This window comes from Massilia aurea, from assembly GCF_040790145.1.
GTDB classification, from domain to species: domain Bacteria; phylum Pseudomonadota; class Gammaproteobacteria; order Burkholderiales; family Burkholderiaceae_D; genus Telluria; species Telluria aurea_C.
In genome coordinates, this window is sequence record NZ_JBFMMP010000022.1 from 1 (window position 1) to 57,671 (window position 57,671).

The window sequence follows — 57,671 nt, forward strand, 5'->3', positions numbered from 1 at the left end:
TTTGCGCCGATGATAGTGCTGCAACCAGTGTGAAAGTAGGTTATCGTCAGGCTAGTTATTAGAAAAGCCCCGCTCAGAGATTCTGAGCGGGGCTTTTCGCTTTTTACTTATCCAAGCGACCAGACACCAGCTTCCGCGCCTGCCGTTCCAGGCCGAAAAAAAGCCCGCTGACTTACATCAGCGGGCTTTTTGCATGGGCGAAAACGCCGGAGCTGGGTCAAACACCCCAGAGAATGTCCGTGTTGTTGTCACGCGCCGAACGCAGCATTTCCAGCAATGGATACATGCGTGTCGAAAAACTGACAACCTCGATCGCCTGGTGCTCGTGGTCATCCTCATCGCGGTGATGTGCATGCACGTCGTGCGCCACCTGGTCCGACACCTGATGCTTGCGCGACTCTTCGATCTCGCCCTCGATCAGCGTGATCACCTGAGTGGCCTCAGCCGAGGTGATCACACCGCGTTCTGGTTCCTTGTGCAACAGATCAAGGATGCGTTTGGCGTGTTCCTGATACATCAGGACTTCTGGATACGATTTGCATTTGAAAGTAATCAACATAGCTATCTCTTGGTTTTGTTAGTAATTAAACGATAGCACGACTGCCGCACCTTCACAGTGCGCTCACGCTCACAACGCCCTGGACCGCAACATCCAGGCAATGCCCGGGACGGCAACGGCGAGAAGGGCAGCGCCTGCCGCGGCGAGCAGGCCAACCGCCGTCAGCGATGCGATTGCGGCTCCCGGTAGAAACCATCCCATCGTCCCCCACGCAAGGCTATTCAACAGCTCGAGCACGTTCATCACCACACCACCCTTGCCGCGCCCCTTGAAGTTGCTGCGCACGCCAGGGCGTCCGCACCAGAACACGACCAGGCCGGCGCCCATCACGGCGCCGCAGACGACAAGGCAGCCAACTAGCCCGGCCACCGGCATCCGCACGATCAGCCACAACAGCGGGACGGCGACCAAGGCAAGGACCGGCATCATCGCCGCCGCTAACTTGGCGCGCCGCACCGTGCGCTGGGACGCTGGCGACACCACCAGCAGATCCGGCGCGTCCTCGGCTGACAGGGCGATCCACGCCAGCGCACCGGTCAGTGAACTGCACAGCAGCGCCAGCCCGGCGCCGATGGCCTGCACCTGCACATCGGCGCGCTTGAAAATCAGGAAGAACAGCGGCAGCAGGAACAGCACCTGCAGCATCACCTGCGACAGCAACTGCGGGTCGCGCACGATCAGCCGCCACTCCTTGATGACCACCGTGCGGAACAAGCTGCGCCCGAAGCGGGGCTGCGCCACCGTCGACGACGCGGTACTCGCTGCAGATGACGCGGCCAGTTGCAGTCCGCGCGCAAAGAAGCGATGCGTGCGCCAGATCGTCAGCAAGAACATGGCGCCGGCGAGTGCGATCAACAGCAGCACCGGCCACGGCTCGCCCAGCATCGCCTGCGCTGGTAGCCAGAGCAGATTACGCTCTGCGCCGTCCTCCTGCACCAGTTCAAGCACGGCATCGCGGATGCGAACCTGTGTCTGCCTGGACGTGAGCGCATGCAGCTGAGACGCGATGACAAGCAGCGCCCCGGCCAGCGCGCCCACGATCTGCGCCACGACACGTGTACGGCGCGCACCGAGCACGCGCACGAGGCCAAGCGTGAGCAGCATCGCGACACAGCTGCACAGCACCGCAACGGCGATCACGCCGGGATAGATCCCGAGCCAGCGCCACTGTCCCTGCAGCAGCCCGGCATGGGCGAACGGTGTCAGAAAAAACAGATACAGCGCCGCAGTACTCGCGCACACGCCAAGCAGGCGCACCGTAAAAATGCTGCGCGAGGGCAGGGGCGACGACAGCAGCAGATCGAGGTCGCTGCGCTCGAACAGCACCAGCACGCAGGCCTTGATCGCCGACGACAGCATGAAGGCCGTCGCCGCGATCAGCACCGCCGAGATGGCCAGCAGGATGCGCGGATCGTCGCCCGGCACGCCAGCCAACTGGCGCACCGTGAACCAGCCCACGACATGCATGACGATGCAACCGAAGGCCGCCAGCGCGACAGCCGCATTGCCGGGCCGGCGCCGCCCGCCTGCATTCTTGCCGCCTGCCATATTGAACCAGCCAAGCCGCAGCTCGTGCCGCAGCAGCCAGCCGACACCGCCCGGCGCCAGCATCATGGCGCCGCCATCAAGTGCAGGAACATGTCTTCCAGGCTGCCACCCTGGGTGCGCTCGCGCAGTTCGTCCAGCGTGCCTTCGGCGATCAGGCGCCCCTGGCGGATGATGCCGATACGGTGCGCCAGGCGCTCGGCCACCTCCAGGATGTGCGTCGTGAGAATTACCGTGCCGCCGTTGGCCACGTGCGCCAGCAGCAGGTCTTTTACCTGGCGCGCCGCAGCGGCGTCCAGGCCGGTGAGCGGCTCGTCGAGGATCAACAGCTCGGGATCGTGGATCAGGGCGCCTGCCAGCGCGAGTTTTTGCTTCATCCCGCGCGAAAACCCTTCGGTCAGCTCATGCGCATGCTGGCTCAGGTCCAGCCAGTCGAGCAGTTCGCGCGCGCGCGGCGCGGCGTCCTTCGCTGTCAAGCCCCACAGGCCAGCGACAAATTCGAGGTATTCGAACGGCTTGAGCTTTCCGTACAACAGCGGCTCGTCCGGCAGGTAGGCCAGCTTCGCTTTGGCCGCCGCTGGCGCCGCGGCCATATCGATCCCCAGCACCTCGATCGAGCCGGCATCGGGCGCCAAGAGGCCTGTGACCAGGCGTAGCGTCGTCGTTTTGCCAGCGCCGTTCGGTCCAAGCAGCGCATAAAACTCGCCGCGATGAACAGTCAGGTCGACACCATCGACGGCGGGCCGGCCGAAGTGTTTGCGCAGCCCGACCAGGCGCAGGGCAGGGAAATGGTCAGCCACGGGGCACTCAAAAGCTCGAGAACGAGGTGAGGAACTGCTCGACCTGCTCCGGCGGTGTCTTGCCCGCAGGGCCGAGCACGATCACCTGATAGAAGCGGCTGCCCTTCGCTTCAAAGCGACCGCTCAGGTGCATCGGCGCGCCATGAACGGCGCCCGTCGCATCCACGCGCGAGTCGCCTGGCGTTGCAGCGTCGGGCGCGCCGATATTACGCAGCAGCGCCAGGCGCATGGCCGGCAGCGCCGCTTGCGCGCGCGCCGGATCGGGCGCCACGGCGGTGCCGACGGCGAAGGTCGTGCCATCGACCTTGGCCGCCGTCATCGTCATCTCGACTTGCAGGCCGCCCACATCCACAGTGCGTGCAAGGGCTGCGGGTTTGGCCGGAAACAGCGCCTTGAAGCGGCCGTCGTCGCTCGTGTAATCACGCCAGTTATACGGTGGATTGCAGCCCGCCAGCAGTGCGCCGGCCAGGATGATCGGGACAAGTAACAAGGCACGCAGCAAGGCGCGCACGGTAGATGGTCGCATGCCCCGATGGTAACAGCAGCGCAACAGAACGCAACGCCCGTTAGTCGCCCCGCAGCGCGCGCCGGTAGCCGATCGCCTCTGCCACGTGTATCGACGCCACGTGCTCGCTGCCGGCCAGATCGGCCACCGTGCGCGCGACCTTGAGCACACGGTGATACGCGCGCGCCGACCAGTGCAGATGCTTGGCTGCGCCATGCAGCAGGCGCTGCCCGGCGTCGTCCGGCGCGCAATAACGGTCGATGTCGCGCGCACCCAGATGGCCGTTGGGGTGGCCCTGGCGCGCCACCTGGAGCGCATGTGCCCGCGCCACCCGTTCTGCAATCACGCTGCTTGGCTCCCCCTCGGCCTGCGCACCCATGCTCTCCGGTCCCAGCGCCATCACCGGCAACTGGATATCGATGCGGTCGAGCAGGGCCCCGGAAATGCGGCTCTGATAGCGCAGCACGGCGGCCTCAAGGCAGTGGCATTTGCCGCTGGCGTGACCGAGCCACCCGCATGGACATGGATTCATCGCCGCGATCAGCTGGAAGCGCGCGGGAAAATCGGCCTGGTGCGCCGCGCGCGAAATCGTGATCTGGCCCGATTCAAGTGGCTCGCGCAACACCTCGAGCACGCGCCGGTCGAACTCGGGCAACTCATCCAGGAACAACACGCCGTGATGCGCGAGCGAGACTTCGCCTGGCCGCGGCACGCTGCCCCCGCCAACCAGGGCCACGCCGGACGTTGTGTGATGCGGACTGCGAAACGGCCGCTGGCGCCAGAGCTGCGGCGAGAAACCGCCGGCAAGCGATTGCACGGCGGCCGATTCCAGCGCCTCGCTTTCACTCATCGGTGGCAACAGGCCGGGCAGGCGCGCCGCCAGCATGCTCTTGCCCGCCCCGGGCGGGCCGACCAGCAAGGCCGAATGGGCGCCGGCCGCAGCCACCTCGAGCGCGCGCTTGGCATGCTGCTGGCCTTTCACGTCGGCGAAGTCGGGATAGCGAACGGCGTGCAGCAGGCCCGGACCGACATGGCGCGCCAGCCTGGTTGCATCGGGCGCATTGGCAAAGTGCGCGCAGACTTCGAGTAGCGTGCGCGCCGGCAAAATCTCGGCCGCCTCGACCAATGCCGCTTCGTCGGCATTGGCCAGCGGCAGGATGAAGGCACGCGCCCGCACTCCGGCCGGCGAATCGCCCGCGCGCACCATTGCAAAAGCCATCGCCAGCGCACCCCGGATCGGCCGCAGCTCGCCCGACAGCGACAGCTCGCCGGCGAACTCGTAGCGCTCGAGCGTATCGCCGCGAATCTGGTGCGACGCGGCCAGGATGCCCAGCGCAATGGGCAGATCGAAGCGGCCGGACTCCTTCGGCAGATCGGCCGGCGCCAGATTGATCGTGATGCGGCGCGGCGGGACATCGAAGCCGGAGTTTTGCAGCGCCGCACGCACGCGGTCCTTTGCTTCACGCACTTCGGTGTCAGGCAAACCCACAATCGTCATGCCGGGCAGGCCGTTGGCCAAGTGGACTTCGACGCTGACCGACGGCGCTGCCATGCCGGCCAGGGCGCGGCTTTGCAACACTGCAAGAGTCATGGGATTCCAAGCGGTAGACGGAACTGCTTGATACTGAAGGGCGTCACAATCAGGTCGTTGAGGCGCACCAAACCGAAACGCATTGAAGGCGGGCGGTCCGGCTGGCGCAAGAAGTCGGTCGGCATGCGGGAACAAGCTGCTCGAACGGTTGCCTAACTGATTTCGTGCCCAACATAGTCAGCCGCTGATTTGTGTGCCGATCATTCTCTGTGCACCTACACAAGGGGCGTGTCATGCAGCATGTTTCTCTTTGGCTTGGTATCGCTCTGGTGGTCATCGGCTGCTTCATGCTCGCTCACACCAATGCCCATGCGGGGTCGAACGAGATCAGATTGTTGGGGATGATTTTCAAGGTCAGTCACCCCGCACTGGTCATCATCGTTCTTGGCTTTGTGCTGGTCATTCTGAATGATCACCGAAGTAGCAGCCTCGACATTCCAGATGCCTTTCTGCTGCCAGAAGCCCCGGTGGCGCCCGAAACGACGGTGCCAGCGCCTGTCGGGTCAGTCACGGACGAGACGACCGCCACCAATGTTGCGCCAACAACGCCAGGCGCCGATACGGCAATACCGTCAGAGCGCCCTGCAAGCCAGGTCGAACCACGTGCCGCCCAGGCAGCGCAATCCGTGACCGAACCGAACGGCCATCTTCCCGCTCTCCCTCAAACCAGCACCCCGGCGGCTGAGGACCTTTCCACCGCTGCGACTGCGGCCGCCGATGCCGCCGCCGCAGCCTTCGCAACAGAGCTGGACGCGGCCGCAGCAGAGAAAACAGGTTCGACACCGGCGCCAATGCCTTCTCGACAAATCCAGTAGCGTTCTGCATTGCTCATGGCAGCACCAGCAAACCCTGCGCCAACACGCTATGGCAGATGCAGATACCTGTGAATCGGTCGTTCATACCGATATTCCTGTCGCCTGTCTTAATTTGCTGACATCGCATTTCATTAAAGCTACATTGCATGGAGGACATGAACGCGTGGTGCAGCCTTGCAAGCAGGCACAGCGCGACCACCAACCCCCCGGAGAAATCACCGATGCTATCGATCAAGCAGCTCAACAAGACGTACGCCAATGGCGTCAAGGCCATCAACAATGTCAGCCTCGAGATCCCCAACGGCATGTTCGGCCTGCTCGGCCCCAATGGCGCGGGCAAGTCGTCCCTGATGCGTACCATCGCCACGCTGCAAGACCCCGATAGCGGCAGCATCGATTTCAACGGCCTCGATGTCCTGAAGGACAAGGAAGGCTTGCGCCGCCAGCTCGGCTACCTGCCGCAAGACTTCGGCGTGTATCCCAAAGTCAGCGCCGAAAAACTGCTCAATCATTTTGCGGTCCTGAAAGGCTTGACCGCAAAGGGCGAACGCAAGGAGATGGTCGAGGCGCTGCTGCACCAGACCAACCTGTGGGAAGCGCGCTCGCGCGGCCTGGGCACCTTCTCGGGCGGCATGCGCCAGCGTTTCGGCATCGCGCAGGCGCTGCTTGGCGCGCCGCGCCTGGTGATCGTCGACGAGCCGACTGCGGGCCTGGACCCCGATGAACGCAACCGCTTCCTGAACCTGCTGGCCAAGATCGGCGAGCAGGTGGTCGTGATCCTGTCGACCCACATCGTCGAAGACGTCACCGACCTGTGCCCGCGCATGGCGATGATCGCCAAGGGCACGGTGCTGCTGCAGGGCGAGCCGCAAGCAGCGATCGATACCCTCAAGAGCCGCGTGTGGCGGCGCACCGTCAGCCAGGAGGCGCTGCCCGAGTACCAGCGCGATTTCAACGTGCTCTCCACGCGCCTGGTCGCGGGGCGCCCGCAGATCAACGTGTTCGCCGAGTCGCAGCCGGACGATGGCTTTGTCAGCGTCGAGCCAGACCTGGAAGACGTCTATTTCCTCCAGATCCGCAACGCCACCCGCGCCGCCAGCGCAGCGCCGGCAACTACCGCAGCGGTCGTGGCATAAGGAGCCGGCATGTTACGAGAATTCTTCAAGTTCGAGCTGGGTATTCAGCTGCGCCAGCCGCTATTGTGGGTATGCGCGCTGATCTTCGGCGCGCTGGCCTTTGGCGCGACCACCACCGATGCGATCCAGGTCGGCGGCAGCATCGGCAACGTGAACCGCAATGCGCCGGTCGTCGTCGCGCAGCTGCTCGGCGTCTTCAGCCTGATGTCGATGTTCGTCGTCACCATCTTCATCGCCGGCTCGGTGCTGCGCGACGGCGAAGTCGGCATCTCCGACATGCTGTTCGCCACGCCCATGAAAAAGCACGACTACCTGGTCGGGCGCTTCCTGGCGGGCCTGGTGGCCTGCATGGTGATCTTCGCGGTGATCGTGGCGGGCATGATGCTCGGTCCACTGATGCCGTGGATCGACGCCGAACGCGTGGGGCCGTTCCCCGGCGCGGCCTACCTGTGGGCGCTGTGCGTGCTGGTCGCGCCGAACCTGCTGTTCATCGGCGCCTTGCTGATGCTGCTGGCCGCCACCACGCGCTCGATCATGATGGTGTATGTCGGCGTGATGGCGTTCTTCGTGCTGTGGATCGTCGCCGGCAGCTTCACGTCCAATATCGATAACGAGTGGATCGCGGTGCTGGTCGACCCGTTCGGCATCCGCGCCCTTGGCCGCGCCACGCGCTACTTCTCGACCGCCGAATCGAATGCCGGCCTGCCTGCCTTCACCGGCTACATGCTGGCCAACCGCCTGCTGTGGAGCGCCGTTGGCCTGGCGCTGCTGGGCCTCACGCTGGTGCTGTTCAAGCCGCAGCGCGCCGGCACCGGCAAGCGCCTGTTCGGCAAGGCCAAGGCGGGGGCGCCGGCCGCGCTCATGCCGGCGCACATTGCGCTGCCGCGCATCGCGCCGCGTTTCACGGGCGGCACGCGCTGGGCCCAGTGCTGGCACATCTTCGCGTTCGACGCCGTCGCTGTCTTCAAGAGCGTGCCTTTCCTTGTCATGCTGCTGTTCGGCGTGCTCAATATGGTGGGCGGCTCGAGTCAGCTGGGCGAGATGTTCGGCACCAACGTCTACCCGCGCACCCACCTGATGATCGAGCTGCTCAAAGGCAGCTATAACTTCCTGCTGCTCATCATCGTGATCTTCTATGCCGGCGAACTGATTTTCAAGGAGCGCCAGGCCGGCATTGCCGACGTGAGCGATGCAATGCCGATGCCGAACTGGGCGCCGCTGGTGGCGAAAAGCCTGGTGCTGGTCGGCGTGATCGTGGCCTTTTTGCTGGCCGGTATCCTGACCGCAATCGCCATCCAGCTGTTCAAGGGCGGGGCGCCGGTCGAGCCGCTCGTGTATCTGCAGGGCGTGTTCATGACGGGCGTGCCATTCATCCTGATGGCGCTGATCGCAGTGGCGCTGCAAGTCGTGACGAACAATAAGTTTGTCGGCTACCTGCTGATGATCGTGCTGATCGTGGCGCAGATCGTCCTGTCCGTGATGCACTTCGATCACAACCTGTACAACATCGCGCTGCTGCCCGAGACGCCGTATTCGGACATGAACGGCTTCGGCCACTTCGTCACGGGCTGGGCATGGTTCGCGTTGTACTGGACGCTGTTCGCGCTGGCGGCGCTGATCGTGGCCCAGGCCTTCTGGGTGCGCGGCTTGTCGGTCGAGTGGCGCACGCGCACGCGCGAAGCGGCGCGCCGCCTGAAGAGTGCTTCGGGTGTCGCGTTGGCCGCCTGCACGATCGCGTTCGCGCTGGTTGGGGGCTGGATCTTCCACAACACCGTCACGCTGGGCCGGTACGAAGCGGCGAACGTCGCGATGGACAAGCAGGCCCTGTACGAGAAGACCTACCGCAAATACAAGGATCTGCCGCACGCGAAGATCGTCGACGTGCGCGCTGCGGTGGATATTTATCCGGCCGAGCGTCGCGTGATGGTCAAGGGCCGCTACGTCTTCGAGAACAAGACGAGCCAGCCGCTCGATACCCTGCGCCTGCAGGTCAATCCCGACACCGTGACCACCCTGGCCGGGCTGCCCGCGCACACCGTCGTCCTGGACGACAAGGTGGCGGGCTTCCGGATCCTCAAGCTCGCGCAGCCGACGGCGCCGGGCGCTCGCCTCGCGCTCGACTTCACGGTCGATGCGCGCCGGCCCGGCTTTTCCAATTCGGGGAAGGGCGACACGTTCAACCTGAACGGCACGTTCTTCAACAACCGCGAGTTCTTCCCGCTGGTCGGCTACCAGAGCGATTTTGAACTACTCGACCGCAACGAGCGCCGCAAGCGCGGCCTGGGTGAGCCTGAGCGCATGCCCAAGCTGGAGGACACCGCCGCCCGCGCCAACACGCTGTTCGGGGGCGAAGCCGACTGGATCAGTTTCGAGACCACCGTCTCGACGGGCGGCGACCAGATCGCCCTGGCGCCGGGCTACCTGCAAAAGACGTGGAAGGAAAACGGCCGCAACTTCTATCACTACAAGATGGACCAGAAGATGATGCCGTTCTTCGCCTATTTGTCGGCCGACTGGCAGGTAAAGAAGGGCGACTGGCGTGGCATCGCTATCGAGATCTATCACGATCCCAAGCACGCCTACAACGTGGACCGGATGATCGAGGGCACGCAAAAGTCGCTCGACTACTTCACCACCGAGTTCACGCCCTATCAGCACAGGCAGGTGCGCATCCTCGAGTTCCCGAACTACCAGCGCTTCGCGCAATCGTTCGCCAACACGATCCCGTTCTCGGAATCGATCGGCTTCATCGCCGACCTGCGCGACAAGGAAGACATCGACTACGTCTTCTACGTCACGGCGCACGAGATGGCGCACCAGTGGTGGGGCCACCAGGTTACGGGCGCCAATGTGCAGGGCGCGAGCATGCTGATCGAATCGCTGTCGCAGTATTCGGCGCTGATGGTGATGGAAAAGGAATACGGTCCGCACAAGATGCGCCGCTTCCTGCGCTATGAACTGGATCGCTACCTCAGTTCGCGCGGCGCCGAAAAGATCGAGGAACTGCCATTGGTGCGCGTGGAGAACCAGGATTACATCCACTACCGCAAGGGCAGCCTGGTGTTCTATCGCCTGCGCGACGAGATCGGCGAGGCGGCGCTGAACCGGGCCCTGAAACGCTTCCTGCAAGACAAGGGGTATCAAGAGGCGCCGTTCACCACGTCGGCCGAACTGGTCGACTACATCCGCGCCGAAGCGCCGGTGGGCAAGCATGCGCTGATCGCCGATCTGTTCGAGCGCATCGTGTTCTACGATAACCGCGTGACCGAGGCAAAAGCGGTCAAGCGTGCGGACGGCCAGTGGGACGTGACGATGAAGCTCCACCTGGCCAAGATGCAGGCCGACGGCAAGGGACAGGAAACGCCGCGCGCCTACGACGAGGCAGTGGAGATCGGCGTGTTCGCCCGTGCGAAAGACGCGAAGGAATCCGACGAGCGCGTGCTGCTGCTGGAGAAGCGCGTGCTGCGGGGCGACAATCCAACCGTGACGGTGACCGTCAAGGAGCAGCCGTTCGACGTGGGCGTCGACCCCTACAACAAGCTGATCGACCGCGTCGCGCGCGACAACCGCAAGGAGGTCAGCACCGACTGACGTCAACGGAATACGCCACAGGCGAAGCTCAACTGTAGGAATGCACCGAAAAATGGCGTCGCGGGATCGCGTATTCCCCGCGCATTGACTCCTTCATATCACCCGTGTGACGCTTTGAGCCTGTTACAACACGAACACGACGGACAGCAGGCGCGGTACCAGTCGTCTCAAACGGGGGATTGCAATGCTGGCGCAGACAAGGGCATGGAGCGTGCCGGTGCTGCTGTGGCTCGCCTGGAGCGGCAGTGCGCAGGCGGTCCAGCGCGACCTGCTGGCGCACCTGGTGCAGCAGGAGCGCTATATGGAAGTGAGCCGCATGATCGACGCGCGGCTGGCGCGCAATGCAACCGATCCGGCCGCGCTGGCGGCGTCCGTCGATATCTACCTCACGCGCCCGCGGCCGGACGTGCCGCGGGCACGCGCCGTGGCCGAACGCTGCGTGAACGCCAACCCCGGCAGCAGCCTGTGCGCCGAAGCGGTGGGCCACGCGCTGACGGCGCAAAAGCGCACGGGCGGCCTGGTGGCGGCGATCGGCAATGCGCGCCCGATCCGCAACACGTTCGAGCGTGCGATCCGGTTCGATCCGATGAATTACCGCGCACGGGTGGCGCTCGTGCGCTTTCACCTGGCCACGCCGTTCTTTTTGGGTGGCAGCGAAATACGTGCGCGCGAACTGGCGACTGAAGCGCGCCGCTCCGAGCCGGAGCTGTCGCGCCTGATCCGCGCGCTGTGCGCGATCAACGATAAAAAATTCGATGAGGCCGAGGGGTACATCCTGGCGGCCGACCTGTCGCATTACGCACTGGTGGATGACAGCCAGCGCGACGTGCTCCTGACGCTGGCGGGGTTGCACCTGTCTGCCGGCCGTCATGACGCCAGCCGCAAATTATTCGAGGAGCTCGGTCGCCGCGTGCCGTCGAGCGAGCACGCTCCCTACGGGCTGGCGCTGGTCGCGCAGGCGCAGGGACGCCTGGGCGACGCGGTGACATTACTTGAGAAGGCGGCGGCGATCGGGCCGCGCCCTTATATCTACCGCACGCTCGGTGAAGTGCATGAGGCCCGCTCGGATGGGCCGCGCGCGGTGCTGGCCTACCGGGCGGCGCTGGGCGGGATCCCGCCGTTGACGTGGCAGGAGCAGCGCCAGGTGACGACGCACCTGGCGCAGTTGCAGCAGCGTTGAATACAGACGCTGGCTGCAGACGCTGACTGCGCCTTACGGCTTGTCGAGATTTGGCGGCAGGACGATCGTCGGGTCTTCGGGTGCGGCCGGGAACGGCGCAGTGGCCGACGGCGCGGCGCCCGGCGTTGCGGGCGTCGCCGACATGCTGCCAGCGCCCAGTTTCGCTTCCAGTTCGATCACGCGCAGTTCGAGCGCCTCGAGCTTGGTGCGGGTCTTGGCCAGCACCTGGGCCTGGATATCGAATTCTTCGCGCGTGACCAGGTCGAGTTTGGAGAAGCCCGACGTCATGGCCGCTTTGACATTGCGTTCAATGTCCTTGGCCGGACCGCTCTCGAGCGCCTGGTTGATCTTGCCCTGCAAGTCGCTGAAGAAGTTGCTATTACTCATATCGATTTCCCTTTCTGCCGAGGTCGCACGCTCCATGATGGTGCAATGTGACCTGATGTGGTGCGCCGGACGGCCGTCTAGGTGCCGTGTGCGGTCGGTTGTGATGGTGCAAAACCGATGTGGGGCGTGTTTACTAAAAAAACAAGGATCTTTTTACCAGTTTATGAGCTGGCACGCATCCTGCTAAACACAGGGTAGATATAGAACATTTGAAGGATCCATTAGCAGTCATTTTTCATGTTGTTCATCAAGGGGGTTTGTCATGAAGTGCAAAGCAAAATTCAGCGCAATTGTTCTGGCAGTGTTGGCTCTTTCCAGCGCGCCGGGCATGGCACAGGAACAACCCGCCGAACACCAGGTGAGCTACAACGCGAGCATCACCAGCGACTACCGTTACCGCGGCCTGTCGCAAACAGCCCTCGACCCGGCCCTGCAAGGCGGCGTCGACTACGTACATGGCCCATCCGGCTTCTACGTGGGCACCTGGCTTTCCACCATCAAATGGACGAAAGACCTGGGCGGCGACGGCAATATTGAATGGGACGTCTACGGCGGCAAGCGCGGCCAGTTGACCGAAGCGGTCAGCTACGACGTCGGCGGCCTGTATTACTACTATCCGGACAACGGCCTGAACCCGAGCGCAAACACCTTCGAGTTGTACGGCAAACTCGGCTTCGGCCCGGCCTACATCAAGTATTCGCACTCGACGACCAACCTGTTCGGCACCGCAGACAGCAAGCAGAGCGGCTACCTGGACGTGGGCGCCGACATCGATGTCAGCAACGGCTTCATCCTGAACCTGCACGTCGGGCGCCAGAAACTCAAGAACAACAGCATGTACTCGTACACCGACTACAAGGTCGGCGTCACCAAGGACTTCGGTGTCGCCACCGTGGCCCTGGCGTGGCACAAGGCGAACACCGACGCCTACCTGAGCCCGGAGGGCAAGAACCTCGGCAAATCCGCCGCGGTGCTGTCCGTGTCAAAAACTTTTTGATAGCAAAAGAGGCAATACCATGAAAATGATTACCGCCATCATCAAGCCCTTCAAGCTCGACGAGGTGCGAGAGGCGCTGTCGGAAATCAACGTGCAAGGCATGACGGTGACCGAGGTGAAGGGTTTTGGTCGCCAGAAAGGCCACACTGAGCTGTACCGTGGCGCCGAGTACGTCGTCGACTTCCTGCCCAAGATCAAAATCGAAGCCGCCGTCGACGACGCCATCGTCGACCAGGTCATCGATGCGATCCAGGGCGCTGCCCGCACCGGCAAGATCGGTGACGGCAAGATCTTCGTGGCCGACCTGAACCAGGTCATCCGTATCCGTACCGGCGAGACCGGCAACGACGCACTGTAAGAGGGAATGTGTTCATGAAGCGTATAACTACAACGATCCTGACCGCCATGCTGGGCCTGGGCATTGCCCTGCCAGCCATGGCGGCACCGTCCATCAACAAGGGTGATACCGCGTGGATGTTCGTCGCCACGCTGCTGGTGATCCTGATGACCATTCCCGGCCTGGCGCTGTTCTACGGCGGCCTCGTGCGCGCCAAGAACATGCTGTCGGTGCTGATGCAAGTGATGATGGTGTTCGCACTCATCATCGTGCTGTGGTGCCTGTACGGCTACTCGCTGGCGTTCACGCCGAACAACGCATTCATCGGCGGCTTCGACCGCGCCTTCCTGCAGGGTATCTGGGATCCGGTCGCCGGCACCTTCGCCATGGCCGCGACCTTCAGCAAAGAGACGATGATTCCTGAATTCATCTTCGTCGCCTTCCAGGGCACCTTCGCTGCGATTACCTGCGCGCTGATCGTCGGCGCCTTCGCCGAGCGCGCCAAGTTCTCGGCCGTGCTGGTGTTCGTCGTGCTGTGGTTCACGTTCGGCTATCTGCCGGTCGCGCACATGGTCTGGTTCTGGGCCGGTCCTGACGCCATCACCGACGCCGCCTCGCTGGCCACCGTCACTGCTGGCGCCGGCTACCTCTGGCAACAGGGCGCGCTCGACTTCGCAGGCGGCACCGTGGTGCACATCAACTCGGCCGTGGCCGGCCTGGTGGGCGCCTACGTGATCGGCAAGCGGATCGGCTACGGTCGTGAATCGATGGCGCCACACTCGCTGCCGATGACGATGGTCGGTGCATCGCTGCTGTGGGTCGGCTGGTTCGGCTTCAATGCCGGCTCGGCGCTCGAAGCAGGCGACGTTGCCGCACTGGCGTTCCTGAACACGCTGCTGGCAACCGCCGGCGCCGTCCTCACCTGGGTGCTGGGCGAGTGGATCTTCAAGCACAAGCCATCGATGCTGGGTGCTGCGTCGGGCGCCGTGTCGGGCCTGGTGGCCATCACCCCGGGCGCCGGTTTCGTCGGTCCGATGGGCGCGCTGGTCATCGGCCTCTTGGCCGGTATCATCTGCCTGTGGGGCGTGACTGGCCTGAAGCGCCTGCTGCGTGCCGACGACTCGCTGGACGTGTTCGGCGTGCACGGCGTGGGCGGTATCCTCGGCGCAATGCTGACCGGCGTGTTCGCGTCGCCATCGCTGGGCGGCCAGGGTGTGTGGGACTACACCACCAACGCCATGAACACCAGCTACTCGATCGCCAGCCAGCTGTGGATCCAGGCGCATGCGATCGGCGTGACCATCATCTGGTCGGCCGTGGTTGCCTTCATCGCCTTCAAGCTGGTCGATATCGTGATCGGTCTGCGGGTGCCGGAAGAAGAAGAGCGCGAAGGCCTGGACATCACCAGCCATGGCGAGTCGGCTTACCGCTACTGATCCAGCCGCACCCCGTACGTCGTTCCCGCGCAGGCGGGAACCCAAGTCAGGCGCCGCCACTATTGCAACCGGCAGTGGCGGCACATGAATACTTGGGTTCCCGCCTCCGCGGGAACGACGTTTTTGCGTTCTCGATAACGCAAATTCTCGCTTTATGCGCGGGGGCTTTAAAATACCCGGACCAACCCCATATGCGATTCCCACCTTAATTAACAACAAGAAGCGCACAACAAGGACGTCCAATCAATGGTTCCGCACCTCGCCACCGCCCAGACCGGTCCCTTGCTGGACCTGGAAAAGAAAATCCTCGAAGCCACGCCTGCCATCGAGCGCTGGTTCCGCCTCGAGTGGCAGGAGCACACGCCGCCATTCTATTGTTCGGTCGATCTGCGCAATGCCGGCTACAAGCTGGCCCCGGTCGACACCAACCTGTTCCCGGGCGGCTTCAATAACCTGGCCAGCGAGATGCTGCCGCTGACGGTGCAGGCAGCCATGGCCGCCGTCGACAAATATTGCCCCGACGCGCGCAACCTGCTGCTGGTGCCCGATTCCGACCGGCGCAGCCCGATGTACCTGCAAAACGTGGCGCGCCTGATGCAGATCTTCCGCCAGACCGGCCTGCACGTCCGGCTTGGTACGTTCTCGCCGGACATTACCGAACCAACGCCGTTGGCGCTGCCTGACGGCAATATGCTGGTGCTCGAGCCGCTGGTGCGCTCAGCCAACGGCCGCCGCGTCGGCTTGCCCGACTTCGACCCATGCACCATCCTGCTCAACAATGACCTGTCGGGCGGCATCCCGTCGATTCTTGAAAACGTGCACGAGCAGGCCTTGCTGCCGCCACTGCACGCCGGCTGGGCGCTGCGCCGCAAGAGCAACCACCTCAAGGCGTTCGACGAAGTGGCGAAAAAGTTCGGCAAGCTGATCGACATCGACCCGTGGCTGGTCAACCCGCTGCACAGCACCTGCGCCGAAGTCGACCTGCGCGAGAACGTCGGCACCGAAGCGCTGGCCGACGATGTCTCGGCGCTGTTCTCGAAGATCAAGAAGAAGTACAAGGAATACGGCATGAAGGAGCGCAAGCCCTTCGTGATCATCAAGCCCGACGCCGGCACCTACGGCATGGGCGTCATGACCATCAAGGACGCGAGCGAAGTGCGCGACCTGACCCCGGCCCAGCGCGCGCGCATGTCGGTGGTCAAGGATGGCGTGGCCGTGACCGACCTGATCATCCAGGAAGGCGTGCCCACCTTCGAATCGATCGACGACGCCGTCGCCGAACCGGTGGTCTACATGATCGACCGCTACGTCGTCGGCGGCTTCTATCGCGTACACGCCGAGCGCGGCATCGACCAGAACCTCAATGCCCCCGGTTCGCAGTTCGTGCCGCTGGCGTTCGCCCAGCAGCACGCGATGCCCGACCCGAAAGCCAAACCTGGCACCGCGGCGCCGAACCGCTTCTACGTGTATGGCGTGGTGGCGCGCCTGGGCATGCTGGCCGCGTCGCTGGAACTCGAACGCACCGATCCGAATCCTGAAGTGTATTAAATCGCGGCAGCCGGCCAGCCAGCGGGCCCGGCCCGCGAGGTTTGCCGTTTCGGGCTAAAATCAAGGTATTACATCGATTGGACGCCCCATGAAAATCGCTTTTCTCGCCGACCCGCTGTCCGGATTCAAAATTTACAAGGATTCGACCTTCGCCATGATGCGCGAAGCGGCGCGGCGCGGTCATGCCCTGTACTTCTTCGAGCAGCGCGACATGGTGCTCGAAGAAGGCGTGGTCAGCGCGCGCGTGGCGCAGATCCACCTGACCGGCGAGCCTGACGTCTGGTACAAGGCCGATGCAGCAGTGGACGTGGTGCTGTCCGAATTCGACGCCATCATCGAGCGCAAGGATCCGCCGTTCGACATGGAATACGTGTATGGCACCTACCTGCTCGAACTGGCGGCGCGCCAGGGCGCGTGCGTGATCAACAGCCCGTCGGCGATCCGCGACCACAACGAAAAACTGGCGATCGGCCAGTTCAGCCAGTACACGTCGCCGACGCTCGTGAGTTCCGACGAAGCGCGCCTGCGCGCCTTCCACGCCAAGCACGCTGACGTCATCTTCAAGCCGCTCGACGGCATGGGCGGCGCCGGCATCTTCCGCGTAAAAGCCGATGCGCTCAATCTCGGTTCGATCATCGAGACGCTTACCGGCAACGGCCGCCACACGATCATGGCCCAGAAATTCATCCCGGCCATCGAGAAGGGCGACAAGCGCGTGCTGGTCATCGGTGGCAAACCGGTGCCGTTCGTGCTAGCCCGCATTCCGCAAAACGGCGAAGTGCGCGGCAACCTGGCCGCTGGCGGCATCGGCGTGGCGCAACCGATTGGCGAGCGCGATCGCGAGATCGCCGAAGCCCTCGGCCCGCTGCTGGCCGAACGCGGCCTGTTACTGGTAGGATTGGACGTGATTGGCGACTATCTGACCGAAGTGAACGTGACCAGCCCGACCTGCTTCCAGGAGATCTTCGACCAGACCGGCTTTGATGTGGCCGCGATGTTCATCGACGCGGTCGAACAGAAAGTACTCGGATAACACTATGGTAGGCATCCTCCTCCTGACCCACGCACCTCTGGGCCAGGCATTCATCGCCGCGGCGGCGCACGTGTTTCGCGGCCCCACCGAGCGCTTCGAGGCGATCGACGTCATGGCCGACCAGGACATCGGCGAGATCAACTGCCTGGCCAAGCAGGCCATCGCGCGGCTGGACGACGGCGACGGCGTGCTGGTGATCACCGACGTCAAGGGCGGCACGCCGTCGAACTGCTGCAATTCGCTGGCCGACGCCGGGCACGTGGAAGTCATCGCCGGCATCAGCCTGCCAATGCTGCTGCGCGCGATCACCTACCGGCGCGACTCGCTCGACGTGGTCGTCGAGATGGCGCTGGCCGGCGCCCAGAACGGGGCAGTGCGGGTGGATAACCGGGTCCGGGTGGGGTAGGGTAAAGGCACGGCAGGGCAGGCGGCGATGGCAGTGCGCGCGAGGGGATACCGGGCGCAGTTCGACACATTACAAAAACGATAAAGCGACTATGATTCAACAAGAACTCGAGATCATCAACAAACTGGGCCTGCACGCACGGGCCTCCGCCAAGTTCACGCAACTGGCCGCCAAGTACAAGAGCGACGTCTGGCTCACCCGCAACGGCCGCCGCATCAACGCCAAGTCGATCATGGGCGTCATGATGCTCGCCGCCGGCAAGGGCGCCAAGGTCACGCTGGAAGCCAATGGCGCCGACGAAGAAGCCGCAATCGCCGCTTTGATGGCGCTCGTCAACGACAAGTTCGGCGAAGGTGAATAATGCCGCGTGAAGCGGTCCCCTCGCGTTCAACGGATTCTTCCATGGCTTCTTTTCTCCTTCACGGCATTCCCGTTTCGCGCGGCATCGCGATCGGCCGCGCACACCTGCTCACGCCGGCCGCGCTCGACGTCAAGCACTACCTGGTCCCCGAAGAACAGGTCGAGGCCGAGGTGCGGCGCCTGCAGGACGCCATCGCCGCCGTCCACCACAACCTGCAAGAGCTCTGGACCGGCTTGCCGAAGGACGCCCCGACCGAACTGGGCGCGTTCATCGATGTGCATGCGCTGATCCTGTCCGATCCGATGATTTCGGAAGCGCCGCTCGATATCATCCGCGCGCGCCACTACAACGCCGAATGGGCGCTGGTGACCCAGATCGACGAGCTCTCGGCGCAGTTCGACGAGATCGAAGACCCCTATCTGCGCGAGCGCAAGTACGATATCCAGCAGGTCGCAGAACGCGTGCTGAAGGTCTTGACCGGCACCGCGCTCACTGTGGCGCCAGTGTTCACCGACGAAGACCAGCCCCCGCCGCAAATGATCGTCGTGGCCCACGACATCTCGCCGGCCGACATGCTGGCGTTTCGCGATCGCGATGGCGCATCACGCTCCTTCATCGGCTTCGTCACCGACGTCGGTGGCCAGAACTCGCACACGGCCATCGTCGCGCGCAGCCTCGATATCCCGGCGGTCGTCGGCATGGACCAGGCGTCGCGCCTGATCGAGCAGGACGACTGGGTGATCGTCGATGGCGACGCCGGCGTCGTGATCTGCAATCCGAGCCAGCTGGTGCTGGAACAGTACCGCGCGCGCCAGATCACGATGGCCAAGGCGCGCAAGCGCCTGCTCAAGCTCAAGAAGACGCCGGCTATCACGCGCGACGGCACCGCGATCACGCTGCTGGCCAATATCGAACTGCCCGACGATTGCCCGGCCGCGCTCGAAGCCGGCGCCAACGGCGTGGGCCTGTTCCGCTCCGAGTTCCTGTTCATGGGCCGCGGCGCGCAGGCGCTGCGCATCCCGGACGAAGAAGAACAGTTCGAGCAGTACCGCAAGGCGGTGCTGGCGATGAAGGGCCGCCCGGTCACGATCCGCACGCTCGACGTGGGCGCCGACAAGCCGCTCGACCAGACCGACCACACGGCGCTGAATCCGGCCCTCGGCCTGCGCGCGATCCGCTATTGCCTGGCCGAGCCGCAGATGTTCCTGGTTCAGCTGCGCGCGATCCTGCGTGCGTCCGCCTTTGGCAAGGTGCGCATCCTGATCCCGATGCTCGCGCACGCGTTCGAGATCGACCAGACGATGGGCATGATCGAGCAGGCCAAGACCCAGCTGCGCGAAGAGAAGGTGCGCTTCGACGAAGGCATCGAGGTCGGCGCCATGATCGAGATCCCGGCCGCGGCGCTGGCGCTGCCGCTGTTCGTGCGCCGCATGGATTTTCTGTCGATCGGCACCAATGACCTGATCCAGTACCTGCTGGCGATCGACCGCGTCGATTACGAAGTGGCGCACCTGTATAATCCGCTGCACCCGGCGGTGCTGCAGCTGATCGCCTCGACCATCGCCACGGGTCACAAGGCCGGACTCGATGTGGCGGTGTGTGGCGAGATGGCCGGCGACGTCAAGCTCACGCGCCTGTTGCTGGGCATGGGCCTGCGCGAATTCTCGATGCACCCGGCGCAGCTGCTGGCGGTGAAACAAGAAATTTTGAATACCGACCTTGGCGTGGTCACGACCCGCACCCGGCGCATCCTGCGCGCGATGGAACCGGGCGAGATCGCCAGCGCCGTCGAGCAATTGCAGACCCTCTGAATAACATCAAAAACACCCCCATGGGCTCTCTTGGAATAGTCACACCGCAGGCGATGCACTTCGCCGAGCCGCTGCGCCTGCAAAGCGGCGCCCAGCTCAGCGACTACACGCTGATGTATGAAACCTATGGCACGCTCAACGCCGACAAATCCAACGCGGTGCTGGTCTGCCACGCCCTGAACGCGTCGCACCACGTCGCCGGCCACTACGCCGCGCCCAAGAGCGCGGGCTGGTGGGACAATATGGTCGGTCCGGGCAAACCCGTGGACACCGACCGCTTCTTCGTCATCGGCGTCAACAACCTCGGCTCGTGCTTCGGTTCGACCGGCCCGATGCACGTGAACGCGGCCACCGGCAAGCCGTACGGCGCGGCCTTTCCGCTGGTGACGGTGGAAGACTGGGTGGCGGCGCAAGCGCTGCTGGCCGATCGCCTGGGCATCAAGCAGTTTGCCGCCGTGATGGGCGGCTCGCTGGGCGGCATGCAGGCCCTCTCGTGGAGCATCAAGTTCCCCGAGCGCCTGCGCCACTGCATCGTGATCGCCTCCACGCCCAAGCTCTCGGCGCAGAACATCGCCTTCAACGACGTCGCGCGCCAGGCCATCCTGACCGACCCCGATTACCATGGCGGCGACTTCTACGAACACGGCGTGGTGCCGAAGAACGGCCTGAAAGTGGCGCGCATGGTCGGCCATATCACGTATCTGTCGAACGACGACATGGCCGAGAAGTTCGGCCGCAAGCTGCGCAACGCGGCCGAAACCAATGATTACAACTTCGACTTCGGCGTGGACTTCGAGATCGAATCGTACCTGCGCTACCAGGGCGACAAGTTCTCGGAATACTTCGACGCCAATACGTACCTGCTGATCACCAAGGCGCTCGACTACTTCGATCCGGCGCGCGAGCACGACGGCAATCTCGAAAAAGCGCTGGCCGGCACGAAGGCGCAATTCCTGATTGCGTCGTTCAGTACCGACTGGCGCTTCTCGCCCGAGCGCAGCCGCGAGATCGTCGAAGCATTGATCAGCAACCGGCGCCGCGTCACCTACGCTGAGATCGATGCGCCGCACGGCCATGACGCCTTTTTGCTCGAAGATGCGCGCTACATGAACGTGGTGCGCGCCTACTACGACCGCATCGAGCTTGAACTGGCCGCCGATGCCGTCATCACCGAAGCGGAGGCCGCATGAATTTCGCCGACCTCAATACGCTGCGGCCAGACCTCGCCTTTATCGCGCACTGGGTGGGCGAGCGCGCCCACGTGCTCGACGTCGGCTGCGGCGACGGCGCCATGCTGCGCTATCTCGAATCGGGCAAGCACTGCTCGGGCTACGGCATCGAGATCGCCGACGACAAGGTACTCGAGAGCACCGAGCGCGGGATCAACGTGATCCAGCACGATATGGAGAAGGGCCTGGGACTCTTCGGCGACAACACGTTCGACACCGTGCTGTGCCTGAACTCCCTGCAGATGATGCAGCATGTCGAAGGCCTGCTGCGCGACATCGTGCGCGTGGGCCATGAGGCGATCGTCTCGTTCCCGAACTTCGCGCACTGGCCGCACCGCCTGGCGCTGCTGCGCGGGCGCATGCCGGTCTCGCGCGCGCTGCCATACCAGTGGTACGACACGCCGAACGTGCGCTGCGCAACCATCTACGATTTCCAGGAACTGGCGGTGGAATGCGGCCTGGAAGTGCTGGAATGCGTGGCGCTGGCCGACGGCAAGGTGGTCAAGTTCCTGCCGAACCTGCGCGGGAGCATGGCGGTATTCCGCTTGCGTAAAAAAGGGCCGCCAGCGGCGTAAGGGTATTTCCGAGAGCAGTTAGCCGTAAAACCGTCATTCCCGCGGAGGCGGGAATCCAAGTACTACGCGCCGTATAGACAGCGAACACATTCGCAACGCACGCAGACTTGGGCTCCCGCCTCCGCGGGAGCGGCGGTTTGAAGGCCAACGAAGGAAACGACGCCAACAACATGCCACGTTATGTGCGTTGGCGGCTTGAACGGGTATGGCGGATGGGGCATGCTCACGTCGATTCCACGCGGGCGTGTCGCCCTTGTCAACCTATTCTGAAAAGCCGTGCTGCCAACAACAGCCGGCTGGAGCCAAGATGATCAAACTAAAACAACTCGCCGTCTGCCTCACCCTGTTCGCCGCAACTGGCCTGGCCGCGGGGCAGGAGGCCGGCGTCGTCGTCCAGGATGGCATCGAGGTCAAGCCGCTCTCGCGCATGCGCGTGCTCGCACCCGAAGAACAGGTCAACGAGGCCGCGCGCCTGCAGTACACCGAGATGATGAGCCAGGCCAAGCAGAAGGGCGTGCTGGCCGCCACCACCGATCCGCAACTCAAACGCCTGCGCACGATCGCCCAGCGCATCATCCCGTTCACACCGCGCTGGAACCCGGCCGCGAGCAAGTGGGACTGGCAGGTCAACCTGATCCAATCCGACGAAGTGAACGCCTTCTGCATGCCGGGCGGCCGCATTGGATTTTACACCGGCATCATCAGCAAACTGCAGCTGACCGACGACGAAGTCGCGGCCATCATGGGCCACGAGATCGCGCACGCGCTGCGTGAACACGGGCGCGAGCGCCTGGCCAAGACCAACGTCACAGCGCTCGGCGCGCGTGTCGGCGGCGCCCTGTTGTCGGGCATCTTCGGCGTCGACCCCAACCTGACCGCCACCGCCGCCAATGGCCTGGGCAGCATGCTGGTGCTGAAGTTCTCACGCGACGAAGAGCGCGAGGCCGACCTGGTGGGCCTGGATATCTCGTCGCGCGCCGGGTACGACCCGCGCGCCGGCATTGTCCTGTGGCGCAAGATGGCCACGCTGAACCAGAGCGCGCCGATGGAAATCCTGTCGACCCACCCGGGCGGCGACACGCGTATCAAGGACATGGAAGCGCACATGAACGTGCTGCTGCCGCTGTACGCACGCGCCAGGAACACGACGGTCGCCAAGCTGCCGGCGTACAAGAGCGCTGCGTTGAAGTGAGGCGCTGATGGGCAGTAGTGCCAGGGGCCGCCAGGCCGAAGCCAATGCGGTCGTCCCGCTGCCCATGCGTGACGGCGTCGCGCCCAGCTATCTGTGGCTGACCGAGACGCGCGCCGGCGGCATGCTGCGTTTTCTATCCGAACGCTTCCCCGACGTGCCGCTGCAATCCTGGGCCGCGCGCCTCGAGCGCGGCGACGTCGTCGATGCCAAGGGCGCGCGGGTAGCATTCGATACGCCAGTGCGCCAGGGCATGCGCATCTGGTACTACCGCGAACTTGACACGCCCGAGACGCCGATCCCGTTTGCAGAGCAGGTGCTGTTCCAGGATGCGCACATCCTGGTCGCCGACAAGCCCCATTTTCTGCCGACCATCCCGACCGGGCGTTTTTTGAAAGAGACGCTGCTGGTGCGGCTGAAGCGCAGGTATGGCATGCCGGACCTGGTGCCGATTCACCGGCTCGACCGCGAGACGGCGGGCGTGGTGATCTTTTCGCACAACCCGGCATCGCGCGGCGCCTACCAGTCGATGTTCCAGAAGCGGGTGGTCACAAAAACCTACGAGGCGATCGCGCCAGTGCTGCGCGATCGCGCGCTGCCGTTCACGTACCGCAGCCGCATGCAGGATGCGGCGCAGTTTTTTCTCAGCGAAGAAGTGGCGGGCGAGCCCAATTCCGAAACGCTGATCGAAGTGATCGAGCAGCGCGGCGACCTGGCGCGCTACAGGCTGCATCCGCACACGGGGCGCAAGCACCAGTTGCGCCTGCACTTGTCGTCGCTGGGCGTGCCCATTGTCGGCGACAGTTTTTACCCGGTGGCGCGGCCGTGCGGCAGCGACGATTTCAATGCGCCGCTACGGCTGCTGGCACGCGCCATCGCGTTCGACGATCCGCTGACGCGCCAGCCGCGCAGCTTTGCCAGCCGCTTCGATCTCGACTGGCCGGCCGTTTGATCAAGCCTCGTAGTCGATGATGAGCGGGGCGTGGTCCGAGAACTTCACGTCCTTGTAGATCGAGACTGTTTTCGCCCGCGCCGCGATGCCGGGCGTGGCCACGTGGTAATCGATGCGCCAGCCGACGTTCTTTGCATACGCCTGGCCGCGGTTGCTCCACCAGGTGTACTGGTCGGGGCGCGCATCCAGGCCACGGTGCACGTCGACCATGCCAAGTTCATCGAAGATGCGCGTCATCCACGCGCGTTCTTCCGGCAGGAAGCCCGAGTTCTTCAGGTTGCCTTTCCAGTTCTTCAGGTCGATCTCTTTGTGCGCGATATTCCAGTCACCGCAGATGACGACTTCGCGGCCCTCGGCCTGCAGCGCTTGCAGATGCGGCAGGAAGACTTCCATGAAGCGGAACTTGGCCAGCTGGCGCTCGGGCGACGAGGAGCCGGATGGGCAGTAGACCGAGATGATGGTGAGGTTGCCGAAGTCGCAGCGCGTGTAGCGGCCTTCGGCGTCGAACTCCAGGCACCCGAAGCCGATGCGGTGCTGATGGGGTTCGGTGCGGCTGTAGACGCCGGTGCCCGAATAGCCCTTTTTTTCGGCATAGTGAAATCGCCCGTGGTAGCCGTGCGGGCGCAGGAAGTCTTCGGTCATGTCGGCTTCCTGGGCCTTGAGCTCTTGCACGCAGATGTAGTCGGCATCTTGCGTGGCCAGCCACTCGAAGAAGCCCTTCTTGTGGGCGGAACGGATACCGTTGAGGTTTGCGGAGATAATTCGTGGCATGTAATCGTCAGGCAGGTCAAGGAGGGGCCAGTCCGCGTCGGGACCCGGCAACAGTCGGGCAGTGTAGCGCGTTTTGCACCCCCTCGTCAGGCCGCCGGTCTGTTGCTTTTCGGGGCGGGGTGCTGATGGATGGCAACGATCTGTTACACTACGGACTCCCCTTTGCCCCGATGGCATGCCGCATTTCCTTCTTTCCGAGTCCATGAATCCTGACCAACCGCTCTCAGCGGGCGTCGTCGCTTCCGGCGTGCGCCAGCACGATGACGCCACGGCTGCCGAACTGTACGACTTCGTGGAAAACGCGGTCGAGGGGCTGCACCGCGTCGGCCCGGACGGCACCATCTTGTGGGCCAACCGCGCCGAATTGCAGATGCTCGGCTACGGCTGGGAAGACTACGTCGGGCGTCACATCGCCGACTTCCACGAGGATCCGGCCACGATCGGCTACATCCTCACGACGCTGCTGGCCGGCGGCGCACTGTATGACCAGCCGGCGCGCCTGCGCTGCAAGGATGGCTCGATCAAGCATGTGCTCATTCACTCGAACGGGCACTTCGTCGATGGCCAGCTGCGCTACACGCGCTGCTTCACGCGCGATGCGTCCGAGCGCCATGAGCGCGATCAGGCGCTGGCCCAGCGCGACGCCATGCTGATGGGCGCGCCTGTGGCTGCGGCCTTGTTGATGGGGCCCGAGCTGCGCTTCCGGCTGGTGAACAACCGCTACCGCGATCTGATCGACACCAGCGACATGATCGGCCAGACCTTCGACGAAGCCTTCCCGCACCTGGGTGGCGGCGGCGTGGCGGCAGCGATTGCCCGCGTGTACGCCAGCGGCGCCTCGTACCAGGAAGACGAACTGCCCGTCACGCGGCTGGATGCGCAAGGACAGACGGTCGAGCACTTCTTCAAGTTCAGCCTGGAGCCGTTGATGGACCTGGACGGCCGGCCAGAAGGCGTGATCGTCGTCGCCGTCGACGTGACCGAGCACGTACGCAGCCGCCTGGCGATCGAGCAGGCGGCGCGCGAGCGCGAGCAGTTGCTGGTCGATCTGGGCGCGGCCAGTCAGGCCAAGGATGAATTTTTGGCGATGCTGGGCCACGAGTTGCGCAATCCGCTGTCGCCGATCGTCACTGCGCTGCAGCTGATGCGCATGCGCAAGGACAGCTCATACGGCCGCGAGGGCGAAATCATCCAGCGCCAGGTCGACCATCTGGTGCGGCTGGTGGATGACCTGCTCGACGTCTCGCGCGTCACGCGCGGCAAGATCGAACTGAAGTTCGAGCGCGTCGAGCTGACGCAGGTGACGGATCGCGCGCTTGAAATGGCGAGCCTGCTGATCGAGCAGCGCCGTCACCATCTCGAGGTCGACGTCGAACCGGGCCTGGTCTGGGACGGCGATCCGGCGCGGCTGGTGCAGGTGGTGTCGAACCTGCTCACCAATGCAGCGCGCTACACCGAACCGGGCGGCTGGATCTGGCTGCGCGTGCGGCAGGACGGCGCAGACGCGGTCGAGATCAGCGTGCGTGACACCGGCATTGGCCTCGCGCCCGAGATGCGCGACCAGGTATTCGAGCTGTTCTTCCAGGGCAAACGCAGCATCGACCGCGCCGAGGGCGGGCTCGGGATTGGGCTGGCGCTGGTCAGGAACATCGTCGAACTGCATGGCGGCAGCGTGCAGGCGCGCAGCGAGGGGCGGGGTCTGGGTAGCGAATTCGTGGTGCGCTTGCCGCTGCACGGCCTGGCGAAAATGGCCGTGCCGGCCGCCGTCGCGGCTGCGCCGGCGATGGACAGCGCGCCGCAGCGGGTGCTGGTAGTGGACGACAATGCCGACGGCGCCGACACGCTGGCGCACCTGTTGAAGGCGCACGGCCACACGGTCGAAGTGTATTACGACCCGGTGACGGCGCTGGCCGCGATCGAACGCTTCAGGCCCGACGTCGCGCTGCTCGACATCGGCCTGCCGGTGCTGGACGGCTATCAGCTTGCGGCCCGCATCCGTGCGCTACCGGCCGGGCGGTCGTGCCGCCTGATAGCACTCACTGGCTATGGCCAGGCCGCCGACCGTGCGCGCAGCCAGGCCAGCGGGTTCGCCGCGCACCTGGTCAAGCCGCTCAACGGGGCCGAAGCGATACGGGTCGTCGCAGGCATGGCCTCGAGCGATTAAAATAGCCGCTTTCGACATTCAGGGAGAAGTGCATGACTGATCTGCGCCAGCAATTCATCGGGTTTTCGGTCGAGGCCGAAGTATTGAAGTTCGGCCAATTCACGACCAAGGCCGGGCGCCTGTCGCCATACTTCTTCAACGCCGGCCTGTTCCACGACGGCGCCACGCTGGGCAAGCTCGCCCAGTTCTACGCTCAGACGCTGCTCGACTCGGGCGTGGAGTTCGACATGCTGTTCGGCCCGGCCTACAAAGGTATCACGCTGGCCAGCGCAACTGCCGTGGCGCTGGCCGCAAAAGGCCGTGACACGTCGTACGCCTATAACCGCAAGGAAGCGAAAGACCACGGCGAAGGTGGCACGATCGTCGGCGCCAAGCTGCAGGGCAAGGTCGTCATCATCGACGATGTGATCAGCGCTGGCACTTCGGTGCGCGAATCGGTCGCCATGATCCGCGCCGCCGGCGCCGAACCGGCCGCGGTGCTGATCGCGCTCGACCGCATGGAGCGCTCGGGCGCGGATGAGGCACTGTCGGAGCTGTCAGCCGTACAGGAAGTCTCACGCGAATTCAACATCCCGGTGATCTCGATCGCCAACCTCGCCGACCTCTTCACCTACCTCGACACCCACACCGCGGACGCCCGTCTGGCGCAACACAAAGACGCCGTCTCCGCCTACCGCACCCGCTACGGCATCCAAAAGCAATAGCCCAACAATTAGGGTCAGAGTAGCTTTATTGGGCAATTACCTAAAGTTGTCAAACAATTCGACTCCGACCCTAATTTAGATTGGCGGAAATTCTTGCAAATTAATTGGGGTCGGAGTCGACTTATTGGACAATTTTCTAGAGTTGTCAAACAAGTCGACTCCGACCCTCATTGTTTATTTGCGGGTGGGAACCGTTTTATTTTCTACTCAGCATATCTCTAGGTGATTCACTGACTTGACCAGGAATCGCCCTCAATTTTCCTGCCTCACCGACAGTTTCGACCGCCCGCTCCCATGGGGTCAGTGTCGAATTGTTGAGCAATTTCTCACGGTGGGAAGATAAGTGGGGACAGAGTGCCCGGAATGGGCAATTGCTTTAACTAAAAAGTAATGAGGGTCGGAGTCGAATTGCCGGCAATTGTGGGAAATTGCTCAACAATTCTACTCTGACCCTAATTGTGCTTTGATGGTCGATGTGCCGGATTTAGCTGGCCAGCTTCTGCTTCAGCAGCTCTGTCACTTGCGCCGGGTTGGCCTTGCCTTTCGAGGCTTTCATCGCCTGGCCAATCAGCGCGTTGATCGCGGCTTCTTTGCCGGCGCGGTATTGTTCGACGGATTTGGCGTTGGCGGCCAGCACTTCGTCGACAATGGCTTCCAGCGCGCCCGTGTCCGAAATCTGCTTCAGGCCCTTCTGGTCGATCACGGTGTCCGCCAGATTGTCGTCAGACGATTTCGCATCCCACATCGCGCCAAAGACTTCTTTCGCGGCCTTGTTCGAGATCGTGCCATCGGCAATGCGCTTCAATAACAGCGCGAGTTGCACCGCGCTTACCGGCGACGCCTGCAGCTCGACGCCTTCGCGGTTCAAAGTTGAAGAGACGTCGCCCATCATCCAGTTCGCCGCCGACTTCGCGTTTTCCTTGCCCGCTTTCGCCACCACCGCTTCGTAGTACGTCGCCATCGTCTGCGATGATGTGAGCACCAGGCTGTCGTATTCCGGCAGCCCGTATTCGCCCGTGAAGCGCGCGCGCATGGCGCCTGGCAGTTCGGGCATCCCGGCTTTCACGCGGTCGATCCAGTCCTGGCCGATCGCCAGCGGCGGCAGGTCGGGGTCGGGGAAGTAGCGGTAATCCTGCGCGTCTTCCTTGGTGCGCATCGAACGCGTCTCTTTGCGGTCCGGGTCCCACAGGCGCGTGGCCTGAATGACCTTGCCGCCGTCTTCGATCAGTTCGATCTGGCGCCGCACTTCGTAGTGGATCGCTTCTTCCATGAAGCGGAACGAGTTCAGATTCTTGATCTCGCAGCGCGTGCCGAATTCTTGCTGGCCCACCGGGCGCACCGAGACGTTGACGTCGCAGCGGAACGAACCTTCTTGCATATTGCCGTCGCAAACGCCCAGCCACATCACCAGCGAGTGCATCGCCTTCGCGTACGCCACCGCTTCGGCGGCGCTGCGCATTTCGGGCTCGGACACGATCTCGAGCAGCGGCGTGCCGGCGCGATTGAGGTCGATGCCGCTCATGCCCGCATAGTCTTCGTGCAGCGACTTGCCGGCGTCTTCCTCGAGGTGGGCGCGGGTCAGGTTGACCGTTTTCATCTCGAGCTTGCCGTCTTTTTCATACGCGAAGGACAGCGTGCCGCCCTGGACCACCGGATCGGCGAACTGGCTGATCTGGTAACCCTTCGGCAGGTCGGGATAAAAGTAGTTCTTGCGCGCGAAGACCGACTCCGGCGCGATGGTGCCGCCGACCGCCAGGCCGAAACGGATCGCGCGTTCGACCGCGCCGCGGTTCAGCACCGGCAGCACGCCAGGCAGCGCCAGGTCGACCGGGCTGGCTTGCGTGTTCGGCTCGGCGCCGAAGCGAATCGCGCTGCCGCTGAAGATTTTCGATTGGGTCGTGAGCTGCACGTGGTTCTCAAGACCGATGACGACTTCCCATTGCATAGTGTTCTCTCTTTGTTCAATAGCGGCGCGAATCAAACGCCGTCCGGCGTGCGGGTGTGCCAATCGGTCGCGAGCTGGTACTGGTGCGCGATGTTCAGCAGCTTGGCTTCGGCGAAGTAGTTGCCGATGATTTGCAGCCCGACCGGGCGCTTGCCGTTCTTCTCGCCGGCGCCGAAGCCGCACGGGATCGACATGCCGGGCAGGCCAGCCAGGCTCGTCGAGAGCGTGTAAATGTCGGCCAGGTAGTTCGCCACCGGGTCGTTCGACTTGGCGCCCAGATCCCACGCCACGGTCGGCGCGACCGGGCCCATGATCACGTCGCACTTGTCGGCAAACGCGGCCTGGAAGTCGTCGGCGATCAGGCGCCGGATCTTTTGCGCCTGCACGTAGTAGGCGTCGTAGTAGCCGTGGCACAGCACATAGGTGCCCACCAGGATGCGGCGCTTGACCTCCGTGCCGAAACCTTCGGCGCGGGTTTTGCGGTACATGTCCTGCAGATCCTTGTACTCGCTGGCACGGTGGCCATAGCGCACGCCGTCAAAGCGCGACAGGTTCGACGACGCTTCGGCCGGCGCGATGATGTAGTAGGTCGGGATCGACAGCGCGGTCTTCGGCAGCGAGATGTCCACCAGCGTCGCGCCCAGTTTCACGAACTGTTCGAGCGCCGCGCGCACGGCGTCTTCGACGTCGCTTGCCAGGCCTTCGCCGAAGTATTCAGTCGGCACGCCGATACGCAGGCCGGTCAACGGCTGGTTCAACGAGCGCGTGTAATCCTCGGCGACGTTGCCCTGTTCAACCGTGAGGCTGGTCGAATCGCGCTCGTCGAAGCCGATCATTTCGTTCAGCAGCAGCGCGCAATCTTCGGCGCTCTGGGCGATCGGGCCGCCCTGGTCGAGCGACGAGGCGAACGCGATCATGCCGAAGCGCGAAACGCGGCCATACGTCGGCTTGATGCCGGTGACGCCGCAGAACGCCGCCGGCTGGCGGATCGAGCCGCCGGTGTCGGTGGCGGTGGCCGCCGGCGCCAGGCGCGCCGCAATCGCCGCCGCCGAGCCGCCCGACGAGCCGCCCGGCACCGCCGTCGTATCCCACGGATTCTTGACCGCGCCGTAGGCCGAGTTTTCATTGGCCGAGCCCATCGCGAACTCGTCGAGATTGACCTTGCCGAGGGTGACCATGCCGGCCGTGCGGAAGCGTTCGACCACGGTGGCGTCGAACGGGCTGACGTACCCCTTGAGCATCTTCGAGCCGGCCGTCGTGCGCCAGTCGCGCGTGACGAAGATGTCCTTGTGCGCGATCGGCACGCCGGTCAGCGGGCCGGCCGTGCCGGCGGCCAGGCGTGCGTCGGCGTCAGCCGCCTGTGCCAGCGACAGCGCGTGATCCACGTGCAGGAAGGCGTTATGGCCGCTCGCGTCGATGCGGCCGAGGTAATGGCGCGTCAGTTCGGTGCTCGAGATCTGCTTCGAGTGCAGGAGCGCGGACAGCTCCTTGAGGGTCTTGTTGTGCATGGTTTGTTCGATTCGTAAGCTGTTCTTGGGCGGCGGATTACTCGATGACCTTCGGCACCAGGTACAGACCGTCCTGCGCTTTCGGCGCCGGCGCCTGGTAATCGTCGCGGCGGTTTTCTTCGGTGACCTCGTCATTACGCAGGCGCAGCGGCAGGGCGAGGATCGCCGACAGCGGCTGGGCCAGCGGCGCCACGCCGGTGGTGTCGACCGCCTGCATCTGCTCGGCCAGCGCGAAAATGCCGTTCAGCTCGGTCAGCGCGACTTCGGCGTAGGCGTCATCCATCTCGAGCTGGGCCAGGTTGGCAATGCGTTTTACGTCAGATAGGGTCAGGGACATGGCAATATGGCGCGGCCAGGGCCGCGCAAAATGTGATTGGGCGAATAATGAGTGTTAGCAAGTTGTCAGCGAACGGCATTTTAATGTTGATAAAACCCTGCAAATATCGCGCAAACCGCTTGCAATTCGGTGGGGAAATCCACCTGTATTGAGCATGTAAACGACAAATTATAAGGTAGAATGGCGGGCTAATGCGTTGTCGTGCCGAAAGCTATGGTTACCGCGCAATTAAAGTCCGCGGTGCCCTCGGTTGGCAGGTGCGGCACAGAATCCCCGATCAATGTTTAGGCGCACATTGATGCGCATCAGGACACTCATGTTTGGTTTTTTACGCAGCTATTTTTCGAACGACCTGGCCATTGACCTCGGTACCGCCAATACGCTGATCTATGTACGCGGCCTGGGTATCGTCCTGGACGAGCCGTCGGTGGTCGCGATCCGTCAAGAGGGTGGCCCGAACGGCAAGAAGACGATCCAGGCGGTCGGCAAGGAAGCCAAGCAGATGCTGGGCAAGGTGCCGGGCAATATCGAGGCGATCCGCCCAATGAAGGATGGCGTGATCGCCGACTTCACCGTCACCGAACAGATGCTCAAGCAGTTCATCCGCATGGTGCATGACTCGAAGTTCTTCCGCCCGTCGCCACGTATCATCATTTGCGTGCCATGCGGTTCGACCCAGGTCGAACGCCGTGCAATCCGTGAATCGGCGCTTGGCGCCGGCGCTTCGCAGGTGTACCTGATTGAAGAGCCGATGGCTGCGGCCATCGGTGCCGGCCTGCCGGTCTCGGAAGCGACCGGCTCGATGGTCGTTGACATTGGCGGCGGCACCACCGAGGTGGGCATCATCTCGCTGGGCGGCATGGTCTACAAGGGCTCGGTGCGCGTGGGCGGCGACAAGTTCGACGAAGCCATCGTCAACTACATCCGCCGCAACTACGGCATGCTGATCGGCGAGCAGACCGCCGAAGCGATCAAGAAGGCGATCGGCTCGGCGTTCCCGGGATCCGAAGTCAAGGAAATGGAAGTCAAGGGCCGCAACCTGTCCGAAGGCATTCCTCGCTCGTTTACGATTTCGAGCAACGAGATCCTGGAAGCGCTGACCGACCCGCTCAACAACATCGTCTCGGCCGTGAAGAACGCGCTCGAGCAAGCCCCGCCGGAGCTGGGCGCCGACATCGCCGAGAAGGGCATGATGCTCACCGGCGGCGGCGCGCTGCTGCGCGACCTGGATCGCCTGTTGATGGAAGAAACCGGCCTGCCGGTGCTGGTGGCCGAAGATCCGCTGACCTGCGTGGTGCGCGGTTCGGGCATGGCGCTGGAGCGGATGGACAAACTCGGTTCGATCTTCTCGTACGAGTAAGGCCTCACGTGATCTTCCAGGACGGGCAGGGCGCGCAGTCACAAGCTGCGCGCAACTGCCCGTCTTGATATGAACTCCCGCGTTACCACCACCAGAGCTCATGGAATATAGTCCTCCGCCGCTGTTCAAACAAGGCGCGCCCGCGCGTGTCAAGGTGACGGTGTTCGCGCTGATCGCGATCGTTTTGCTGGTGGTCGACGCCCGCATGGGGCTCCTGGCCGGGGTGCGCACCGTGGCCGCCACCGTGCTCTATCCCTTGCAGATGGCCGCCATGCTGCCGCGCGAAGCGGTGGGCAATATGGGCGACTACTTCTCGTCGGTCTCCACGCTGCAAAAGCAGGTGCAGGTGCTGAAGAACCACGAGCTGGCCCAGGCCCGCCTCTTGCAGGAGGCGCAATTCCAGATGGCCGAGAACATCCATCTGCGGCGCCTGATGGACGGCAAGCAGCAACTGCCCGTGCAGTCGCAGATGGCCGAGATCCTGTACGACGCGCGCGATCCTTCGACGCGCCGCATCGTCATCAACCGCGGTTCGCGCGACGACGTCACGCCGGGCCTGCCGGTGATCGACCATGCCGGCGTGGTCGGCCAGGTCACGCGCGTGTTCCCGTTCACGTCCGAAGTCACGCTCTTGACCGACAAGGACCAGGCCATTCCAGTGCAGGTGCTGCGCAGCGGTTTGCGCAGCATTGTCTACGGCCGTGGCAACTCGGGTCAGCTCGACCTGCGCTTCGTGGCCCAGGATGCCGACATCCAGGTCGGCGATGTGCTGGTCACGTCGGGCCTGGACGGCATGTACCCGGCCGGCCTGGCAGTGGCGCGCGTGACGCAAGTTGAAAAAGCGACCGGCTCGTTCGGCCGCGTGGTCGGCTTGCCGCTGGCCGGCATCGACCGCAACCGCCAGGTGCTGGTGATCATGTCGAACCACGCCTTGCCGGCGCGTCCGCCGCACGAAACGCCGCCAAGCGGCAACCGCCGCAAGCTGCCAGCGATGGCGCCGGTGCCGACCCCGCCGTTGCCGGCATCGCCGTTGCCTGCAGCCGGCACGCCGGCCGCCGTACAGTCGCCGGTTGCCCCTGGCGCCGCGCCACGCACGACGCCCGCGGCGCCGACGCCCGCTGCTGCGACGCCAGCCGCACCGACGCCGGCCGCACCTGTGCCGGTCGCACCATCTTCAAGCCGATAAGCCGCCATGCCAGGTAACCGCCCGCATTACATCCTGCTGCCCGTCAGTCCGCTGTTCATCACGTTCAGCCTGGTGTGCGCCTTCATGCTCAACCTGATGCCATGGGGCCGCTGGCTCGGTGCGCCCGACTTCGTCGCGCTGGTGCTGGTCTTCTGGGGCATCCACCAGCCGCGCAAGGTCGGCATCGGCGTCGCCTTCTGCATGGGCCTGCTGATGGACGTGCACGATGCCAGCCTGCTCGGCGAAAACGCGCTGGCCTACACGCTGCTGTCGTACTTCGCCATCATGATCCACCGCCGCGTGCTGTGGTTCCCGACGCTCACCCAGGCCATGCACGTGTTCCCGCTGCTGCTGATGGCGCAGGCGATCCAGCTGGTGGTGCACTTCGTGGTGTCGGGCCGCTTCCCGGGGCTGTTGCAGTTCATCGAAAGCGTGGTGGCGGTGATCCTGTGGCCGGTGATCACCTGGCTGCTGCTGGCGCCGCAGCGCCGCGCGGTCGACCGCGACCACACCCGCCCGATCTGACCGACACGAATCGACCAATAAGCGCATGACCGAATTCAAAGACAGCGATCGCGAGATCCACCAGTTCCGGATGCGCCTGACGGTGCTGATCGGCCTGGTCTTCATTTGCTTTGGCCTCCTGGTCGCGCGCGTCGTGTGGCTGCAGGTGCTGCACCATGACCAGTACGCGGCCCAGGCCGAGGACAACCGCATCGCGCTGGTGCCGATCGTGCCCAATCGTGGCCTGATCGTCGACCGCAACGGCGTGGTCCTGGCCCGTAACTACTCGGCCTACACGCTCGAACTGACGCCATCCAAATTGCAGGCGAATATGGAATCGGTGATCGACGAACTGGCCAAGCTGGTGCAGATCGAGCCGCGCGACCGGCGCCGCTTCAAGCGCTTGCTGGAAGAGTCGCGCAGCTTTGCCAGCGTGCCGCTGCGCACGCGCCTGACCGATGACGAAGTGGCGCGCTTTACCGCCCAGCGCTTCCGCTTTCCCGGCGTCGAGGTGCAGGCGCGCCTGTTTCGCCAGTATCCGATGGGCGAGGCAGCCTCGCACGTGATTGGCTACATCGGCCGCATCAACCAGAAAGAATCGGACGCGCTGGAAGAAAGCGACGACGCCGCCAACTACAACGGCACCGACCATATCGGCAAGGAAGGCGTCGAAAAGCGCTACGAGCGCCAGTTGCACGGCCAGACCGGCTACGAGCAGGTCGAGCGGTCGGCCGGCGGCCGGGCCATCCGCACGCTGCGCCGCACGGCGCCGACCCCGGGCAGCAATCTGATCCTGTCGATCGACATCGAGCTGCAAAAGATCGCCGAAGAAGCCTTCGGTGACCAGCGCGGCGCCCTGGTGGCAATCGAGCCGGCCACCGGCGACGTGCTGGCCTATGTGTCGCGCCCCGGGTTCGATCCGAACCTGTTCGTCGACGGCATCGACACCCAGAGCTGGAACGAACTCAATACCTCGCTCGACAAACCGCTGATGAACCGCCCGCTGTCGGGCACCTATCCGCCTGGATCGACCTTCAAGCCGTTCATGTCGCTGGCCGCGCTCGAGATGGGTTACCGCCGGCCGCAGGATGCGATCCGCGATCCCGGTTTCTTCATGCTGGGCGGGCACCGCTTCAACGACGACAAGCCGGGCGGCCACGGCATCGTCAATATGTACCACTCGATCGCGCACTCGTGCGACACCTATTACTACCAGCTGTCGAACGAGATGGGAATCGATAACATCTCGAAGTTCATGCGCGAATTCGGCTTCGGCCAGCCGACCGGGATCGATCTCGATCACGAAAAGACTGGCGTGCTGCCTTCCAAGGAGTGGAAGGCCGAGCGCTTCAAGCGCAATCGCGCGGCCCAGAAGTGGGTCGGCGGCGATACCATTTCTGTCTCGATCGGGCAGGGCTTCAACAACTACACCATGCTGCAGCTGGCCCATGCCACCGCGATCCTGGCCAATAACGGCGTGGTGATGAAGCCGCACCTGGTCAAGATGATCGAGGACGGCGCGACCCGCGAGCGCACCTTGACCGTGCCGAAGGAAACCCGGCGCCTGGCCATGAAGCCGGAGCACATCGCCTTCATCAAGGATGCGATGGCCGGCGTGATCCGCGAAGGCACGGGCCAGAAAGCCTTTGCAGGCGCCTTGTACACTGCCGGCGGCAAGACCGGCACTGCCCAGGTGATCGGCCTCCGCGGCAAGAAATACAACGCCAACGCGATCGATGAACGCCACCGCGACAACGCGCTGTTTACCGTATTCGCGCCGGCCGAGCAACCGCGCATCGCGCTGGCGATGGTCGTCGAGAATGCTGGCTTCGGCGGCGCCGTGGCCGCGCCGATCGCGCGCAAGGTGCTCGACTACGCCATCCTGGGCAAGCGCCCGGCGCCGCCGCCTGAACCAAAGAATGGCGAGCGCCCCGTCACCGTCAAGAAAGCCGCCCCGGCGCCTGCGCCAGCAGCGCCAGCGCCGCTCCAGACGGCCAGCGCCGCCGTCACCCGAACCGAGTAACCTATGGCCCATATTCCAGAACGGCGCTCGCTGCGGCGGCGCCTGCGCCCGTATTTCACGGTGTTCGACCTGCCACTCACGCTCATTTTGGCGGTCCTGGTCACGATCAGCATGGTTACCATGTCGTCGGCCGGCGCCGATTTCCCGGATCGGGTCGAGCACCAGATCCGTAACTTCCTGCTGTCGTTCGCAGTCATGTGGATTGCCGCGAACATCGCGCCGCAAACGCTGATGCGTCTGGCTGTGCCGATCTACACGATCGGGGTGGCGCTGCTCCTCGCCGTGGCCATGTTTGGCTTGATCAAGAAGGGCGCGCGGCGCTGGCTGCACATCGGCGTGATCGACATCCAGCCGTCCGAGATCATGAAGATCGGCGTGCCCCTGATGCTGGCCTGGTACTTCCAGACCCGGGCCCAGGTGGCGGGCTGGAAGAACTACTTCGCCGCCGCCGCGCTGTTGATGATTCCCGTGGCGTTCATCATGAAGCAGCCCGACCTGGGCACGTCGCTGCTGGTGGCGTCATCGGGCCTGTACGTGATCTTCCTGGCCGGCCTGTCGTGGAAGGCCATCGCCGCCGTGACGGTGGTCGGCCTGGCGGGCCTGCCGGTGGGCTGGTCGATGATGCACGATTACCAGCGCGAACGAGTGATGACACTGATCGATCCGACCTCGGACCCGCTGGGCAAGGGCTTCCACATCATCCAGTCGGTCATCGCGATCGGTTCGGGCGGCGTGAGCGGCAAGGGCTATATGAAGGGTACGCAGGGTTACCTGGAATTCGTGCCTGAACGGACCACCGACTTCGTGTTCTCGGTGTACTCCGAAGAATTCGGCCTGATCGGCAACCTGTTCCTGCTGTTCGTGTACTTGCTGCTGATCGGGCGCGGCCTGATGATCGCGGCCAATGCACCCAATACCTTCGGGCGCCTGCTGGCCGGCGCGATCTCGATGATTTTCTTTACCTATGCCTTTGTCAACATGGGCATGGTCGCGGGCATCCTGCCCGTGGTCGGGGTGCCGTTGCCGTTCATGAGTTATGGTGGCACGGCCTTTATCACACTCGGCCTTGGCGCCGGCATATTGATGAGTATTCAAAGACATCGTAAACTGGTCAAGACTTAACTAGCAGGAGGACTGCCGATGGGCGTTCGCACCAATATCCCGGCGGTCGTAGCGGTTGCCTTTCTTGTGACGGCATGCAGCAGTACCGGCGAACACAAACGCCTGAAACCATTCCCGTGGCCGAACAAGCCGACCGCCAAGCATGGCGCGGCGCCCAAGCTGCCGGCCGCCAATTCGGGGCGTGGCGGTTACTACAAGGACGACGGTCCGGGAGAAAATCCGCCCGACGGCCTGCTCGAGACGCCCGACGCGGTGGTCGTGGCCGAACCGTACAACAAGTGGACGAGCCGGCCCTATACGGTGCTGGGCAAGACCTACACGCCGCTGGACAACGATGCGCCGCTGACCCAGCGCGGCGTGAGCACCTGGTACGGCAAGAAGTTCCATGGCCAGCGCACCGCCTCGGGTGAGCTCTACGACATGTACAAGATGACGGGCGCGCATCCGACGCTGCCGATTCCTTCGTATGTGCGCGTGACGAGCCTGGACAACGGCCAGTCGGTGGTCGTGCGCATCAACGATCGCGGGCCGTTCCACTCCTCGCGCATCATCGACGTGTCGTACACGGCCGCGCTGAAACTGGGCCTGCTGGGCAAAGGCAGCCACGAGGTCGAGATCGAGCGCCTGTTCCCGGGCGATCCGATCGTCAAGCCGGCGCAGATCGCCGCCGCGCGCCGCGAAGCGACGTCGCAGGCGCAATCGGCGCCGCCCGAGATCGCGGCATTGATGCTCGAAGACCGCGTGCAGTCAGACAGCGGCGCCGTCGTGCGCCTGGTGGAGCCGGCCACGCCAATGAGCAGCGGCGAGTACTACATCCAGCTCGGCGCCTATGGCCAGAGCGGTACGGCCGAAGCGGTGAGCGAGAAGGTCACGCGCGCCGGCGCGGACGTGGGCACGCTCGAAGTGGTGAAGGTGGGCGCACTCAATCGCCTGTACGGCGGACCGTATCCGACGCGCGCCGACGCCGTCGAGGCGATGCAGGCGCTGCCATCATCGCTGGGACTCAAGCCGATCGTGGTACGGCGCTGATTGGCTCTACTACTGCGCGGCGCGCGGCGCGCGGCGCGGCCAGGCTCTTGCTGTAGTAGCCCGACGGATCGAAGCAGCACACGCGCCGTTTGCCCGAGGCCAGCATGTCGCAGGCGCCGGCAATGCGGCTGACGCGCGTTCTGGCCTGCTTGGCCGAGTCGATCCAGTGGATCCAGTCGAGGCGCGCGATGGTGGTCGTGTCATCCCACACGGCCCTGGCGGCCGGCGCCGCCGCCAGGACTGCGCGCAGATCTTCCGGTAGCGCCGGGTCAGGTTCGGAATCCAGCGGCGCCACGCTGACGGTGACCAGGTCGCCGATCTGCGCACCGGCCGCCGTGCGCAACGCCTCGCTTACCCTGAGCCAGTGACTCAGTTGGCCATCGGGTTCAAGCGTGGCCCGGAACGGGGCGTCGTTGATGGCGCCTCGTACCGACGTCCGGCCGCGCCTGGGAAGTAGGTTGCTGGCGTTTTTCGGCAGGATCAGGAAAGTCCATTCGCTGTCCGCCCCCGGCTTCGCCGGAGACGATAATCGTGCCTCGAAGATCGATACGTTTGCTGTCGTCATCGCAGGATACCTCGCACGCTCAACGCCACATGTAAACAAAGACAGGCCGCCGTGGTGCACGGCGGCCTGTCGATTATGCACCAGCGCGCGCGCGGCGCTGATGCTGCGTCATGCCGTCGGCTTCTTGCTCCGACGACGCACGGCGCCCAGGCCGGCCAGGCCGGCGAGCGCCAGCAGGATGCTCGATGGTTCAGGCACTTCGGCGGCCGGGATGACTTTCGTGTAGTCGAGCAGCAGCTGCGAATTGGTCAGCACCAGGTCGCCCGCGACCTTCAGGTTCAGCGTCAGCTGGTCGCTGCGCAGCAGTTCATCGATGATCGACTGGTTCGAGATGATGCCGCTGATGGTGAAAGCACCAGTGTAGTCGCGGGTCACCGTCGTGGTGTCGGTCCTGGCTTTCGTGTAGTAGGTGTAGTAGCAATAGAGCCAGACGCAATCCTGTCTGTCGATGGTCGGTTTAATATCGCCTTCCGTCGTGACGCTTGATTCCTTCATTGCCGTGGCGCCCGTTCCGAGCAATACGCCGCCGATCGACAAGGCGGCGCTTTCCTGTTCGCTGGAGCGCTGCACCGTCTGATAGTAGGTGATATAGCGGGCATCGCTGACTTGGGTGTGCGGCATATAGGCCGACAAGCCGCTATTGCCGTTCGAGACTGGCGCCGAGGTGGTCCAGTTGTCCGCATCGTCGTCGCGGAACGTGAACGAGTACGACAGGCTGTTGACGGTGTAGTCGGTCGGCAGGAGCGACTTGCCGCTGAACACGGCGCTATAGGTATTGTCAGACAGGCTGCCCGAGGCAAACGAACCGGTCATCGCAACTGGCGTGGCCAATGCGGCGGTCGAGATGGTGCACAGTGCGGTCAGCAGAGCGGTGGTGATCAGTTTTTTCATGGCGAACCCCTTTGTTTTGGATTTAAGAAACTATGGTTTGTATATAGCAATACTTGTGCCAGCAGGGCAAGTTATTGATTTTAAACAATTTAGATTTCTAGTCTGCAATTGGGTGTAAAGAAATTCGACACTTTTTTGTGCCGGCGCAGTACGTATGGACGAAAAAAAGCGCACCCGAAGGTGCGCCTTGATTTGGATGGCGCCGAAAAATTCAGCGGCAGCCCGTCACCGCAACACCGCTGTAATCGTCGGCAATGCCAGACATGCGGTCGCGCAGGGAGGGTTCGATCGCCCGGTACTGATAGCCGGCGCGCATGACTTGCGGCCCGCGCGGCAGGACGCGCACCCCGCGAACGCCCTGGCGCTGCAGATCGGCCACCAGCTTTTGCGCCGCGCCGTCCGATTTGAAGACGCCCAGCGAGATCGCGTAACGCAGCGGCGAGGTCTCGTTCTGCATGATGAAGTAGCTGGTCACGCCACGTTCCTTCAGCTCGGCGACGCGGCGCTGCGCGCCTTCGCGGCCACCGTTCGGCGGCAGGTAGACCAGGCGGCTGGTCACTTCCTGGAACGGCATCTCGATGCGCGACTGCTGCGGCGTCAGGCCAAGCCGGGCGATGCGCGCCTCGAAACGGCGCGCGTCGCCCGCGCTGAACGGGCCGGCCTGGACACAGGCGACCAGCGGCGGGGTGACGGGCGCCGGCGCCGGCACGGGTGCGGGGGCGGGCACGTCGGCCTCCGGCGCCGGCGCAACGCTCTGCGCGGCCTGTCTGGCTTGCGTCGGCGTGAGCTGCAGCATGCGTTCCGGCGCGAGCTGGTTCTTCAGGCGTGCCGGTTCGCGCGCCTCGTCGGCCGACTGGCCGAGCAGGCCCTGGCCATACGCCAGCAAGACGCCATTCGCGCCCAGCAGCGCCCAGAATACGAATTTCAGCACCGCGTCTCTCCCGTCAAGCCGGTGGCTGCTGCATGCAGGCCGACCAGTACGATGTTATCGACCACCTGATGGGGAACCTTGAGGGCTGACGCGATATACGGCGCCGCGCCGCCCGAGACGATGCAGGTGGCGGCGCCCAGGCCCGCCACCGCGCGCTCGATGGGGCCGGCCTGCGCCGACAGCACGCCGGACAGGATCGCATCGTTGGTATTGTCGCCGAACAGCGGTGGCAGCGTTCCCGCGTCGACCTGCGGCAGTTGCGCCGTATTGCGCGCCAGGCTCGACGCCATCAGGGCCAGGCCGGGCAGGATCATGCCGCCGATGAAGCGGCCATCGGCGCACACCGCGTCCACCGTGGTCGCCGTGCCGCAGGTGGCCACGACCAGGGCCTGGCCGGGCGCCAGCGCGCGCGCGCCGATCGCTGCGGCGAAGCGGTCGCACCCCAGGCGCGCCGGATCGCGGTAGCCGTTCGTCAAACCCGCGCGTTGCGGCGTGGAGGCGAACCACTCGACCTGCGCGCCGGCCTGCAGCAGTGCCGCGATGCGCGCGGCCAGCGCGGGCCCCGCCACATTCGAGACCAGCACCCGTGTGCCACTCGCCCAATCGGCGCGCACGATATCCAGTTCGGCATGCGATGCGGCGCCGATTGCCGACCACGCGCCGAGCGCCGCGCCGTCTTCCACCAGCGCCCACTTGACGCGGGAATTACCGGCATCGATCAACAGCATCATGCTTTCACCCGCAGTGACACGTCGCCGGCCATGATGGCGATGCGGCCCTCGCTGGTGTCGAGCAGCAAGCGCCCACTATCGTCGACACCGGCCGCGCGGCCCTCATGCAGGACGACGCCCTGGTCCAGCAGCACCACGGTTTCACCTTGCCACGCATGGCGCAGGTTCCAGCGTGCGCTGAAGGCGGCAAACCCGCGCGTGGTGAATTCGCGCAGGCACCCGGCCAGCCCATCGAGCAACGCCGCCATCAATGCGTCGCGCTCCATGCGCGCCAGCCACGGCATGCCGGCCGCGCTGCGCCCCAGCTGCGCTTCCATCTCGTCGGGCATCAGCAGGTTCAGGCCGATGCCGATCACGGTCCAGGTGCCCCCGCCAGGGGCGGCCTGGGTTTCGATCAGGATGCCGGCCAGCTTGTCGCCGTCCTTGAGCACATCGTTCGGCCACTTCAGGTGCACTTGCTGGCCCAGCGCGCCGAGCGTATCTGCCAGCGCCACGCCCACGGCCAGCGGCAGGCCAAGCAACGCCTGGGGGCCACCGTCAAACCGCCAGGCCAGCGAAAACGTCAGCGATCCTGCGGGTGACGACAGCCAGCTACGGCCGGCGCGGCCGCGCCCGGCGCTTTGGTGTTCGGCCACCAGCAGCAGCGGACCGGATAGCGCACTCGCGCGCGCCAGCAGGTCGGCATTGGTCGATCCCGTTTGCGCGACGACTTCGATGGCGACGCCGGCGCGAGAGAGGGCGGCGATGGCGGCGGCGTTCATGGCTGCTCTCCGCGCGGAATAGCTGCGACAGCCCGCGTGGCGAAGCGGTCGGGTTGCATCAGGAAGGGCATGGGAAAGCGGTTCACACGGGTCATGAGAGTGTCGATGTAGCCGGGCACGATGGTCATCGTGGCATTTACATTGGTAGCGAAGACGGCGTCGAACACGGCCAGGTCATGCGCTTGCTCGGTGAGGGGGCCCTGCGAGATGCCGGCGCCGCGGTTCACGGCGATGAAGTCGCGCGCAGCGGCGGCGAGTGCAGCGCGATCAATCACATCGACGCCGATGCCGCTCGAGGCGCCGGTAATGAAGACGCGCTCGGCCGGCAGCGACATGGCGTGCTAGCGCTGGTTGCGCACGATGGCGACGTCGATGCCGCTGTCGAGCAGCTTGGCGCGCGCGCGATTGACGGCTTCGACCTGCGTGTACGGGCCGACGCGCACGCGGTGCAGCACGCCGCTGTCGGTGCTGCGGTCGGTGATCGCGGCCTCGAAGCCGAGCAGGGCCAGCTTGGCGCGGGTGTTTTCGGCGTCCGACATTTCGCGGAAGGCGCCAGCCTGCAGGTAATAGATATAGCCGTCGGTGACGGCGGCTGCCGGCGCTGCCGCGACTGTATTGGCCGGCGCCGGCGCCGGTGCTGGCGCTGCGGAGCGGCGCGGCTCTTGCATGCCGGCGATGGCGGCGCCCAGCGGATCGGCGTCCGCCGCTGCTGCGGGCGTCGCAGCCGGCGCAACGGGCGCTGCGGCCGGTGCGCTTGGCGCCGGCTTGGGCGTCTCGCGCACCGGTGCGCGGGTGCCGTACAGAGGCTTGTTCGGATCGTTCGCCTGGCTCGGCTCGAGGTCGGCCGGGCGCCCCATCTTGTTGGAGCGCTCGGTGAACGGCGAGGCGCCCTTGGTGATGACGAGAGCGACTGCCACCGCGATACCCAGCCCGATGATCAGGCCGATGATGATGCCGGTCAGGGTGCTGCCACGCTGGCGTAGGGGCGAGAAGGATCGAATGGCGGTCATGACGCTTTCTGGTTGGGCAGTGAATTACGAGCTTACATTTTGTCAGGGGCCGACACGCCGATCAGCGCGAGGCCATTGCGCAGCACCTGGCGCGTGGCGGCGGCCAGCGCGAGGCGGGCCAGCTTGAGCGGCTCGTCGTCGTCGAGCAGCCACTTGTGCGCGAAGTAATAGCTGTGCAGGTCGCCGGCCAGTTCGCGCAGGTAGAACGCGACCTGGTGCGGGCCCAGTTCGGCCAGCGCGCGCTCGAGCACTTCAGGGTACGACGCCAGCTTGGCCAGCAGTTCGAACTCTTTCGGCGTGGTGAGCGGCGCCAGGTCGACCGTGGCGAGCGAGGCGACATCGCCGCCCCAGTTGGCCAGCGCCGAGCAGATGCGCGCGTGGGCATACTGGACGTAGTACACAGGGTTTTCGTCGCTGGTCTCGAGCGCCACGTTCACGTCGAACACGAACTCGGTGTCGGCCTTGCGCGAGATGAGGAAGAAGCGCACCGCATCGCGCCCGCGCGTGACATCGCCCGCGCCCGACCAGTCGATCAGGTCGCGCACGGTGACGTACGAACCGGCACGCTTGGAGATCTTGACCTCTTCGCCGTCCTTCATCACGGTGACCATCTTGTGCAGCACGTAGTCGGGATAGCCCTGCGGGATGCCGATGTTCACGGCCTGCAGGCCGGCGCGCACGCGCGCGATCGTGCCGTGGTGATCGCTGCCCTGGATATTGATCGCCTGGTCGAAGCCGCGGCGGAATTTCTGGATGTGATAGGCCACGTCCGGCACGAAATAGGTGTACGTGCCGTCGGACTTGCGCATCACGCGGTCCTTGTCGTCGCCGTAGTCGGTGGTCTTGAGCCACAGGGCGCCGCCGTCTTCGTACGTTTTGCCCGAGTCCACCAGCGTCTTGACGGCGGTGTCGACCTTGCCGTCGGCGTACAGCGACGACTCGAGGTAATAATTGTCGAACTTGACGCCGAAGGCTTGCAGATCCTGGTCCTGCTCGTTGCGCAGGTAGGTGACAGCAAAGCGACGGATCGACTCGATGTCGTCGACGTCGCCGCTGGCGGTGGCCGGTTCGCCATCGCTGGCCGAGACGGTTTTTTTGGCCAGGAAGTCGGCCGCGATCTCGGCGATGTAGTCGCCGTTGTAGGCCGATTCGGGCCACTGCGCGTCGCCCGGCTTGACGCCGCGTGCGCGCGCCTGCACCGAGTTGGCGAGCGTGGCGATCTGCACGCCGGCGTCGTTGTAATAGAACTCGCGCGTGACGTCATGGCCCTGCGACAGGAACAGCGACGCCATCGCATCGCCCAGCGCGGCCTGGCGGCCGTGGCCGACGTGCAGCGGGCCGGTGGGGTTGGCCGAGACGAATTCGATGATCACGTGGTGGCCGGCGCCGCTGGTGCTGCTGCCGAATGCCGCGCCGGTATCGAGCACGCTGCGCGCAACCGATTGCTTGGCGCTGGCGGCCACGCGCAGGTTGATGAAGCCGGGGCCGGCGATGTCGGCCGCGTCGATCAGGCCTTCTGCGCCCGGTTCGGCCAGCAGCGCGGCGACCAGGCGGGTGGCCAGTTCGCGCGGATTGGTTTTTAAAGGCTTGGCCAGCTGCATCGCGATATTGCAGGCGATGTCGCCGTGCGACGGATCGCGCGGACGCTCGAGCACCACGTTCGGGGTGAGGTCGGTGCCGGCGACGATCGGCGCGAGGGCGGCCTGGAACAGGGCAACGATTTGTTGTTTTTGTTGGGCGAGCATGGGAATGGTCGAAAATGTAATGAGGCGGCGCCTGGACGTCAGGCAAACAACCTGCATTATACCGGTTTGATACGGCGCTTTGGCGGGCTGCGGCGTTGCCGGTGGGCGGGGCACGCACGATCATGGTTACCCCGGCAGTTACTATATTAAGCGTCGCCAAAGGCATAACCGTTACAATGGGAGCCCATTTTCGCAACATTTTATTCGCCATGACTGACAAGCGCGCCACGCTCTCCCTGAAACCCAAGGCCAAGCCGGCTGCTGGTCGGCGTGACGCCGGCGCCGGCGCGGCGGGGCGCAAGCCGGCCCAGTCTCAGACGCAGTCTCAGTCTCAGGCCAAGTCCCAGGCCAAGTCCCAGCCGGCCGCCGCGACGGGCTATCAGTTGAAGCACCACGTTGCGCGTCCGGTGCATGCCGAGCGTGCGGTGCGTGAAGATGCGCCGCGCCTGCGCGCCAATCATGAAGTCAAGGTCGCGCCGCAGCGCGACTACAAGCCCGATCTCAAATCCGATTCGCTGGCGCTTGCGCTGCTGGGCGCGGCCAGCGCCGTGGCGCGCGTGCAGGGCGGCATGGCGCTGCCGCAGGCACTGTCGATCGTGTTCGGCGCCTACGACGTCGCGCCCCAAACGCGCGGCGCGATCCAGGACATCGCCTACCGCACCATGCGCCAGCTGGGCCGCAGCGAAACGCTGCTTGGCCTGATGACGAGCAAGGCGCCCGAGCCGCCGATGCTGGGCGCCTTGCTGTGCGCGGCCTTGTCGCTGCTCGACCCGCCGGAAGGCACGCCGGCGCCGTACGAAGCCTTTACCGTGGTCGACCAGGCCGTCACCGGCGCGGCCGCGCACCCCGATTTCGCGCATGCCAAGGCGATGGTCAATGCGGTGCTGCGCCGCTTCCTGCGCGAACGTGAATCGCTCGTCGAAGAAGCGCTGCGCACGCCGCTGGCGCGCTGGAACTATCCGCAGTGGTGGATCGATACGGCGCGCGCGGCGTACCCGCGCGACTGGGAGGCGGTGCTCGCCGCCGGCAATGCACACCCGCCGCTGACGCTGCGCGTGAACCGCCGCCGGCAAGACACGGCCACCTACCTGCAGTCGCTGACTGATGCCGGCCTGGCTGCCGAACAGGTGGGGCCGCACGCCGTGCGCCTGGCGCAGGCGATCAACGTGAGCCAGATTCCGGGCTTTGCCGATGGCGTGGTGTCGGTACAGGATGCCGGCGCCCAGCTGGCCGCGCCGCTGCTCGATCTGCACGACGGCATGCGCGTGCTCGACGCGTGCGCGGCGCCGGGCGGCAAGAGCGGGCATATCCTCGAGACCGCGAACGTCGAGCTGACCGCGGTCGATACCGATGCGCTGCGCCTCGGTCGCGTCGGCGACAACCTGGCTCGCCTGGGCCTGGCGGCCAAGCTGCTGACGGCCGATGCCGGCGCGCGCGACTGGTGGGATGGCCGTCAGTACGACCGCATCCTGGCTGACGTGCCATGCACCGCCTCGGGCATCGTGCGCCGCCACCCGGATATCCGCTGGTTGCGCCGCAAGTCGGATACATCCCAACTTGCAACACTTTCCGCCAAAATACTCGACAACCTTTGGCAGATGTTGCTGCCGAATGGTAAATTGCTATTCGTGACATGTTCGCTCTGGCCCCAGGAATCGGAGGCGCAGGCGGCTGCCTTCGCGGCCCGCCACGACGCGGTCCGCCTCGATGCGCCGGGCCAACTGCTGCCCGTCGGCGGCGCTGGACAGGATCATGACGGTTTGTTCTACGCCCTGTTCCAGAAGAAAGCGGCGTGAAGTTCTTTTCACTACGCGCATTATTTAAGGCCCCGGCTCCCCCGTGACGTTACGATTTTTCCGCCTCCTCGCCTGCCAGTTGCTGCTGGCGATCGCGTGCGTTGCCATGGGCACGCCGGCGCAGGCGGCCGACGATATCGAGATCACCCGCGCAACCATCGAAGCCAGCGACGATGGCTACCGCCTCAACACGGCCTATAACTTCGAACTGAACCACGGCCTGAAGGACGCGATCCAGCACGGGGTCCAGCTGCACTTCACCACCGAGATCGAACTCACGCGCCCGCGCTGGTACTGGCGCGACGAGAAGGCCGTCTCGCAGAAACGCACCATCCGCATTTCGTACGATGTGCTCACGCGCCAGTATTACGTGGTCGTGGTGGGCTCGTTCCAGGAACGCTTCCAGACTTTCGAGGACGCGATGTTCATGATCCGGCGCCCGACGCGCTGGCTGATCGCGCCCAAGGGCACGCTCAAGGCCGGCGAAGTCTATGAAGTCTCGCTGCGCATGTACATGGACCGCGAGTACCTGCAAAAGCCGTTGCAGGTCAATGCCTTCAACGATTCCGACTGGCGCTTGAGCTCCAGCCGCAAGACCTTCACCTACCGTGCGGAGTGAATTGATCAGCGGCGGGGTGCGCTACGCGCTGATCGTGGGCGGCGCGATCGTCTCGATCTTGCTGTTCCTGCTGGCCGGTGCGTCCGACAATTCCGGCTTCTTCGGCCGCTACTACAGCTGGTTGCTGGGCCTGACCGCCGCGATGGCGTTCTTGCTGCTGATCGTCGTCGTCGTGGCGCTGGGCCGCCTGTATTCACGCTACAAGGCCGGCAAGTTCGGCTCGCGCCTGATGGCCCGGCTGGTGCTGCTGTTTGCCGGCATCGGTATCCTGCCCGGCCTCGTCATCTTCATCGTCTCGGTGCAGTTCGTGTCGCACTCGATCGACTCGTGGTTCGACGTCAAGATCGAGTCGGCGATCGAGTCGGGCCTGAACCTCGGCCGCGCCGCGCTCGACGAGTCGCTGGCCGAACTGGGCGCGACCGCGCAGACGGCGGCGGCCACGCTGGCAGGGCAGGGCGACATGACCGCGCAACCCGTGCTGGCGCGCCTGCTGCTTGACACCAGTGGCCTGCAAAGCGCGATGCTGGTCGACGCCAACGGCGCCGTGCTGTCGGCGGCCACGGAAGACCGCGGCGCCAACCTGGCTGCTGACGCACCGAATGAACGCATGCTGCGCAGCGCCGCGATGCCCGGTGGGTATGCCCAGGCCGAGGGCGGCGTCGGCCCGGCCGATGCGGGTGACGAAGAAGCGGTCGGCGCCCCGAACGCGCTCGACGCCGTGACCGGCCTGCGCCTGCGCGTGGTGCTGGCCGTGCCCGAGCCGCCCGGCGTGCAGCAGCGCTACCTGCAACTGCTGCAGGCCGTGCCGGTCGGGCTGGCCTCGAACGCCGAGGTGCTGCGCTCGGCCTCGACCGAATACCGGCTGCGCCTCGAGGCGCGCACCGGCCTGCGCAAGATGTACATCGTGACGCTGACCCTGACGCTGCTGCTGGCGATCTTCGGGGCCATCGGCAGCGCCTTCCTCATCGCCGGCAATCTGGCGCAGCCGCTGCTGGTGCTGGCCGAAGGCACGCAGGCGGTGGCCGAGGGCGACCTGTCGCCGCGCCCCATTGTCGAGACCAACGATGAACTGGGCACCCTGACCAAATCGTTCAATGCGATGACGGGCCAGCTGTTCGAGGCCCGCAGCGCCGTGGAGCGCAACCGCGCCGCGCTGCAAAGCGCCAAGGCCCACCTGGAATCGGTGCTGGCCAATATGTCGGCCGGCGTGATCGTGCTCGATGCCGAAGGCGTGGTGGTCAATTCGAACGACGCCGCGTACCGCATCCTGCAGGTCGAGCCGGGCGCGATGGCCGGGCCGCTCAATCGCATCGACGGCCTCGAACATTTTTCAAACACCGTCGCCCGCTCGTTCTCGGCGCAAAGCGCCCACGTGGCGGCCGAACGCCGCAAGCGCGCGCACTGGCAGCAGCAGATCGAGATCCCGCGCGAAGCCCAGCGCAAGACCGGTGCGGCCGACGAGCACGAGCACGACATCGTGCTGCTGGCGCGCGGCTCGCGCCTGCCGGTGGGCGCCGACAGCGGCTTCATCGTCGTGTTCGACGATATCTCGGACGTCATCACGGCACAGCGTTCGGTGGCCTGGGGCGAAGTGGCGCGCCGCCTGGCGCACGAGATCAAGAACCCGCTCACGCCGATCCAGCTGGCGGCCGAGCGCATGCAGATGAAGCTGGCCGAGCACCTGCCGCAAGCGCAGGCCGACCTGCTCCAGCGCGGCACCACCACCATCGTCAACCAGGTCGATGCCATGAAGCGCATGGTCGACGACTTCCGCGACTATGCGCGCACGCCGCCGGCAACGCTCGACCAGCTCGACCTGAATGGCCTGATCGCCGAGATCCTGAGCCTGTACCTGGCCGACGACGGCAGCGACATCATTCATGCCAGCCTGGCGCCCGACCTGCCGCGCGTGATGGGCGATGCGACCCAGCTGCGCCAGGTAATCCACAACCTGGTGCAGAACGCGCAGGATGCGCTGGTCGAACGCGGGCCCGATGCGCCGGCGCCGCGCGTGGACATCACGACCGAAGCGATCCAGTACATGGGCGCCGGCGGCCTGGCCGGCACTGCGGTGCGCCTGGCGATCGTCGACAACGGGCCCGGTTTCGCGCCGCGCATCCTGGCGCGCGCGTTCGAGCCATACGTGACGACCAAGGCGCGCGGCACCGGTCTTGGCCTGCCGATGGTGAAGAAAATCATCGACGAACACGGTGGCCGGATCGATGTCGGCAATCGCAGCGATGGAACTGGCGCAGCAGTGTCGATTTTGCTGTTAAAGTTAGCCCCAGAAGCAAGCTTGGCTTAAGTACAACTGAACTACCGGCTGCGCGTTACTCCGTCGATCGAGTCGCGTGGCGGTGCGATGCGCCATGTTTGTCAGTACAGTGCGTTTCCCGGCCGATCGTGGCTCCGCTCGTAATGGTTTTTCGAACTCCCCTTCGGTGCAAAAAACTTATAAAATTGCACACATGTCGGGGAGAAGATCAGGAAGGTAGAAGAGATGGCAAACATACTGGTAGTTGACGATGAAATGGGGATCCGGGAGCTGTTGTCCGAGATCCTCGGTGACGAAGGTCATGCCATCACCCTGGCCGAGAACGCGCAGCAGGCGCGCGAGGCGCGCGCGGCCGGTGCACCCGATCTCGTGCTGCTCGATATCTGGATGCCCGATACCGATGGCGTCACGCTACTCAAGGAATGGCAGCGCGACGGTCTGTTGACCATGCCGGTCATCATGATGTCCGGTCATGCGACCATCGATACGGCAGTCGAGGCAACGCGCATCGGCGCGCTCAACTTCCTCGAGAAACCGATCGCGCTGCAAAAGCTGCTCAAGGCCGTGCAGCAAGGCCTGAGCCGCGCCCAAGAAGTTGCGCGTGCGCCGATGGCGCCGCCGCGGCCGATCGCGCCGAGCGTGCCGAACATGGCGCTCGATGCGGGTGGCGCCGCGCCGGCATCGGCAGCGGCGCCGATGTTCGCCTCGCCCAACGCGCAGCCGGGCGTCGGCGCCGGCCTTGGCAATGGCGCGCGCCTCGTGCACGCGATGTCGCAGGGCGAGGGCACCGGCTACACGCTGTCGTTCGACCTGCCGCTGCGCGAAGCACGCGACGCGTTCGAGCGCATGTACTTTGAACACCACCTGGGCCGCGAAGGCGGCAGCATGACGCGCGTGGCTGAAAAGACGGGCCTGGAGCGCACCCACTTGTACCGCAAGCTCAAGCAGCTCGGCGTCGAGCCGGGCAAGCTGGCCAAGAAAGGGGGCTGATGGCCCGCGCGGCCACCAGCCTCGTCACTGGTTCGACTGCGGCGGCGCGCGAAGGGGCCATTGCGGCTGCTCTCGCGACGCCGTTCGATTCTTCATCATCATCCGTCACCGGCCTGCCTGGTGACGGATCGGCATCTCCTCTCAGCCGCTTGCCGGCGCCTGCCGTCCCGTTCGACGCCGTGATTCTCGAAGGCCTGGGCGTGGCGTCGATGCCGCTTGAAACCGGTCCCGGCCTGCAAGTCATGCGCATCGCCCCCGGTTGTCTATGCTGCGACGGTAATCTGGTTTTGCGTGTAACATTGAATCGTCTGCTACGCCAACGCCCTCGACGCCTGTTCATCGGTCTGGCGAGCAGCGAACACCTTGATCAGTTGAGATCGTGGCTTGCAGCGCCGCCATACGATCAGCTGTTGGCCCTGGATTCCACTGTCAACGCCTGAGCTTCAACCGGGCGCTCACTTGAAATCCAGTTGGCCAGCCCCACCTCTTTATCGAAGTGAACAGCCTGCCGTTCGCCGCCAGTCGGCAGGTTGGCACCAACTTTCTGATCGAAGGAGTCAACATGAACATGATCTACAACAGTGAACAGTACAGCGTCGTCGAATTCGGCGTCGACCGTGAACTCGAAGCGCTGCGTTTTGGTGGCTTCGAGATCGTCGACAAGGCCGGCCGGCGCGAGGCGTTCATCGGCGGCCGACTCGCGCAATCGTTCCGGCGCGATGTCAACAACCTGATCGCCAGCGAACCGACGATGGAAGAAATCGACGAGTTCCTGGGCGAGTACGACACCCTGATGAGCCAACCGGTGGTGCTGCATTAAGCCGTTTGGGAAGTACCTGCCGCGCCATCCCCACGCAAGGTGATGGCGCTCTTGTTTCTGTAGCGTGGTAAGCTGCGCCCATGTGCCAGTTACTCGGAATGAACTGCAATGTCCCTACTGACATTGTCTTCTCTTTTACCGGCTTCGCCCAACGCGGCGGCCGCACCGATACCCACCATGATGGCTGGGGGATCGCGTTCTTCGAAGGTACGGGCGTGCGCCACTTCGTCGATCACCAGGCAGCGATTGCCTCGCCGATCGCCGAGCTGATCAAGCGCTACCCGATCAAGTCCACCAACGTCATTGCCCATATCCGCAAAGCCACCGTCGGCCAGGTGGCGCTGGAAAATTGTCATCCGTTCGTGCGCGAATTGTGGGGCCGGTATTGGGTGTTTGCCCACAACGGCGACCTCAAACAATTCGCACCCGTGCTCGATGGCGCGTTTCGCCCCGTCGGCACGACCGACAGCGAGCTGGCGTTTTGCTTCCTGTTGCAAAGCCTGCGCCGCGAGTTTGGTGACACGGCCCCGACGCGCGAAGCATTGACGAGCGCGCTCGAGCGCATCATTCCCGGCATCGCCGCCCATGGCACCTTCAACATTATGCTGTCCGATGGCACGGCGCTGTACACGCATTGCTCCACCAAGCTGTGCTACGTCGTGCGCAAGTTTCCGTTCGTGACAGCCTGCCTGTCGGACGAAGACCTGTCGGTCGACTTTTCGCAGGTGACGACGCCGAATGACCGGGTCGCCATCATCGTGACCGAGCCGCTGACGACGAACGAGGAATGGACCCATTTCGCGCCGGGCGAGCTGAAGGTGTTTGTCGATGGCTTGCCGCAGGGTGCGGTGGCATCGTGAGGGTGCTGATTGTTGTCCAACATTCCTGCAAAAAATTTATGGTAGGAAACCACAGTACCGGTTGGATGCGGTAAAGTAGTTTAGTTGCCGCGACATTGAGAATGACATGACCGATCCCGCCCGCCTCGACGAGGCTTCCCAGCCACTGCGCATGCGCAATTTCTTCTTGGCTCGCCAGCCGGTACTGGACCGTAATCAGGCGTTATTTGGCTACGAGTTGCTGTTCCGGGGCAGCCCCCAGGGGCCGGCCGAGTTCGAGTCTGGCCTGTCGGCCAGCGCCAGCGTCATCCACCATGCATCCCAGCTCGGCCTGCCGCGCGCGATTGGCGATGCCACCGCCTTCATCAATGTCGACAAGGACGCCTTGATGAGCGATATGTTCGCATTCATGCCGCGCGAGCGTACGGTGCTGGAAATCGTCAGCTCGGTCGAGCCCGATGTCGACGTCATCGACCGCATGACTTACCTGGCGTCGCACGGTTTCCGCTTTGCCGCCGAGGCCTCTGCCCACGGCGCCGCGTTGTCGCGCCTGCTGCCGGTGGTCGACTTCGTCAAGATGGACCTGCGCGCGCTGCCGATCGTCACGCTGCTCTCGCTCGCGCCGCGCCTGCGCACGACCGGCAAGCGGCTGGTGGCCGAGAAGGTCGAGAACCTCACCGAATACCGTACCTGCCTGGATGTCGGCTTCGACTATTTCCAAGGCTATTATTTTGCCAAGCCATCGGTGATCGCGGGCCGCAAGTTATCGCCGTCGCAAACGACGGTGCTCGATCTGATGAACCTGATCACGTCGGATGCCGACAATGCCGAGATCGAGCAAGTGGTCAAGCGCGAGGTGACGATCGGCCTGAACCTGCTGCGCCTGGTGAACACGCCGGCGGTGGGGGCAGGGCGGCGCATCGAGTCGATCAGCCAGGCCTTGACGCTGCTGGGCCGGCGCCAGTTGCAGCGCTGGCTGCAGATCCTGCTGTTCGCCGAGCCCGAGGTGCGCGGGCATAGCCAGAGCCCGCTCCTGATGCTGGCCACGACGCGCGCGCGCCTGATGGAACTGCTGGCCCAGCGCCTGCGCCCGGCGCAGCGCAACGTCGCCGAGATCGCGTTCACGGTCGGCATGATGTCGCTGATGGACACGCTGTTCTGCATCCCGATGCGCGACATCGTCGAACAAATCCCCGTAATCGACGAAGTGCGCGCCGCTCTGCTGAGCCGCACGGGCTTCTTCGGCGAACTGCTCAAGCTGGCCGAATCGATCGAGCGCATGGACGAGCAGCCGGACGATATGCTTGCGAGCCTGAAGTCGCTGGCGTTCGATGGCGACGACCTGGCCGAACTCGAGGTGGCGGCGTTCGAGTGGAGCGACAAGGTGGTGCGCTACGCGATCTGACGCTGACCCACTAGCGCTGTCACACGACCGGGCCGCCAGGACAACCTGCCGGCCCGATTGCATTACCAGACTCGCGCATCAGCCCATCAACGCCGCCCGCAAAACAACCGCATTCCAATTAGGGTCAGTGTCGAATTGTTTGACAACTTTTCCAGGTCGCCACAATTCCAATTGGGGTCGGAGTCGAATTGTTTGACAACTTTTCCGACTGGCCTAGCCGCGAGTTGCAGAGACCGTCATCCGCGCGAACAATTGCTCAACAATTCGACACTGACCCTAATTGGAATCGGTCTTTTTCAGAGCAATTGCTCAACAATTCGACTCTGACCCTAATTGGGATTCAAGAGAGGTTGGGGGCGAGGTGGCGTTCGACTTCCTGCTTGTCCATGTTGCGGCGGGTGGCCATGTCGTCGACCTGGTCGTTGCCGATCTTGCCTACGACGAAGTACTTCGATTCGGGGTGGGCCAGGTAGAAGCCGGATACTGCGGCGCCCGGGTACATGGCGTACGATTCCGTCAGCTGCATGCCGATTTCTTCTGCTTGCAGCGTGGCGAACATGTTGGCCTTGACCGTGTGTTCCGGGCAGGCCGGGTAGCCTGGGGCGGGGCGGATGCCGAGGTATTTTTCGGCGATCAAGGCTTCATTGCTCAGGTCTTCGCCGACGGCGTAACCCCACAGGTCGGTGCGCACGCGTTCGTGCAGGTATTCGGCAAACGCCTCGGCCAGGCGGTCGGCCAGCGACTTGAGCATGATCGACGAATAGTCGTCGTGCGCCGCTTCGAAACGCTGTTCGTGCTTCTCGATGCCCAGGCCCGCGGTCACGGCGAACATGCCGATGTAGTCGGCGATGCCGCTGTCTTTCGGCGCGATGAAGTCGGCGATGCACTGGTTCGGGCGCTGCTCGCCACCCACCATCGGCTTGACGCCCTGCTGGCGCAGGCCGTGCCAGGTCAGCGCGACCTGCGTGCGCGATTCGTCGGTGTAGATGTCGATGTCGTCGTCATGCACGGTGTTCGCCGGCAGCAGAGCGATGACACCGTTGGCCGACAGCCAGCGCCCCTCGATGATCCGCTTGAGCATCGCCTGGCCTTCGGCATACACCTTGCTCGCGGCGTCGCCCACCACGTTGTCGGTGAGGATGGCGGGGAACGGGCCGGCCAGGTCCCAGGTCTGGAAGAACGGGCCCCAGTCGATGTAGCGCGCGATCAGCCCCAGGTCGACGTTCTTGAAGATGCGCCGGCCGATGAACTTCGGCTTCACTGGCTTGAACGTCAGTTTCGCCTTGTTGGCACGGGCCTGCTCGAGCGTGAGCATCGGCAGCGCCTTCTTGCTGGCGTGCTGGATGCGAATCCGTTCGTAGTCCTGCGCCAGTTCGATGATGTAGGCGTCGCGCGTGTCATCTGTCACCAGCGACTGGCCGACCGAGACCGAACGCGATGCATCCGGCACGTACACCACCGGGCCGTCGTAGAACGGCGCGATCTTCACCGCCGTGTGTGCGCGGCTGGTGGTGGCGCCGCCGATCAGCAGCGGCATCTTGCGGTCGCGGAAATACGGGTCGCGCTGCATCTCGCGCGCCACGTGCGCCATCTCTTCCAGCGACGGCGTGATCAGGCCCGACAGGCCCACCATGTCGGCGTTTTCTTCCTTCGCGCGCGCCAGGATGTCGGCGCACGGCACCATCACGCCCATGTTGACGATCTCGAAGTTATTACACTGCATGACCACCGAGACGATGTTCTTGCCGATGTCGTGCACGTCGCCCTTGACGGTGGCGATCACCATCTTGCCCTTCGGCTTGGAGACGATGCCGGTGCGCGCCTCTTCGAGCGCCTTTTCTTCTTCGATGAACGGCACCAGGTGGGCCACGGCCTGCTTCATCACGCGCGCCGACTTGACCACCTGCGGCAGGAACATCTTGCCCTGGCCGAACAGGTCGCCGACGATGTTCATGCCATCCATCAGCGGGCCTTCGATCACGTGGATCGGGCGGCCGTTCGCGGCCAGCACCTGCTGGCGCATCTCTTCGGTGTCTTCGACGATCCACTGCGTGATGCCGTGCACCAGCGCGTGCGCCAGGCGCTTCTCGACCGTCGCTTCGCGCCACTCGAGGTTCTGTTCCTGCTTGTTGCCGCCGGCCTTCAGGGTGCCGGCGATCTCGATCATGCGTTCGGTGGCATCCTTGCGGCGATTGAGCACGACGTCTTCGACGCGCTCGCGCAGTTCTGGCGCAAGGTTGTCGTAGACGCCGACCATGCCGGCGTTGACGATGCCCATCGTCAGGCCCGCCTTGATCGCGTGGTACAGGAACACGGTGTGGATCGCTTCGCGTGCCGGGTCGTTGCCGCGGAAGCTGAACGAGACGTTCGACACGCCGCCCGAGATCTTCGCGTACGGCAGGTTATCGCGGATCCACCGGCACGCTTGAATGAAGTCGTTCGCGTAGTTGTCGTGTTCTTCGATGCCGGTGGCGATCGCGAAAATGTTCGGATCAAAGATGATGTCTTCGGGCGGGAAGCCCACCTGCTCGGTCAGCACTTTATAGGCGCGCCCGCAGATCTCGGTCTTGCGCGCGAAGGTGTCGGCCTGGCCCTGTTCATCGAACGCCATCACGATCACGGCCGCGCCGTAGCGGCGGCACAGGACCGCCTGGCGAATGAATTCTTCTTCGCCTTCCTTCATCGAGATCGAGTTGACGATCGCCTTGCCCTGCACGCACTTCAGGCCCGCTTCGATCACCGACCACTTCGACGAGTCGATCATCACCGGCACGCGCGAGATATCGGGTTCCGATGCGATCAGGTTCAAGAAGCGCGTCATGGCCGCCTGCGAGTCGAGCATCGCCTCGTCCATATTGATGTCGATGACCTGGGCGCCGTTTTCCACTTGCTGGCGCGCGACCGACAGCGCCTCGTCGAACTGCTCGTTGAGGATCATCCGCGCAAATGCTTTGGAGCCGGTGACGTTGGTGCGTTCACCGACGTTGACGAACAGCGAGCTCTCGTCGATCGTGAACGGCTCGAGGCCCGACAGGCGCATCGCCACCGGGATCTCGGGAATCGTGCGTGGCGTGTGCTGCTCCAGGATGGTCGCAATCGCGTTGATATGCTCGGGCGTCGTGCCGCAGCAGCCGCCGGCGATATTGATGAAGCCCGCGTCGGCAAATTCGCGCAGCAGCGCGGATGTATCTTCGGGCAGTTCGTCAAAGCCCGTGTCGCTCATCGGATTGGGCAGGCCGGCGTTCGGGTAGATGCAGACGAAGGTGTCGGCGATCGTCGACAGCTCTTGCGCGTAAGGGCGCATCAGGGCTGCGCCCAGTGCGCAATTGAGGCCGATGGTCAGCGGCTTGGCGTGGCGCACAGAGTTCCAGAAGGCCGGCACGGTCTGGCCCGACAAGATGCGGCCCGACGCGTCGGTCACGGTGCCCGAGATCATCAGCGGCAGGCGCGGCACGGCGGGATGCTCGTCGAAGTACAGGTCGATCGCGAACAGCGCCGCCTTGCAGTTGAGGGTATCGAAGATGGTCTCGACCAGTAGCAGGTCGGCGCCGCCGTCGACCAGGCCACGGACCTGCTCGTGGTACGACGCGACCAGCTGGTCGAATGTCACATTGCGCGCAGCCGGGTCATTCACGTCGGGCGAGATTGAGGCGGTCT

Annotated in this window: 50 protein-coding genes and 1 pseudogene (1 of these 51 running past the window's edge); 32 read left to right on the plus strand and 19 right to left on the minus strand. The window is 64.4% G+C overall.

Translation table 11 applies throughout. From position 1 onward, the window contains the following. Positions 1-217: 217 nt before the first annotated feature. The 5 genes from AB2N08_RS20870 to AB2N08_RS20890 all read right to left on the minus strand — a co-directional run bounded on the left by AB2N08_RS20870 (position 218) and on the right by AB2N08_RS20890 (position 5,000). The gene (locus AB2N08_RS20870) at positions 218-559 is read right to left on the minus strand and encodes a DUF1840 domain-containing protein (protein WP_367612826.1); all 342 of its coding nucleotides are present in this window, start codon (positions 557-559) and stop codon (positions 218-220) included. Between the two features lie 69 nt (positions 560-628). Beyond that, entirely contained in the window at positions 629-2,173 is a 1,545-nt protein-coding gene (locus AB2N08_RS20875; RefSeq protein ID WP_367612827.1) for a hypothetical protein, read from the minus strand. Further along, positions 2,170-2,904: an ABC transporter ATP-binding protein gene (locus AB2N08_RS20880; RefSeq protein WP_367612828.1), complete on the minus strand. Its 735-nt coding sequence runs from the start codon at positions 2,902-2,904 to the stop codon at positions 2,170-2,172. Before AB2N08_RS20880 ends, AB2N08_RS20875 begins: the two co-directional genes overlap by 4 nt. A 7-nt stretch (positions 2,905-2,911) precedes the next feature. Then, positions 2,912-3,430 carry a hypothetical protein gene (locus AB2N08_RS20885; protein ID WP_367612829.1) on the minus strand — a complete coding sequence of 173 codons (519 nt, stop codon included), beginning with the start codon at positions 3,428-3,430 and terminating at the stop codon, positions 2,912-2,914. A gap of 40 nt (positions 3,431-3,470) precedes the next feature. Then, complete coding sequence (locus AB2N08_RS20890; RefSeq protein ID WP_367612830.1) at positions 3,471-5,000, minus strand: YifB family Mg chelatase-like AAA ATPase; 1,530 nt, start codon at positions 4,998-5,000, stop codon at positions 3,471-3,473. Between the two features lie 233 nt (positions 5,001-5,233). Here AB2N08_RS20890 and AB2N08_RS20895 point away from each other — a divergent pair, with 233 nt between their 5' ends. The 4 genes from AB2N08_RS20895 (at position 5,234) to AB2N08_RS20910 (ending at position 11,722) form a co-directional block, all read left to right on the plus strand. Beyond that, positions 5,234-5,815 (plus strand): hypothetical protein, encoded by a 582-nt coding sequence (locus tag AB2N08_RS20895; RefSeq protein ID WP_367612831.1) that lies wholly within the window; start codon positions 5,234-5,236, stop codon positions 5,813-5,815. Positions 5,816-6,036: 221 nt separating this feature from the next. Continuing rightward, positions 6,037-6,951, plus strand: coding sequence for an ABC transporter ATP-binding protein (locus AB2N08_RS20900; RefSeq protein ID WP_367612832.1), 915 nt, complete (start codon positions 6,037-6,039; stop codon positions 6,949-6,951). Between the two features lie 9 nt (positions 6,952-6,960). Next, entirely contained in the window at positions 6,961-10,542 is a 3,582-nt protein-coding gene (locus AB2N08_RS20905; RefSeq protein WP_367612833.1) for an ABC transporter permease/M1 family aminopeptidase, read from the plus strand. 184 nt (positions 10,543-10,726) lie between these two features. Further along, positions 10,727-11,722, plus strand: a complete 996-nt coding sequence (locus AB2N08_RS20910) for a tetratricopeptide repeat protein (protein WP_367612834.1) — start codon at positions 10,727-10,729, stop codon at positions 11,720-11,722. Between the two features lie 153 nt (positions 11,723-11,875). Here AB2N08_RS20910 and AB2N08_RS20915 read toward each other — a convergent pair. Next, positions 11,876-12,109: pseudogene (locus tag AB2N08_RS20915) on the minus strand (accessory factor UbiK family protein); the annotation flags it as partial. A gap of 262 nt (positions 12,110-12,371) precedes the next feature. Between AB2N08_RS20915 and AB2N08_RS20920 the strand changes: the two are divergent. The 12 genes from AB2N08_RS20920 to AB2N08_RS20975 all read left to right on the plus strand — a co-directional run bounded on the left by AB2N08_RS20920 (position 12,372) and on the right by AB2N08_RS20975 (position 23,983). Next, a complete protein-coding gene (locus tag AB2N08_RS20920; RefSeq protein WP_367612835.1) occupies positions 12,372-13,106 on the plus strand; it encodes a TorF family putative porin in 735 nt (244 codons plus the stop codon). A 19-nt stretch (positions 13,107-13,125) separates the two neighbouring features. Beyond that, positions 13,126-13,464, plus strand: coding sequence for a P-II family nitrogen regulator (glnK, locus tag AB2N08_RS20925; RefSeq protein WP_137171558.1), 339 nt, complete (start codon positions 13,126-13,128; stop codon positions 13,462-13,464). Between the two features lie 14 nt (positions 13,465-13,478). After that, positions 13,479-14,879 carry an ammonium transporter gene (gene amt, locus AB2N08_RS20930; RefSeq protein WP_367612836.1) on the plus strand — a complete coding sequence of 467 codons (1,401 nt, stop codon included), beginning with the start codon at positions 13,479-13,481 and terminating at the stop codon, positions 14,877-14,879. 246 nt (positions 14,880-15,125) lie between these two features. Beyond that, positions 15,126-16,427, plus strand: coding sequence for a glutamate--cysteine ligase (gshA, locus tag AB2N08_RS20935; protein WP_367612837.1), 1,302 nt, complete (start codon positions 15,126-15,128; stop codon positions 16,425-16,427). 88 nt (positions 16,428-16,515) lie between these two features. Continuing rightward, positions 16,516-17,460: a glutathione synthase gene (gene gshB, locus AB2N08_RS20940; protein WP_367612838.1), complete on the plus strand. Its 945-nt coding sequence runs from the start codon at positions 16,516-16,518 to the stop codon at positions 17,458-17,460. 4 nt (positions 17,461-17,464) lie between these two features. Next, the gene (locus AB2N08_RS20945) at positions 17,465-17,866 is read left to right on the plus strand and encodes a PTS sugar transporter subunit IIA (protein ID WP_367612839.1); all 402 of its coding nucleotides are present in this window, start codon (positions 17,465-17,467) and stop codon (positions 17,864-17,866) included. A gap of 91 nt (positions 17,867-17,957) precedes the next feature. Continuing rightward, positions 17,958-18,227 carry an HPr family phosphocarrier protein gene (locus AB2N08_RS20950; RefSeq protein ID WP_367612840.1) on the plus strand — a complete coding sequence of 90 codons (270 nt, stop codon included), beginning with the start codon at positions 17,958-17,960 and terminating at the stop codon, positions 18,225-18,227. A 41-nt stretch (positions 18,228-18,268) separates the two neighbouring features. Continuing rightward, complete coding sequence (gene ptsP, locus AB2N08_RS20955; RefSeq protein WP_367612841.1) at positions 18,269-20,038, plus strand: phosphoenolpyruvate--protein phosphotransferase; 1,770 nt, start codon at positions 18,269-18,271, stop codon at positions 20,036-20,038. 20 nt (positions 20,039-20,058) lie between these two features. Further along, positions 20,059-21,228, plus strand: a complete 1,170-nt coding sequence (gene metX, locus AB2N08_RS20960; protein WP_367612842.1) for a homoserine O-succinyltransferase MetX — start codon at positions 20,059-20,061, stop codon at positions 21,226-21,228. Next, entirely contained in the window at positions 21,225-21,842 is a 618-nt protein-coding gene (gene metW, locus AB2N08_RS20965; protein WP_367612843.1) for a methionine biosynthesis protein MetW, read from the plus strand. Before metX ends, metW begins: the two co-directional genes overlap by 4 nt. A 307-nt stretch (positions 21,843-22,149) precedes the next feature. After that, positions 22,150-23,034 carry a M48 family metallopeptidase gene (locus AB2N08_RS20970; RefSeq protein ID WP_367612844.1) on the plus strand — a complete coding sequence of 295 codons (885 nt, stop codon included), beginning with the start codon at positions 22,150-22,152 and terminating at the stop codon, positions 23,032-23,034. A gap of 7 nt (positions 23,035-23,041) precedes the next feature. Continuing rightward, entirely contained in the window at positions 23,042-23,983 is a 942-nt protein-coding gene (locus AB2N08_RS20975) for a pseudouridine synthase (RefSeq protein ID WP_367612845.1), read from the plus strand. Here the strand turns inward: AB2N08_RS20975 and AB2N08_RS20980 are convergent, their stop codons facing one another. Beyond that, entirely contained in the window at positions 23,984-24,754 is a 771-nt protein-coding gene (locus AB2N08_RS20980; protein ID WP_367612846.1) for an exodeoxyribonuclease III, read from the minus strand. 202 nt (positions 24,755-24,956) lie between these two features. On the opposite strand from AB2N08_RS20980, the gene AB2N08_RS20985 reads away from it, so the two are divergent. Together AB2N08_RS20985 and pyrE are read left to right on the plus strand one after the other, a co-directional pair. Further along, positions 24,957-26,918 (plus strand): hybrid sensor histidine kinase/response regulator, encoded by a 1,962-nt coding sequence (locus AB2N08_RS20985; RefSeq protein WP_367612847.1) that lies wholly within the window; start codon positions 24,957-24,959, stop codon positions 26,916-26,918. Positions 26,919-26,950: 32 nt separating this feature from the next. Next, the gene (pyrE, locus tag AB2N08_RS20990; protein WP_367612848.1) at positions 26,951-27,622 is read left to right on the plus strand and encodes an orotate phosphoribosyltransferase; all 672 of its coding nucleotides are present in this window, start codon (positions 26,951-26,953) and stop codon (positions 27,620-27,622) included. Between the two features lie 484 nt (positions 27,623-28,106). Here the strand turns inward: pyrE and gatB are convergent, their stop codons facing one another. From gatB to gatC, 3 genes are read right to left on the minus strand one after another with little or no spacing between them, the layout of a single operon-like run. Then, on the minus strand, positions 28,107-29,567 hold the full coding sequence (gene gatB, locus AB2N08_RS20995; RefSeq protein WP_367612849.1) for an Asp-tRNA(Asn)/Glu-tRNA(Gln) amidotransferase subunit GatB: 1,461 nt from the start codon (positions 29,565-29,567) through the stop codon (positions 28,107-28,109). Between the two features lie 32 nt (positions 29,568-29,599). Next, positions 29,600-31,075, minus strand: a complete 1,476-nt coding sequence (gene gatA / locus AB2N08_RS21000; protein WP_367612850.1) for an Asp-tRNA(Asn)/Glu-tRNA(Gln) amidotransferase subunit GatA — start codon at positions 31,073-31,075, stop codon at positions 29,600-29,602. Positions 31,076-31,112: 37 nt separating this feature from the next. Further along, on the minus strand, positions 31,113-31,412 hold the full coding sequence (gene gatC / locus AB2N08_RS21005) for an Asp-tRNA(Asn)/Glu-tRNA(Gln) amidotransferase subunit GatC (protein WP_367612851.1): 300 nt from the start codon (positions 31,410-31,412) through the stop codon (positions 31,113-31,115). 316 nt (positions 31,413-31,728) lie between these two features. Between gatC and AB2N08_RS21010 the strand changes: the two genes are divergently transcribed. From AB2N08_RS21010 to AB2N08_RS21035, 6 genes are all read left to right on the plus strand, one after another. Beyond that, positions 31,729-32,772: a rod shape-determining protein gene (locus AB2N08_RS21010; protein WP_020656353.1), complete on the plus strand. Its 1,044-nt coding sequence runs from the start codon at positions 31,729-31,731 to the stop codon at positions 32,770-32,772. A 100-nt stretch (positions 32,773-32,872) separates the two neighbouring features. Further along, positions 32,873-33,958: a rod shape-determining protein MreC gene (mreC, locus tag AB2N08_RS21015; RefSeq protein WP_367612852.1), complete on the plus strand. Its 1,086-nt coding sequence runs from the start codon at positions 32,873-32,875 to the stop codon at positions 33,956-33,958. A 6-nt stretch (positions 33,959-33,964) separates the two neighbouring features. Further along, positions 33,965-34,483, plus strand: coding sequence for a rod shape-determining protein MreD (gene mreD, locus AB2N08_RS21020; protein WP_367612853.1), 519 nt, complete (start codon positions 33,965-33,967; stop codon positions 34,481-34,483). A gap of 25 nt (positions 34,484-34,508) precedes the next feature. Then, positions 34,509-36,485, plus strand: coding sequence for a penicillin-binding protein 2 (gene mrdA / locus AB2N08_RS21025; protein WP_367612854.1), 1,977 nt, complete (start codon positions 34,509-34,511; stop codon positions 36,483-36,485). 3 nt (positions 36,486-36,488) lie between these two features. Continuing rightward, entirely contained in the window at positions 36,489-37,607 is a 1,119-nt protein-coding gene (gene rodA / locus AB2N08_RS21030; RefSeq protein ID WP_367612855.1) for a rod shape-determining protein RodA, read from the plus strand. 18 nt (positions 37,608-37,625) lie between these two features. Continuing rightward, positions 37,626-38,636: a septal ring lytic transglycosylase RlpA family protein gene (locus tag AB2N08_RS21035; protein WP_367612856.1), complete on the plus strand. Its 1,011-nt coding sequence runs from the start codon at positions 37,626-37,628 to the stop codon at positions 38,634-38,636. Here AB2N08_RS21035 and AB2N08_RS21040 read toward each other — a convergent pair. The 8 genes from AB2N08_RS21040 to argS all read right to left on the minus strand — a co-directional run bounded on the left by AB2N08_RS21040 (position 38,611) and on the right by argS (position 45,270). Next, the gene (locus AB2N08_RS21040) at positions 38,611-39,201 is read right to left on the minus strand and encodes a YdeI/OmpD-associated family protein (protein WP_367612857.1); all 591 of its coding nucleotides are present in this window, start codon (positions 39,199-39,201) and stop codon (positions 38,611-38,613) included. The genes AB2N08_RS21035 and AB2N08_RS21040 overlap by 26 nt on opposite strands. Before the next feature lie 108 nt (positions 39,202-39,309). Beyond that, positions 39,310-40,092, minus strand: a complete 783-nt coding sequence (locus AB2N08_RS21045) for a PEP-CTERM sorting domain-containing protein (protein WP_367612858.1) — start codon at positions 40,090-40,092, stop codon at positions 39,310-39,312. Between the two features lie 211 nt (positions 40,093-40,303). Beyond that, complete coding sequence (locus AB2N08_RS21050; RefSeq protein WP_367612859.1) at positions 40,304-41,023, minus strand: SPOR domain-containing protein; 720 nt, start codon at positions 41,021-41,023, stop codon at positions 40,304-40,306. Continuing rightward, complete coding sequence (locus AB2N08_RS21055) at positions 41,017-41,754, minus strand: type III pantothenate kinase (RefSeq protein WP_367612860.1); 738 nt, start codon at positions 41,752-41,754, stop codon at positions 41,017-41,019. Before AB2N08_RS21055 ends, AB2N08_RS21050 begins: the two co-directional genes overlap by 7 nt. Further along, the gene (locus AB2N08_RS21060) at positions 41,751-42,515 is read right to left on the minus strand and encodes a biotin--[acetyl-CoA-carboxylase] ligase (RefSeq protein ID WP_367612861.1); all 765 of its coding nucleotides are present in this window, start codon (positions 42,513-42,515) and stop codon (positions 41,751-41,753) included. The genes AB2N08_RS21055 and AB2N08_RS21060 overlap by 4 nt, the downstream gene beginning before the upstream one ends. Continuing rightward, the gene (locus AB2N08_RS21065) at positions 42,512-42,850 is read right to left on the minus strand and encodes a hypothetical protein (RefSeq protein ID WP_367612862.1); all 339 of its coding nucleotides are present in this window, start codon (positions 42,848-42,850) and stop codon (positions 42,512-42,514) included. The genes AB2N08_RS21060 and AB2N08_RS21065 overlap by 4 nt, the downstream gene beginning before the upstream one ends. A gap of 6 nt (positions 42,851-42,856) precedes the next feature. Further along, positions 42,857-43,525 (minus strand): SPOR domain-containing protein, encoded by a 669-nt coding sequence (locus AB2N08_RS21070; RefSeq protein ID WP_367612863.1) that lies wholly within the window; start codon positions 43,523-43,525, stop codon positions 42,857-42,859. A gap of 32 nt (positions 43,526-43,557) precedes the next feature. After that, positions 43,558-45,270 carry an arginine--tRNA ligase gene (gene argS / locus AB2N08_RS21075; RefSeq protein WP_367612864.1) on the minus strand — a complete coding sequence of 571 codons (1,713 nt, stop codon included), beginning with the start codon at positions 45,268-45,270 and terminating at the stop codon, positions 43,558-43,560. A 209-nt stretch (positions 45,271-45,479) separates the two neighbouring features. On the opposite strand from argS, the gene rsmB reads away from it, so the two are divergent. The 8 genes from rsmB to AB2N08_RS21115 all read left to right on the plus strand — a co-directional run bounded on the left by rsmB (position 45,480) and on the right by AB2N08_RS21115 (position 54,014). Then, a complete protein-coding gene (rsmB, locus tag AB2N08_RS21080; RefSeq protein WP_367612865.1) occupies positions 45,480-47,066 on the plus strand; it encodes a 16S rRNA (cytosine(967)-C(5))-methyltransferase RsmB in 1,587 nt (528 codons plus the stop codon). Between the two features lie 43 nt (positions 47,067-47,109). After that, the gene (locus tag AB2N08_RS21085) at positions 47,110-47,685 is read left to right on the plus strand and encodes a DUF4390 domain-containing protein (protein WP_367612866.1); all 576 of its coding nucleotides are present in this window, start codon (positions 47,110-47,112) and stop codon (positions 47,683-47,685) included. Continuing rightward, positions 47,675-49,990, plus strand: coding sequence for a sensor histidine kinase (locus AB2N08_RS21090; protein ID WP_367612867.1), 2,316 nt, complete (start codon positions 47,675-47,677; stop codon positions 49,988-49,990). Before AB2N08_RS21085 ends, AB2N08_RS21090 begins: the two co-directional genes overlap by 11 nt. 195 nt (positions 49,991-50,185) lie before the next feature. After that, positions 50,186-50,950, plus strand: coding sequence for a response regulator (locus AB2N08_RS21095; protein ID WP_367612868.1), 765 nt, complete (start codon positions 50,186-50,188; stop codon positions 50,948-50,950). Further along, complete coding sequence (locus AB2N08_RS21100) at positions 50,950-51,390, plus strand: GTPase (protein WP_367612869.1); 441 nt, start codon at positions 50,950-50,952, stop codon at positions 51,388-51,390. The genes AB2N08_RS21095 and AB2N08_RS21100 overlap by 1 nt, the downstream gene beginning before the upstream one ends. A gap of 122 nt (positions 51,391-51,512) precedes the next feature. Beyond that, positions 51,513-51,770, plus strand: a complete 258-nt coding sequence (locus AB2N08_RS21105; RefSeq protein ID WP_183556710.1) for a BTH_I0359 family protein — start codon at positions 51,513-51,515, stop codon at positions 51,768-51,770. Positions 51,771-51,850: 80 nt separating this feature from the next. Beyond that, positions 51,851-52,630, plus strand: a complete 780-nt coding sequence (locus AB2N08_RS21110; RefSeq protein WP_367612870.1) for a class II glutamine amidotransferase — start codon at positions 51,851-51,853, stop codon at positions 52,628-52,630. Positions 52,631-52,736: 106 nt separating this feature from the next. Beyond that, entirely contained in the window at positions 52,737-54,014 is a 1,278-nt protein-coding gene (locus tag AB2N08_RS21115; protein WP_367612871.1) for an EAL and HDOD domain-containing protein, read from the plus strand. Positions 54,015-54,354: 340 nt separating this feature from the next. On the opposite strand, the gene metH is transcribed toward AB2N08_RS21115, so the two are convergent. Then, positions 54,355-57,671 carry the 3' portion of a methionine synthase gene (metH, locus tag AB2N08_RS21120; RefSeq protein ID WP_367612872.1) on the minus strand. Its footprint extends 454 nt past the window's final position, so 3,317 of the gene's 3,771 nt are visible here — the last part of the coding sequence; the start codon falls outside the window, past its right edge; its stop codon occupies positions 54,355-54,357.

Coding starts and splice junctions, on each gene's coding strand:
- AB2N08_RS20870 (WP_367612826.1), bottom strand. CDS start 559: ATGTTGATTACTTTCAAATGCAAATCGTATCCAGAAGTCCTGATGTAT.
- AB2N08_RS20875 (WP_367612827.1), bottom strand. CDS start 2,173: ATGATGCTGGCGCCGGGCGGTGTCGGCTGGCTGCTGCGGCACGAGCTG.
- AB2N08_RS20885 (WP_367612829.1), bottom strand. CDS start 3,430: ATGCGACCATCTACCGTGCGCGCCTTGCTGCGTGCCTTGTTACTTGTC.
- AB2N08_RS20890 (WP_367612830.1), bottom strand. CDS start 5,000: ATGACTCTTGCAGTGTTGCAAAGCCGCGCCCTGGCCGGCATGGCAGCG.
- AB2N08_RS20895 (WP_367612831.1), top strand. CDS start 5,234: ATGCAGCATGTTTCTCTTTGGCTTGGTATCGCTCTGGTGGTCATCGGC.
- AB2N08_RS20900 (WP_367612832.1), top strand. CDS start 6,037: ATGCTATCGATCAAGCAGCTCAACAAGACGTACGCCAATGGCGTCAAG.
- AB2N08_RS20905 (WP_367612833.1), top strand. CDS start 6,961: ATGTTACGAGAATTCTTCAAGTTCGAGCTGGGTATTCAGCTGCGCCAG.
- AB2N08_RS20910 (WP_367612834.1), top strand. CDS start 10,727: ATGCTGGCGCAGACAAGGGCATGGAGCGTGCCGGTGCTGCTGTGGCTC.
- AB2N08_RS20920 (WP_367612835.1), top strand. CDS start 12,372: ATGAAGTGCAAAGCAAAATTCAGCGCAATTGTTCTGGCAGTGTTGGCT.
- glnK (WP_137171558.1), top strand. CDS start 13,126: ATGAAAATGATTACCGCCATCATCAAGCCCTTCAAGCTCGACGAGGTG.
- amt (WP_367612836.1), top strand. CDS start 13,479: ATGAAGCGTATAACTACAACGATCCTGACCGCCATGCTGGGCCTGGGC.
- gshA (WP_367612837.1), top strand. CDS start 15,126: ATGGTTCCGCACCTCGCCACCGCCCAGACCGGTCCCTTGCTGGACCTG.
- gshB (WP_367612838.1), top strand. CDS start 16,516: ATGAAAATCGCTTTTCTCGCCGACCCGCTGTCCGGATTCAAAATTTAC.
- AB2N08_RS20945 (WP_367612839.1), top strand. CDS start 17,465: ATGGTAGGCATCCTCCTCCTGACCCACGCACCTCTGGGCCAGGCATTC.
- AB2N08_RS20950 (WP_367612840.1), top strand. CDS start 17,958: ATGATTCAACAAGAACTCGAGATCATCAACAAACTGGGCCTGCACGCA.
- ptsP (WP_367612841.1), top strand. CDS start 18,269: ATGGCTTCTTTTCTCCTTCACGGCATTCCCGTTTCGCGCGGCATCGCG.
- metX (WP_367612842.1), top strand. CDS start 20,059: ATGGGCTCTCTTGGAATAGTCACACCGCAGGCGATGCACTTCGCCGAG.
- metW (WP_367612843.1), top strand. CDS start 21,225: ATGAATTTCGCCGACCTCAATACGCTGCGGCCAGACCTCGCCTTTATC.
- AB2N08_RS20970 (WP_367612844.1), top strand. CDS start 22,150: ATGATCAAACTAAAACAACTCGCCGTCTGCCTCACCCTGTTCGCCGCA.
- AB2N08_RS20975 (WP_367612845.1), top strand. CDS start 23,042: ATGGGCAGTAGTGCCAGGGGCCGCCAGGCCGAAGCCAATGCGGTCGTC.
- AB2N08_RS20980 (WP_367612846.1), bottom strand. CDS start 24,754: ATGCCACGAATTATCTCCGCAAACCTCAACGGTATCCGTTCCGCCCAC.
- AB2N08_RS20985 (WP_367612847.1), top strand. CDS start 24,957: ATGAATCCTGACCAACCGCTCTCAGCGGGCGTCGTCGCTTCCGGCGTG.
- pyrE (WP_367612848.1), top strand. CDS start 26,951: ATGACTGATCTGCGCCAGCAATTCATCGGGTTTTCGGTCGAGGCCGAA.
- gatB (WP_367612849.1), bottom strand. CDS start 29,567: ATGCAATGGGAAGTCGTCATCGGTCTTGAGAACCACGTGCAGCTCACG.
- gatA (WP_367612850.1), bottom strand. CDS start 31,075: ATGCACAACAAGACCCTCAAGGAGCTGTCCGCGCTCCTGCACTCGAAG.
- gatC (WP_367612851.1), bottom strand. CDS start 31,412: ATGTCCCTGACCCTATCTGACGTAAAACGCATTGCCAACCTGGCCCAG.
- AB2N08_RS21010 (WP_020656353.1), top strand. CDS start 31,729: ATGTTTGGTTTTTTACGCAGCTATTTTTCGAACGACCTGGCCATTGAC.
- mreC (WP_367612852.1), top strand. CDS start 32,873: ATGGAATATAGTCCTCCGCCGCTGTTCAAACAAGGCGCGCCCGCGCGT.
- mreD (WP_367612853.1), top strand. CDS start 33,965: ATGCCAGGTAACCGCCCGCATTACATCCTGCTGCCCGTCAGTCCGCTG.
- mrdA (WP_367612854.1), top strand. CDS start 34,509: ATGACCGAATTCAAAGACAGCGATCGCGAGATCCACCAGTTCCGGATG.
- rodA (WP_367612855.1), top strand. CDS start 36,489: ATGGCCCATATTCCAGAACGGCGCTCGCTGCGGCGGCGCCTGCGCCCG.
- AB2N08_RS21035 (WP_367612856.1), top strand. CDS start 37,626: ATGGGCGTTCGCACCAATATCCCGGCGGTCGTAGCGGTTGCCTTTCTT.
- AB2N08_RS21040 (WP_367612857.1), bottom strand. CDS start 39,201: ATGACGACAGCAAACGTATCGATCTTCGAGGCACGATTATCGTCTCCG.
- AB2N08_RS21045 (WP_367612858.1), bottom strand. CDS start 40,092: ATGAAAAAACTGATCACCACCGCTCTGCTGACCGCACTGTGCACCATC.
- AB2N08_RS21055 (WP_367612860.1), bottom strand. CDS start 41,754: ATGATGCTGTTGATCGATGCCGGTAATTCCCGCGTCAAGTGGGCGCTG.
- AB2N08_RS21060 (WP_367612861.1), bottom strand. CDS start 42,515: ATGAACGCCGCCGCCATCGCCGCCCTCTCTCGCGCCGGCGTCGCCATC.
- AB2N08_RS21065 (WP_367612862.1), bottom strand. CDS start 42,850: ATGTCGCTGCCGGCCGAGCGCGTCTTCATTACCGGCGCCTCGAGCGGC.
- AB2N08_RS21070 (WP_367612863.1), bottom strand. CDS start 43,525: ATGACCGCCATTCGATCCTTCTCGCCCCTACGCCAGCGTGGCAGCACC.
- argS (WP_367612864.1), bottom strand. CDS start 45,270: ATGCTCGCCCAACAAAAACAACAAATCGTTGCCCTGTTCCAGGCCGCC.
- rsmB (WP_367612865.1), top strand. CDS start 45,480: ATGACTGACAAGCGCGCCACGCTCTCCCTGAAACCCAAGGCCAAGCCG.
- AB2N08_RS21095 (WP_367612868.1), top strand. CDS start 50,186: ATGGCAAACATACTGGTAGTTGACGATGAAATGGGGATCCGGGAGCTG.
- AB2N08_RS21100 (WP_367612869.1), top strand. CDS start 50,950: ATGGCCCGCGCGGCCACCAGCCTCGTCACTGGTTCGACTGCGGCGGCG.
- AB2N08_RS21105 (WP_183556710.1), top strand. CDS start 51,513: ATGAACATGATCTACAACAGTGAACAGTACAGCGTCGTCGAATTCGGC.
- AB2N08_RS21110 (WP_367612870.1), top strand. CDS start 51,851: ATGTGCCAGTTACTCGGAATGAACTGCAATGTCCCTACTGACATTGTC.
- AB2N08_RS21115 (WP_367612871.1), top strand. CDS start 52,737: ATGACCGATCCCGCCCGCCTCGACGAGGCTTCCCAGCCACTGCGCATG.